Origin of the sequence: Luteibacter sp. OK325 (genome assembly GCF_003050935.1) — a bacterium.
Taxonomy (GTDB): domain Bacteria; phylum Pseudomonadota; class Gammaproteobacteria; order Xanthomonadales; family Rhodanobacteraceae; genus Luteibacter.
The window spans coordinates 57672-113502 of record NZ_QAOX01000006.1; the positions used below are offsets into that span (position 1 = coordinate 57672).

Below are 55831 nucleotides of genomic sequence, written 5' to 3' on the forward strand. Positions count from 1 at the left end.
CGACAATACCGTCTCCGTCATCAAGGCGGCCACCAACGCCGTCGTGGCGTCGGTGCCGGTTGGCGGCTTCCCGTTCGGCGTGACCGTCAGCCCGGATGGACGGAATGTCTACGTCGCCAACGCCAACGACAGCACGGTGTCCGTTATCGATTCGGCCAGGAACACGGTCGTTGCTTCGGTGGATGTCGGCTTCCTGCCGTTCAATGTGGCGACCGGCCCCTCCGGCAAGTTCCTGTATACGTCCAACTTTGGCGACAACACGGTCTCAGTCGTCGACACCGCTACCAAGGCCGTGGTGGCCACGGTTCCGGTCGGTGCGGCGCCGAACGGCATTGACGTGGGTCCGCTGGGCGCTCGCGTCTACGTCGCCAATGGCGGCTCCAACAATGTCTCCGTCATCGACGCGTTCACCAACCAGGTGAAGTCCACGATCGCCGCCGGTAACGGTGCCGGTGCGGTGGTGACCAGCCCGATCGGCCTGCCGGTCTATGTTTCCAATCTCGCCGACTCCACCGTATCGGTGATCAACCCGCTCAACAGCGCCGTCATCGCCACGGTGCCGGTGGGTTCTGCGCCCGGTCCGCTGGCCGTGAGCAGCAAGCTCGGCCGCGTGTATGTCACGAACTCCGGCTCCCACTCGGTTTCCGTGATCAATCCGTTCACTAACAAGGTGATCGCCACGGTCGACGTGGGCAACTTCCCGGCCGCCGTTGCTACCCAGCCGGAATAACGAACCTGCCGCCTGTCCAGGCGGCCATGGTGAGGAAGGAACGAAAACGGCCACCTCTTCGAGGTGGCCGTTTTACTTCCAGGCGTGCCGATAGCTCCCTAACTAAAGCAGCGCCGCCGCCTTCTGCAAGGCAATCCACACACCAATCAGGAACGGAATACCCACTGCCAGCCAGGCCAACACACCGACCGCACCGAACGGCCCGCGCGCCGCGGCGGCGAGGCTGGCATCGGAAGCCTGCACCTCATGCTGCAGCGAGCGCTCACGCTTCAGCTCTTCCTCGGTCATGTGGTACTTCGGATCGACCGGGCGGACCAGCAGGTTGCAGATCAGGCCGATCAGCAGCAGGCCGGCGAGGATGTACAGCGTGCGATCGTAAACGAGGTTCTTCGCCACGCCGGCGCCGAGCTGCGCTTCACGAATGCCGGCGATGAGGACCGGACCGACCACACCGGCGACCGACCAGGCAGTCAGCAGCCGGCCATGGATGGCGCCGACCATCTGCGTGCCGAACATGTCCGCCAGGTACGCAGGCACGGTGGCGAAGCCGCCGCCGTACATCGACAGGATCACGCAGACAGTGATGACGAACATGGCGGCCATGCCCAGATGGCCAAGCGTCGGCAGCAGGCAGTACAGAATGATGCCGAGGATGAAGAAAACACAGTAAGTGAACCGGCGGCCGAGGAAATCCGACGCCGAGGCCCAGGCCAGGCGGCCGGCGGAATTGAACAGACTGATGAGGCCGACCAGACCCGCGGCGGCCGCGGCAATGGCGGTCTTCTGCGCGGCGGTGAGCGCCGTACCCGGGTCGACACCGAGAAGCCCTGCACCGAACACGTCCTGCAGCATCGGACTGGCCATGGACAGCACGCCGATACCTGCGGTCACGTTCATGCACAGCACGCCCCAGATCAGCCAGAACTGCGGGGTCTTCCAGGCGCGATCCAGATGCACATGACCGTGGCTGATCATCGGTCGCTTGGACAGGTCCGCCGTGGCCACCTGGTAACCCACCGGCTTCCAGCCGTTCGGGGTGACACGGAAGCCGAAGGCGCCCAGTGACATCGCCACGAAGTAGATCACGCCCATGACAATGAGCGTGGTCGACACGCCCGGGATCTCGCCGTTCTTGAACACCTCCATGAGCTTCACGGCGATCGGCGCACCGATCATCGCGCCGCCGCCATAACCCATGATGGCGAAGCCCGTGGCGAGTCCACGGCGGTCGGGAAACCATTTGATCAGCGTCGACACGGGCGTGATGTAACCCAGCCCCTGCCCTACGCCGCCTAGCAATCCGCAGCCGAGGTAGACCAGCCACAGCTGGTGAATCGAGACGCCGATGCCGCCGAGCACCAGGCCGCCGCCCCAGCAGCACGCCGCGATGAAGCCGGCCTTGCGCGGGCCCGCATGCTCGAGCCAGCCGCCCCAGATCGCCGCGGCGAGACCAAGCATCGCGATAAAGGTTTCAAAGATGTGGTTGACCGAGGGAACGGTCCAGTTACAGGTGGTGGTCGTGAGCTGGTCAAGGAAACCCTGACTGGCACAGACGGCGGCATCGGCCCCGGGTACCAGCTTGGTCATCGGCAGCCAGAACACCGAGAACCCGTAGGCCATGCCGATACACAGGTGGATGGCAAGGGCCGCGGGCGGCACCAGCCAGCGGTTGAACTTCGGACCCGCAATCGTACGTTCCCGGGCCAGCAAGCCGGCCGTCTCGTTCCCCGCCATTTTTTTCCCCTGCCATTGAGTGGTACTACCCGGATCGCATCTTAGGCAGGTTTTCGCCCGGCGCCACCCTACGTTGGTCTTATGGGGGGAATGTGACAGCGCGTTCCCTGCGGCGCCACTCACCCGGGGGCGTATCGAAGGCGCGGCGGAAACGGCGGGTGAAGTGGGCCTGGTCGGCGAGGCCACAGCGCACCGCGATGTCGCTCAATGCATCGTCCGTGGCGAGCATCAGCTCGCAGGCGCGCTCGAGACGACGCGTCAGCACATAGGCGTGAGGCGTGCTGCCGAAGCTGGCCTTGAAGGCGCGGAAGAAATACGACTCGCTGTAGCCGATGGAAGAAGCAAGCTCGGAGATCGCGAGGCGACGGCCGAGGTGGGCGTCGATGAAACGTTGCAGGCGCTCACGCGCCCAGGGGGGAAGACGACTTTCGTTCATAGCTCTAATGAAATGATGCACTCGATGCCCTGGCGGGCCATCTTGGCGTAGGGACAGATACGTTCGGTGTCGCGGACCAGCTCTTCCGCCACGGCACGGTCGACGCCAGGCATGGCGATACGGACGCTCGCGACCAGGGTGAAAAGCCCGTCCATGGGGTCGCGGCCGAAGCTCACCGACGCCGTGACCTGCACGTTGGGAATCGGCACACCGGCACGAGCGGCAAGCAGGCACAGGGCGCCGTGGAAGCACGCCGCGAAGCCGGCGGCGAACAGCTCTTCGGGATTCGTGCCGCCGCCCGGGCCACCGAGCTGGCGTGGCATGCGCAACTTCAGGTCCAGCGTGCCGTCGCGCGAGCGGGCCACGCCCGATGCGCGGCCATGCGCCGCCTCCCCGCCCGAGACGCATACCGTGGCGGTGTACAGCGGCGCGAAGTCGGAACCGGTATAGCGGTCGAGGAACGTTACGGGAGGACGCGTCGGTGTCATGGGCAGGGTGTCGGGTGGCACCTTATGCGGCCGACCCGGCCTTCGCGAACTTCGACTGCCGGAGCCAGGTCTCGAAGTCGATCTTGCCGAGCTTCGCGCCCGGACCCGACACCAGTGAATCGGGCTCCAGCACCGTGCCGAAATACAAGGCCTTGGGATCGGGAATGACCTGGCGCGGATCCTTGATGGCGGCGAGGAAACGCTGGACCAGGTCGGCCATGCGGACTTTGTCCGGACCACCGATCTCGATGATGCCGTTGACCGGCGCACCCACCGTCGCGGCCGTCATCGCATCGGCGACATCTTCGGAGGCGATCGGCTGCATGTTGCCGGTCGACAGGTGCACGGATTCGCCCTTCGCGCTCGCCTGGACGATACCGTCGAGGAACTCAAAGAACTGCGTCGAACGAACGATGGTGTATGGCACGCCGGAATCACGAATCGCCTTTTCCTGCGCGACCTTCGCGCGCAGGTAGCCGCTATCGGGCAAACGGTCAGTGCCGACCACGGAAAGGGCGACATGGTGCTTCACGCTGGCTTTCACTTCGGCAGCGGCCATGTTGCGACCGGTCGTCTGGAAGAACTCGAGTACATCATTATCGGCGAACGACGGCGAGTTGCTGAGATCGAGCACGGTGTCGACGCCAGCCATGGCCGCGTCGAGACCTTCGCCGGTCATCGTGTTGACGCCCGATGAGGGAGACGCCGGAATCGCTTCATGGCCGAGCGCACGCAAACGTGGAATCACTTTGCTGCCGATGAGCCCTGAGCCACCGATGACGAGAATTTTCATGGGGTATCTCCTGTTCGGACGGGGTGAGGAAACAGTAGGCTTGCTATACGGTTGCCGGTAGAACCCTGGGCAGGACCACCGTGTTGCCAATCAGGCACCAATCGTCAGACCGCGCACGCGAGCATGTCGTCGAGCGCGGCGGCGACCGAAGGACTGCTGGCGCATTGCAGGTCCAGCGCACGCACCTGGGTGATCATGTAGTCGATGAACACGCGGATACGCGAGGGCAGCTGCTGGCGGCTGAGGTAACAGATGTAGTGACCGCGATCGTCCGGCGCGTACTGTGGAAGACACGCCACCAGCCTGCCGCTGCGCAGGTGCTCGCATACCTGGTAGCCGGCCAGCTGCACCAGGCCCTGGCCGTCGAGCGCCGCGTCCATCAGGAGGTCCGTATCGTTGAAGGTGAGCATGGCCTTGGGCAGCACCTTGTGCGGGTGTCCTTCGACCTTGAATTCCCACTCGTGCAGACGCCCTGACGCCATCCGGAAGTTAAGGCAGTGATGATCCGCCAGCTCGGCAACGTTCCGCGGAAGGCCATACCCGGCGGCATAGGTCGGCGACGCACAGACGATCATCTGCATGGGAATCAGTTGCCGTGCGATCACCTGGCTGTCTTCCATCCGTCCGTTGCGGAACGAGACATCGATCTGGTCCGTCGTGAAATCGGCCATGTGGTCGTCAAGCAGGAGGTCCACGGCGATCTCCGGATAGAGGTCGCGAAAGCCACTCAGCAGCGGCGCGACGACCTTGCGACCGAAACCGACCGCCGAACTGATGCGAAGTTTGCCCCGTGGCGGCCCCTCTCGCAGTTCCTGCATGTCGGCCAGCGCCTGGGTGATGCGCTCGACGCCGGGCTTGCAGTTCTCGAAGAAGATCTCGCCTTCGCGCGTGAGCGAGTTGCTCCGGGTGGTGCGAATGAACAGTCGCGCGCCCACCTGCCCTTCCAGTTTCTGCACGCTGCGACTGACCGCCGACCGGCCGATGCCGAGGCGGTCGGCGGCCTTGGCGAAACTGCCCTCGTTAACCACCGCGATGAAGGCGATAACACCCGCGTAACTGGCGGAGAAGCTCGAGGCCAGTGCGTCTGCCGGCTCGGCAGCGGCGGGCCCTGGTAGGTTGATGGTCATGACGTGCCTCCGCGTTCTTTTTGCTCGTGGCGGACGGACTGGATGTGGGTACGGGCTTGCTCGACCAGCTCGCGGCAGCGAAGGGCATCGCGGCGTATCAACACCGCGACATCCTCCACACGCATGTCGAATACCTCGCTAAGGAGGAAGGCGACGCGTGCATCCGTAGGCAACTGGTCCAGTGACACCAGCAATCCCGCCCAGACCACATCGGGTGAGTCGTTTTGTTCGTCCATATCCAACAGACGCGGCAGCGCAGGAACTTGTGACGTGCCCGGGGAATGTTTTCGCGCCCCCACTGTGGGAGCCGCTTCAGCGGCGATAACCAGGTCGCCGCAACGCCGCAACGCCGGATCGCCGGATCGCCGGATCGCCGGATCGCCGATGAATCGGCTCCTACAGATCCATTGGTGTCTCTCGCGCAACACGGTGGTCCCGCTGACGGATCTACCGGGCATCACCGGCCATGCCTAACCTTTGCCTCATCCCATCTTCCCAATCGCTAACGAGGCAATCACATGCGTGTCGATTATCAGAAGCAGTCGCCGGAACTGTTCAAGAAGTTCCTCGACTTCACCATGGCGTTCGGCCATTCCTCGATCGAGGAGTCGACCCGCGAGCTCGTCGAGCTGCGCGTATCCCAGATCAACGGTTGTGCCTTCTGCGTGGACATGCACGCGAAGCGCGCCACGATCCATGGCGAACGCGCGTTGCGCCTGCACCATGTCGCCATCTGGCGCGAATCGAACCTGTTCACCCCGCGTGAGCGCGCCTGCCTTGCCTGGGCCGAAGTCCTGACGCAGATCCCCGCCCAGGGCGTTGCCGATGAGATCTATGAGCGCGTTCGGACGCAGTTGTCCGAGAAGGAAATATCCGACCTGACATTCTCTGTCATGGCCATTAACGGCTGGAATCGGGTGAACGTCGCTTTTCACGTCGAGCCCGGCATCTTCGACAAGGCCTACGGCCTGGATCAGTCCGGCCTCGCCTGAGGCCGCTCAAACCGGCGAGGCGTATCCCGCCTCGCTTTTCCCTCCTGCGAGGACATCCCCATGCGACATTTCAAGACACTCGCCCTGCTCCTGCTGGTGATCACCGGCAATGCCGCCGCCCATGACGCCGCCACCCATGGCGACACGACGGCGCCGCAGGCCAAGGTCACCGAGAACATGACCAGGCCCCTGCCCGACTTTCCGGGCAAGGAGATCCTCACCATCACGGTCGATTACCCGCCGGGGGCCGTGGATCCCGTCCACCGCCACGACGCGCACGCGATCGTCTATGTGCTCGAAGGCTCGATCATCATGGGCGTGAAGGGCCAGAAGGAGCAGGTGCTCAAGCCGGGCGACAGCTTCTATGAAGGCCCGAACGACATCCACACCATCGGCCGCAATGCGAGCAAGACCCAGCCTGCGAAGTTCGTGGTGTTCCTGCTGAAAAACCAGAACGCGCCGGTGCTTACCCCGGTTAACTGAAGCAGGGTTCGCCAAGACGGCGGCGGCTAGACTGACCCACCGTGTCACAACGACACGGCGACGAACGTCTTGGTCTCTATGAACGACGCAACCGCCACCTTTACCGCCCTCCGCTCCCGCCTGCACGGGATCGCCTACCGTATGCTCGGCTCGGTCTCCGAATCCGAGGATGTCGTGCAGGACGTCTGGCTCAGTTGGAACGAGGCCAACCAGGCTGCGATCGCAAACGCCGAGGCGTGGCTGGTGACCACCACCACCCGGCGCTCGATCGACCGCCTGAGGGCGGCGAAGGCGCGCCGTGAGCACTATGCCGGCATCTGGTTGCCGGAGCCGGTGCTGACCGAAGACCCGGCTACCCCCGAATCCCTGCAGGAGCTGTCCAGCGATGTGTCGGTGGCCTTCCTGCTTCTGCTCGAACGGCTCACTCCCGAGGCGCGCGCGGCCTTCCTCCTGCGCGAGGTGCTCGATTCGGACTATCCGGAGATCGCGCAGACCCTGGGCAAGAGCGAGGCCGCGTGCCGGCAGCTCGTCCACCGGGCCAAGGATCAGATTCGCGACGAACGCCCCCGCCAATCGGTGACGCCCGACTTCCACCGCCGGCTCATGCACCGTTTCGCCAGCGCGTTGTCCGCGGGTGACTTTCCCGCCATCCGCTCCATGCTCGCCACCGACGCCGTGCTGATGGGCGATGGCGGTGGCAAGGTCACCAGCTTCCCGAAGCCCATGCTCGGCGGCCAGCGTATCGCCCAGCTCTTCTACGCGGCGAACCTGCGCTACAAGTACGGCATGCGGTTGCAACTTGCGACCATCAATGGCGAAGCCTCGCTGCTACGCTTTCTCAACGGTGAGCTCGAGTCCGTGCAGACTTACGTGGTAGATGGCGAGCACATCACGCAGATCCACATACAGCGCAACCCCGACAAGCTCGAGCGCATCCTGCAGTCCCTGAATTAGCAACAGAACTGTGGGAGCCGCTTCAGCGGCGATGGGTGCTCGCGATAACCCTGTGGGAGCCGCTTCAGCGGCGATGGGTGCTCACGGCAACCTGGCCCGCTGCCGCGGGATCGCCGATGAATCGGCTCCCACATCGCCGATAAATCGGCTCCCACATGGCCGATGAATCGGCTCCCACATGGCCGATGAATCGGCTCCTACATCAGCTGTAGCGGACTTTCTCGATCGAGTAGGTCTTTACGCCATTGGGGGCGGTGAAGTCGAACTCGTCGCCTTCGCTCTTGCCGATCAATGCACGAGCGATCGGCGACGACACTGCGATGAGGCCCTTCTTGATGTCGGCTTCGACATCGCCAACGATCTGGTAGGTCACTTCGGTATCGGTGTCGACGTCGATCAGGTCGACGATGGCGCCGAAGACGATGCGCTTGCCGACCGTCAGACGCTCAGTGTCGATGATTTCCGAGTTCGACAGCGCCGCTTCCAGCTCGGCGATGCGCCCCTCGTTGAAGCCGTGTTCCTCGCGGGCGGCGTGATACTCGGCATTCTCCTTCAGGTCACCGTGCGCACGCGCTTCGGCTACGGCCGCGATGATCGCCTGGCGCTTCGGCCCCTTCATGTGTTCCAGCTCCAGACGCAGCCGATCGGCGCCTTTCTGGGTCATGGGAGGACGGCTGCTCATGCGTTCAGCTCCTTATGCAGTTCCTGCAGGCTGTTCACCTCGCCATTGGCGTGGAAGTCGAGCGAATGCACCAGGGCACGCGCGCCGGCGACCGTCGTCGAATAGGTGACGCGCTGCTGCAGCGCTTCGCGGCGGATCGAGAACGAATCGGAGATCGCCTGCTTGCCTTCCGTCGTGTTGACGATATAGACCACCTCGCCGTTCTTGATCAGGTCGACGATGTGCGGACGGCCTTCGAGCACCTTGTTGATGCGCTCGCACGCCACGCCGTTGTCCTGCAGGAACTTGGCCGTACCCGAGGTGGCGACTACCACGTAGCCACGCTCGACGACGTCCTTCGCGATCGGCAACAGACGGTCCTTGTCGGCATCGCGTACCGACACGAACACCTTGCCCTTCGGCGGCGCCTTGATGCCAGCGGCCTCGTGGCCACGTGCGAAAGCGGCACCGAACGTGCGGCCCACGCCCATCACCTCACCGGTGGAGCGCATCTCGGGGCCGAGGATCGGGTCCACATTCTGGAACTTCAGGAACGGGAAGATCGCTTCCTTGACCGAGTAGTACGACGGGATGATCTCCTTGGTCGTGCCCTGCTCGATCAGCGTGCGACCGGCCATGGCGCGCGCGGCGATCTTCGCCAGCGACATGCCGGTGGCCTTGCAGACGAAGGGCACCGTGCGCGAGGCGCGCGGGTTCACTTCGAGGATGAAGACGTCGTCGCCCTGGATGGCGAACTGCGTGTTCATCAGACCGATGACCTTCAGCTCACGCGCCAGCAGGGTGACCTGGCGGCGCATTTCGTCCTGCACTTCCTGCGACAGCGAGTACGGCGGCAGCGAGCACGAGGAGTCGCCTGAGTGCACGCCGGCTTCCTCAATGTGCTCCATGATGCCGCCGATCAGCACGTTGCCGTCGGCATCGGCGACGATGTCCACGTCCACTTCCACCGCGTGGTCGAGGAAGCGGTCCAGCAGCACCGGCGATTCGTTCGACACCTGCACGGCCTCGCGGATGTAGCGCGAGAGATCCGAATCGGCATGGACGATTTCCATGGCGCGGCCACCGAGCACGTAGCTCGGGCGCACCACCAACGGGTAGCCGATCTCGCGAGCCAGGGCCAGCGCCTCATCGGCGTTGCGCGCCGTGCGGTTCGGCGGCTGCTTCAGGTTGAGCTTCTCGATGAGCTTCTGGAAGCGCTCACGGTCCTCGGCCAGGTCGATGGACTCGGCGTTGGTACCGATCACCGGCACGCCGGCCGCTTCGAGTGCGCGCGCCAGCTTCAGCGGGGTCTGGCCGCCGTACTGCACGATGACGCCCTTCGGCTTTTCGAGGTCGACGATCTCGAGCACGTCTTCCAGCGTCAGCGGCTCGAAGTACAGGCGGTCGGAGGTGTCGTAATCGGTTGAGACGGTTTCCGGGTTGCAGTTGACCATGATGGTTTCGAAACCATCCTCGCGCAGGGCGAGCGCTGCATGCACGCAGCAGTAGTCGAACTCGATACCCTGGCCGATACGGTTCGGGCCGCCGCCGAGCACGATGATCTTGTCGCGGTTGGTCGGGTTCGCTTCGCACTCTTCCTCGTACGTGGAATACATGTACGCGGTGGTGGTGGCGAACTCGGCGGCGCAGGAGTCGACGCGCTTGTACACCGGGCGAACGCCCAGCGTGTGGCGCAGGTGACGCAATGCGTTCTCGTCCGTGCCGACCAGTTCGGCCATGCGTGCGTCCGAGAAGCCCATGCGCTTGAGTTCGCGAATGCGACCCGCGTTGAGCGCCGTGAGACCCTGGCGCTGCATCTCGCCTTCGGTCATCACGATGTCTTCGAACGCGGCGAGGAACCAGGGATCGATGCGCGTAAGGTCGTGCACTTCTTCCAGCGACAGACCGGCGCGGAAGGCGTCGGCCACGTGGAACACGCGGTCCGGACGCGGCTCGCGCAGTTCGCGCTTGAGCGTCAGGAAGCCTTCTTCGCTGCCGATGTCCAGGCCGGTCGGGTTGAGGCCGGTCTTGCCGATTTCCAGGCCGCGCAGGGCTTTCTGCAGCGACTCGTGGAAGGTGCGGCCCATCGCCATGACTTCACCCACCGACTTCATCTGGGTGGTGAGGCGCGCGTCGGCGGCCGGGAACTTCTCGAAGGCGAAGCGCGGAATCTTGGTGACGACGTAGTCGATGGACGGCTCGAACGACGCCGGCGTAAGGCCACCGGTGATGTCGTTGCGCAGTTCGTCCAGCGTGTAACCCACGGCGAGCTTGGCGGCGACCTTGGCGATCGGGAAGCCGGTGGCCTTCGAGGCCAGCGCCGAGGAGCGCGACACGCGCGGGTTCATTTCGATGACGACCACGCGGCCGTCTTCGGCATTGATGCCGAACTGTACGTTGGAACCGCCGGTGTCGACGCCGATCTTGCGCAGCACCGCGATGGAGGCGTTACGCAGGCGCTGGTATTCCTTATCCGTAAGCGTTTGCGCCGGGGCGACGGTGATCGAGTCGCCCGTATGCACGCCCATCGGATCGAAGTTCTCGATCGAACAGACGATGATGCAGTTGTCCGCCTTGTCGCGGACCACTTCCATCTCGAATTCCTTCCAGCCCAGCACCGACTCTTCGACCAGCACTTCGTGCACGGGCGAGAGCTCGAGGCCACGGCCGACGATCTCGATGAATTCTTCCTTGTTGTACGCGATGCCGCCACCCGAACCACCGAGCGTGAAGCTCGGGCGGATGATGGTCGGGAAGCCGACGGTGGTCTGGATTTCCAGCGCCTGTTCCATCGTGCGCGCGACTTCCGCCTTCGGGCAGTCCAGGCCGATATCCGCCATGGCGTGACGGAACAGGTTGCGGTCTTCGGCCATGCGGATGGCTTCGCGCGACGCGCCGATCAGCTCGACGTTGTACTTCTCGAGGACGCCGTTGTCGGCGAGGTCGAGTGCGCAATTGAGGCCGGTCTGGCCGCCCATCGTCGGCAGCACCGCATCCGGGCGCTCCTTGGCGATGATGCGTTCCACGGTCTGCCAGTTAATCGGCTCGATGTAGACGGCATGCGCCGTCTCCGGATCGGTCATGATCGTCGCCGGGTTCGAATTGACCAGGACGACGCGGTAACCCTCTTCCTTCAGCGCCTTGCAGGCCTGGGCGCCGGAGTAGTCGAACTCGCAGGCCTGGCCGATGACGATCGGGCCGGCACCGATGACGAGGATGGTCTTGATGTCTGTGCGCTTGGGCATGGTTTCTCTCGCGAATCGAAGCGGATGGTTGAGTGGGCGGCTAGCGGCGCGTCAGGACGCGCGCTTGGCCTTGTGCTCTTCCATCGAGGCGATGAACGTGTCGAACAGGTAGCCGACGTCTTCGGGACCAGGGCTCGCTTCCGGATGTCCCTGGAAGCAGAACGCCGGGCGATCCGTGAGCGCGAAGCCCTGCAGGGAGCCGTCGAACAACGAGGTGTGCGTCACGCGAACGTTGGCCGGCAGCGTCGCGGCGTCCACCGCGAAGCCGTGGTTCTGCGAGCTGATCAACACGCGACCGGTGTCCAGGTCCTTCACCGGGTGGTTCGCGCCGTGGTGACCGAACTTCATTTTCAGCGTCTTCGCGCCGATGGCCAGCGCCATGATCTGGTGACCCAGGCAGATGCCGAACACCGGGATCTTCGTTTCGAGGATCTGTTTGGTCGCCTCGATCGCGTAGTCGCAGGCGGCCGGATCGCCCGGGCCGTTGGCCAGGAAGATGCCGTCCGGATTCATGGCGAGCACGTCGGCGGCCGGCGTCTGCGCGGGCACCACGGTGATGTCGACGCCGCGATGGGCCAGCAGGCGCAGGATGTTCTGCTTCACGCCGTAGTCGTAGGCCACCACGCGGAATTTCTTCGGCGCGTTGAAGAAGGCCTGTTTGTCGAGGTCGTAGGTGCCCTCGCTCCACTGGTAGGTCTTGGTGGTGCTGACCACCTTGGCCAGGTCCATGCCGTTGAGGCCGGGGAAGGCCTTCGCCTTGGTCACCGCGGCATCGACGTCGATGGACTCACCGGCGACGATGCAGCCGTTCAGGGCGCCCTTCTCGCGAAGGATGCGCGTAAGGCGGCGCGTGTCGATACCGGCGATGGCCACGACGTTCTGGCGCTCGAGGTAATGCGGCAGCGGCTCGGTGCTTCGCCAGTTACTGGCCAGGCGCGGCACGTCACGGACGATCAGGCCCGCCGCATGGACGCGGTCGGCCTCGACGTCGACGTCGTTGGTGCCGGTGTTACCGATATGGGGGTACGTCAGGGTGACGATCTGGCGGGAGTACGAGGGATCGGTCAGGATTTCCTGATAACCGGTCATGGCGGTGTTGAACACCACCTCGCCAATCGTTTCGCCTCGTGCACCGACCGAGTGGCCGTGAAAAACGCTGCCGTCTTCGAGAGCAAGCAGAGCAGGAGTACGCATGATGGGCCGCCTTCAGGTGCAGCAAAGCCCGCAAGCCTGCTTAGAGCGGCTCGTGGGCCTTGGGGATAAGGGATCGTTGGGCGGGTATGAATGATAGGTGTGAAGGGGCGTTTTGTCCATCGGCAAACGCTGAATGGCGGCGTAGGAAAAATCGCTGGCAACCCTTCATGACACGATACAATACCGTCCGAGGTACCTAGCCGAGATTCGCCCGCATGCTGCTCGACCCCGCCCGTCTGGAGCGACCCGACACCGATATCCGGCATGAGCCGTTTTCGTTCATGATCGCGCACGGCCAGTTACCGGACGAATCGCGCAACGAACTGGAGCGCGATTTCCCCCAGTACACCAGCGCGGGGTTCTTCCCGTACGACGCCAGCGACTGCGGCCCGTCGGTGAACGAGCTGGTCGAACAGATGACCTCGCGGGCGTTTTCCTCGGCTATCGGGCGCCATCTGGGCATTCCGGGCCTGGAGGACTACCCCACCCTGGTCACCCTTTGCCGGCTGCTCAACCGCCGCCACGGCACCATCCACACCGACAGTAAGTCGAAGATCGCCACCGCGTTGATCTACCTCAACCCGATGTGGCCGGACACCAGCGACGGCTGCCTGCGCTTCCTGGCCTCCATCGACAATATCGACAACACCGTGGCGCCGGAGCTCAAGCCGCTCTACGGCGAGTTCGCGGTGTTCCGTCGCGCCGAGAACTCCTTCCACGGCCACCTGCCTTACGAGGGCGAGCGCCGGGTCATCCAGGTCGCCTGGCTGACCTCCGAGGAAGAAAAGGCCCGCAAGACCAAGCGGGGCAAATTCTCCCGGGTCTTCAAGAAGATCTTCGGCAAGCTGGACCGCCAGCACGGCGCCGGCCGCGACCGCAGCGCCTCCCACCCGGATTGAGTGTAGGAGCCGGCTACTGCCGGCGATGTAGGAGCCGGCTACTGCCGGCGATCCCGCGGCAGCGGGCCAGCGCGCCGCGAGCACCCATTCGCCGCTGAAGCGGCTCCCACAAGGAGCCAGTTCACCGCCACCTCAGTGGGTACCGAACCACCACCCCACGAACACCGCGAAGACCCCATAAAGCCCGCCAATCGGCATCAGCCAGCGCGCTTCCACCGCCCCCCGGCGGAACATCGCCCACAGCGCGATCACCGCCACCATCGTGATGGCGCCAGCCACGATCAGGGGCGTATCGAACAGCCACGGGGTAGCGAACAGCGCCAGCGAGCTGGGAATCGTCGCCTGGATCATCATGGCGCCGGAGATGTTCGCCAGGGCGAGGCGCTCCTTGCCCTGCCGCACCCAGATCAACGCATTCACCGTCTCCGGCAGCTCGGTGGCGACCGGGCTCAGCACCAGGGCGACGATATGCGGCGAAAGGTGGAAGAACTCGCCGAACGCCTCCAACTGCCAGACGAAGGTGCGCGAGGCGATGGCGATGACGACCAGCGCCAGACCCGTCTGCAGCATCACCCAGTTCATCGAGGGATTGGCGTCGTGCGGGCGGAAGGTGAGCGGTTCGAGTTCGTCCTCGCCTTCGGGCGCGCTGGTGTCGTCGCGCATCTCGCGCCAGACGTAGGCGACGTAGGCCAGCAGGAACAGCACGCCGAGCCAGGGCTTCCACGCAAAGGCCACGAGGCCGAGCCCGACCTTGACCACGAAGATCGCCAGGAACCAGGACTGGTCCCGGGCCAGGCGCTTGTTGTCAACGCGCACCCGCAAGTCAGGTCTTTTCAGACGCTTACGGCCCGCATATAAAGCGAATCCGACCACGGCGTAGGCAATCGTAGCGAGCACCAGTGGACCGCCGAGGGCAGCGCCGACGCCGATGTCCTTCGCTTCAGGGGTCTTGCCAAACATGACGGCGACGAAGGTCACCGCGCTTTCCGGCAGGGCCGTGCCAAAGGCGGCAAGCACCGTACCCGTAGCCGTGGCGCCAAGGTTGAGCTTGCGCCCGAACCATTCGACGCCATTGACGAAGTATTCGCAGGCGAAATAGATAGCCCCGGCCGAAACCAGGAACAGAAAGCATGTCAGCAGCATGTTTTATCTAAGGCCGGGCGAGCGAGTTAATACCGATGGCACAGCCACACCGCTCGCCCGGCCCGGGTAAGCATGTCGCTGGCCAAAGGTCTCGCCGGGCGGGCAGCGCACTCTCCGGGCGCTGTGCCGTTCGCGCCATGGGGCACGAGGCCACCAAGTGTGTTGACGCGAACTCCTCGGGGACGAGGATGGCTACTCCCCAATGACTTCGGCGCGGATGTTAACACGCGCTCGAGGTTTCGTTGAGAAGCATTTGCGGAGGGGGGAGTGGTGTAGGAGCCGATTCATCGGCGATCCCGCGGCAGCGGGGCAGTCTCTCGCCAGCACCCAATCGCCGATGAATCGGCTCCTACAAGGGCCAGCGACGCCAGGCCGGCAATCTCACATCTTGCTGGCGATCACGTCTTCGATGGACCAGGTCCCCGGCGCCCTGCCAGCAATCCAGTTAGCCGCCTCGAGCGCCCCGCGCGCAAAAATCGACCGGTCGGTCGCGCGGTGGGCCAGCTCGATCCGCTCCCCCTGCCCCATCAACAACGCCTGGTGCTCGCCGACGATGTCGCCGCCGCGCACTACGGCAAAGCCGATCGTGCCGGCTTTACGCGCACCCGGGCGACCTTCGCGCGCATACACCGCCAGTTCTTCCAGCGTAGCGCCACGACCCGCGGCAGCCGCATGACCCAGCGCCAGCGCCGTACCGGAGGGAGCATCCTCCTTGCGACCATGATGTGCCTCGACGATGTCGAGATCCCAACCGGGCAGCGCGGCAGCGGCCTCACGCAACAGGCGCGTGAGCACAGCCACGCCCAGGCTGAAGTTGGCCGCGCGCAGCACGGCGATGCGTTCGGCCGCCTTGGTCAGGCGGTCTTCCAGAGCAGGCTCAAGGCCGGTGGTGCCGGTGACGAGTGAGGCACCCGAGGCTTCGCAGTAATCGAGCGCGGCGCCGAGGCCCTCGGGGCCGCTGAAGTCGATGACGACATCGATATCACCGGCGTCGGTCCAGTCGGTGAAACGCAGCGCCGAGACATCGCCGAAAGCGGCTTTGCCGATCCGGGGCGATCCCGACGAAACGATGGCGCGCACGAGTTCGAAGCGATCGTCGTCCCGCACGAGGCCAAGCAGCGCGGTGCCCATACGGCCGGAGGCGCCGCTGATGGCGAGACGGGCGGGACGGGTCATGGATGGAGGCCTTCGGAGAGTGGGAAGGCAATCCTAGTCGATGGCTGCGTTGTGTGGGAGCTGTCCTGATTAATGTGGGAGCTGTCCTGATTAATGTGGGAGCCGCTTCAGCGGCGATGCCTTACGGCTATACCGCTCCGTTGGCTTTTCGCCGATGAATCGGCTCCCACACGTTACTTCTCAGGAAGTCACTTTCGACCAGAAATCCTTGACGCCATCGATGAAGGTGGTCGAGCGCGGCGTGTGCTTCGCAGCGTCTTCACCGACAAAGGTGGCTTCGAGCTGCGTGAGCAGATCGCGTTGTTCCTTGGTCAGGCGTACCGGCGTCTCGACGACCACCGTGCAGATGAGGTCACCGGTACGACCGCCGCGAACCGACTTCACACCGCGACCGCGCATGCGGAACTGGTGGCCGGTCTGTGTCTCGGGCGGCACGCTGACCGGGATCTCGCCTTCGAGGGTCGGCACCAGCAGGTCGGTACCGAGCGCCGCCTGGGCGAAACGGATCGGCACTTCGCAATACAGGTCGCTGCCATCGCGCTGGAAGATGGCGTGCTCGCGCACGCGCACTTCCACGTACAGATCGCCCGACGGTGCACCTGCGGGACCGGCTTCGCCCTGCCCGGTGAGGCGGATACGGTCGCCGTTGTCGACGCCGGCCGGAATCTGCACGGACAGCGTGCGCTCTTCCTCGATACGGCCTTCGCCGTGGCACTTCTTGCAGGGCTTGTCGATCTTCTGGCCAGAGCCATGGCAGGTCGGGCAAGCCTGCTGGATAGAGAAGATGCCGTTCTGCATGCGCACGCGGCCGTGACCGGCGCAGGTGCTGCACTTGGACACCTTGCCGTCTTCCGAACCGGAACCGTTGCAGTGGTGGCAGTTGACCTGGGTCGGCACTTCGATCTTTTTCTCGACGCCGAAGACGGCTTCCTCGAGATCCAGATCCATCATGTAGCGCAGGTCGGCGCCACGACGCGCACGCTGGCGACCGCCGCCACCGCCGCCGAAAATGTCACCAAAGATGTCGCCGAAGATATCGCCGACGTCGCCGAAACCGGCGCCACCGCCACGACCGAACCCGCCGCCTTCGAAGGCGGCGTGTCCGTGCTGGTCGTACATCGCGCGCTTCTGCGCGTCGGCCAGCACTTCGTAAGCCTCTTTGGCTTCCTTGAATTTGTCGATCGCTTCCGGATCGTCCGGATTGCGGTCAGGGTGGTACTTCATCGCGACGCGACGAAAGGTCTGCTTGAGGTCGCCCTCGGTCACGGTGCGTTCCACACCGAGAATTTCGTAGTAGTCGCGCTTGGCCATTACACGTGTACTTTCCCTGGACGGACGAACGCACCGACGGGTTGCCCCTCGGCGCGATCGTTCCGGTTAACCGTCGGTACCGCGCCGCGGGCATCGGGCCCGCGGCGCGTCATTACATGCCGAAGACGAATTACTTCTTCTCGTCCTTGACTTCGGTGAACTCGGCGTCGACCACGTCGTCAGGCTGGGCCGAACCGCCGCCCGGCGCCGACTGCTGCGCGGTGTCCTGCGCGCCGCCCGACTGGGCTGCGGCGGACAGAGCCTGCGCCACCTGCTCGAGGTTGGTGATCTTCGACTCGATCGCGTCCTTGTCTTCGCCGGCCAGTGCCTTCTCCAGCTCGGAGACGGCACCGTCGATACCAGCAAGCTGCTCGGCCGGGATCTTGCCGCCGTGCTCCTTGAGCTGGCTACGCGTGGCATGGACGAGCTGGTCGCCACGGTTACGCGTCTGCACGAGCTCGTGGAACTTCTTGTCTTCTTCGCGGTTCGCTTCGGCGTCCGCGACCATGCGCTGGACTTCCTCTTCCGAGAGGCCCGAACCGGCCTTGATCTCGATCTTCTGTTCCTTGCCGGTGTCCTTGTCCTTCGCCGACACGTGCAGGATGCCGTTGGCGTCGATGTCGAAGGTCACTTCGATCTGCGGCTGGCCACGCGGTGCCGAACGAATACCGGAGAGGTCGAACTTGCCCAGCGACTTGTTCGCGTTGGCACGCTCGCGCTCGCCCTGCAGCACGTGCACGGTGACGGCGGTCTGGTTGTCGTCAGCCGTGGAGAAGGTCTGCGAGGCCTTGGTCGGCACCGTGGTGTTCTTCTCGATCAGCTTGGTCATCACGCCACCCATCGTCTCGATACCGAGCGACAGCGGGGTGACGTCGAGCAGGAGGACGTCCTTGACGGTACCGCCCAGCACGCCGCCCTGGATCGCGGCGCCGACGGCGACGGCTTCATCCGGGTTGACGTCCTTGCGCGGCTCGCGGCCGAAGAAGTCCTTCACGGCTTCCTGCACCTTGGGCATGCGGGTCTGGCCACCGACGAGGATAACCTCGTGGATGTCAGAGATCTTCAGGCCGGCGTCGTTCAGCGCGGTGCGGCACGGATCGATCGTGCCCTTGACCAGGTCTTCCACCAGCGACTCGAGCTTGGCGCGGGTCAGCTTGATGTTCAGATGCTTCGGACCCGAGGCATCGGCGGTGACGTACGGCAGGTTCACGTCGGTCTGGTGGGCCGAGGAGAGCTCGATCTTCGCGCGCTCGGCGGCGTCCTTCAGGCGCTGCAGGGCGAGCTGGTCCTGGCGCAGGTCGATGCCCTGCTCCTTCTTGAACTCTTCGACGAGATAGTCGATGACGCGGTTGTCGAAGTCCTCACCACCGAGGAAGGTGTTGCCGTTGGTGGACAGCACTTCGAACTGCTTCTCGCCGTCGACGTTGGCGATCTCGATGATCGAGACGTCGAACGTACCGCCGCCCAGGTCGTACACGGCGATCTTGCGGTCGCGCGCGTCGGTCTTGTCCAGGCCATAGGCCAGTGCGGCCGCGGTCGGCTCGTTGATGATGCGCTTGACCTCGAGGCCGGCGATCTTGCCCGCGTCCTTGGTGGCCTGGCGCTGGCTGTCGTTGAAGTACGCCGGCACGGTGATGACGGCCTCGGTCACGGCCTCACCGAGGAAGTCTTCGGCGGTCTTCTTCATCTTCATGAGGACCTTCGCGGACACTTCCTGCGGGGCCATCTTCTTGCCGTCGGCGGTCTGCACCCAGGCGTCGCCGTTATCGTGTGCAACGATGCCGTAGGGGACCAGCTTCAGGTCTTTCTGGACTTCCGCGTCGGTGAACTTGCGGCCGATGAGGCGCTTCACGGCGTAGAAGGTGTTCTTGGGATTGGTCACGCTCTGGCGCTTGGCCGGCGCGCCCACGAGCACTTCGTTGTCCTTGGTGAAAGCCACGATGGACGGCGTGGTGCGATCGCCCTCTGCATTCTCGATGACCCGTGCGGACGAACCTTCCATCACTGCTACGCAGGAGTTGGTTGTACCGAGGTCGATACCGATGATCTTGCCCATAGTCACGTTGCTCCGAATTTCATGCGGCCCCCGCGGCCGCGACTGTTTTGGAAAATGGGGGTAACCCCCATCGATTCAATATCTTTGGTGAAGCTGTTCAGTTGTCGCGCACCACGGCGACGAGCGCCGGACGCAGCAGACGGTCGTTCAAGACGAAGCCCTTCTGGACCACGGCGACGACGGTGTTGGGCGCGTGCTCGTTCGAATCGACCGAGCTGATCGCCTGGTGGTGCTCCGGATTGAACGGCTGGTGTAGCGGATCGACCACGGAAAGCCCGTTGGACTGGGTCACCTTCTCCAGCTGCTTCAGCGACATATCCAGACCTTCGCGAAGTGTCTTCGCATCCGCGGCCTGATTGGCCAGGCCCAGGGCGATGCCGTCGTACACCGGCAGCAACTCGGCAAGCAGCTTCTCGTTGGCGAAGCGGCGGGCCTGGTCGATATCGCGCTGCATGCGGCGACGCTGGTTCTCGATCTCCGCCTTTTCGCGCAGCACCGTCTCGCGCGCCTGGGCGAGCTCGGCTTCCATCGCGGCCAGCTTGATGTTCAGGGCCTCGATCTCGGCATTGACGCCGTTGTCGGCCACACCGCCGTCCTGCGCCGGATCCGGCACGTGGGGATCGTTGTTTTGCATTACTTGCTCCAAATGTCAGCGTACCGACCCCTCCGAGGAAGGGTCGAACATTCGCGGGAAATACTAAACCCGCCTCCCGTGGCGGTTTATGAGGTCGCCGCGGCGCGATTCAAGGCGTCGCTAAGCAGTGAGGCGGTGGCTTGTACCACCGGAATCACCCGCTCATATGCCATACGCGTCGGTCCAATAACTCCGATCGCGCCGAGCATGCGGCCGTTCGTGCCGTAGGTGGCGGTGACGATGCTGCAACCGTCGAGGGCCGAAAAACCGGACTCCTCGCCGATGAACAGGCGTACGCCAGGGGCTTTGACGCACATCTCCATCAGCTGAAGCAGGTCGCGCTTCTGCTGGAAGGCGTCGAAAAGGTCGCGGAGCCGCTCGATATCGGCCAGCTCGGAATAGCCCATCAGGTTGGTCTGGCCGCTCACCAGCACGTCGTCAGCGTCCTCCTCGGAGCTGAACGAGGCAGTGGCCAGTTCGACCACACCGGTGAGCAGGCGATTGAGCTCGCCGCCGGCTTCACGCAACTCGGTGGCCAGATGCGCCCGGATATCCACCAGGCGGAACCCGGCGAACTGGGCATTGAGGTAGTTGGCCGCCTGCTCCAGCTCAGCCGATTCGAGCGGCCGGGCGAGCTGGACCACGCGGTTCTGCACCTGGTTGTCGGAAAACACCAGGATCACCAGCACCCGGGCGTCGGGCAAATTGACGAAATCGATGTGTCGCAGCGGAAAGTCGCCCTGGCGCGGCACCGTGACCACGCCGGCGAAGTGGGTCATCGCCGAAAGCAGGTGCGAGACGTTGCCGAGCAGGTCGCGCGTGGTCGTCTGGTGCGGCGGCAGGCCGCCCTGCAGGCGGGCCATCTCGTCGCGCGGCAGCGGCTTGAGCTCGAGCAGGCTGTCGACGAACAGGCGCAGGCCGCGCGGCGTGGGGATTCTTCCGGCCGAGGTATGCGGCGAGGCCACCAGCCCGGCTTCTTCGAGGTCGGCCATGATGTTGCGGATGGTCGCGGGGCTGACTTCCAGGCCCGACGACTTCGCCAGCGTGCGTGAGCCGACCGGCTCACCATCTGACAGGTATTGCGAAATCAGGGTACGCAGCAGCCGGCGCGCGCGTGCATCGATGTCGTGACCGGAAAACGGATTCATGCGCGTGGATGGGCCGGAGGGTTGGTTCGTCCGGCTATCAATAAGGTCTCGACGCTCCTGATGCAAGTCTCGGCTTCTGCGACGCGCCTGCCGCTACAATCGGCGCGATTCCATCCGCCGCCATCGGTAGCCATGCTCACCTCGCTCTACGTCCGTCAGTTTGCCGTCGTCGAAGAAGCCGAGATTGCCTTCGGGCCAGGGCTCACCGTGGTCAGCGGCGAGACCGGCGCCGGCAAGTCCCTGCTCGTGGACGCCCTGATGCTCCTGGCCGGCGCCCGCGCCGACAGCGGCATGGTGCGCTCGGGCAGCGATCGCGCCGAGCTGGCCGCGGAATTCGACCTCAAGGGTTTGCCCGAGGCCACCGACTGGCTGCGCCAGGAAGAACTGGACGATGGCGAGACCTGCCAATTGCGCCGCGTCATCCGCGTCGAGGGCAGCTCGCGTGGCTGGATCAACGGCCGCCCTGCCAGCCTCGCGCAGATGTCGGCGCTGGCCGCGCTCATCGTCGAGATCCACGGACAGCACGAACACCAGGCCCTGCTTTCGCGCCAGCACCAGATGGCCCTTCTGGACGCCTACGCCGGCAACGAGATGCTCCAGACCAGCGTTCGCGAGACCGCGAAGTCGTGGCGTGAGGCCGTCGCCCGCATCCGCACGCTCTCCGGTGGTGACGATCGCGAGCGCCAGATCGAACTGCTCGCCCACGAACTGGAAGAACTGGATCGCTGGGCCCTGGTCCCCGCCGCGCTGGAAGAGCTCGAAGCGCAGCATCGCCGCCTGGCCAACGCCGGCCGGCTGGCCGAAGGCGCCAACGGCGTGGTCGAGATCCTCGATGGCGAGAGCGAGTTCGCGGTCGGTCGCGCCCTGCTCCGCGCACACGCCGAGCTGTCGCGCCTGGCCGAGCTCGACGCTTCTTTAGTGCCGACCCTCGAGCTGCTCGATAGCGCCCAGATCCAGGTGGGCGAAGCCGTGGACGGTCTGGGCCGCTACGCGCAGGATGTCGAACTGGACCCGGAGCGCCTTGCCGAAGTCGACACCCACCTCACGCATCTGCACGATCTCTCGCGCCGCTACCGGCTGCCGATCGAGGAACTGACGGTGAAGGCCGAAGAGGTCCGCGAGCGCCTGGGCGAGCTCGAAGGCGCCGGTGATGCCCTGGATCGCCTCGGCCGCGAGCGGGATCGCCTTCATAAGGCGTATGACGAAGCGGCCGCCGCTTTGTCGGCCGCGCGTTCCGCTGCCGCCGGTCGCCTGGGCACCTCGGTCGCAGCGCTGATGGGCGAGCTCGGCATGGCCGGCGGTCGTCTGGAAGTCTCACTGGAACGCGTGGAAGGTGACGAGCCCGACCCGCAGGGCCGCGAGCGTTGCGAGCTGCTGGTCAGCGCCAATCCCGGCCAGCCGCCGCGTCCGCTGCGCAAGGTCGCCTCGGGCGGCGAACTCGCCCGCATCAGCCTGGCTATCGAAGTGGCCACGCTGGGCAACGACAACATCGGTTGCATGATCTTCGACGAAGTGGACACTGGCATCGGCGGCGCCGTGGCCGAAGTGGTCGGCCAGAAGCTGCGCGCCCTCGGCGAAAAGGTCCAGGTGATGTGCGTCACCCACCTGCCGCAGGTGGCCGCGCAAGGCCACGCGCATCTGCAGGTCGCCAAGGAAAGCGACGGCGAAGCCACCCGCACGCGCATCCGCACGCTGGATGCCGCCGGCCGCCGCGACGAACTCTCGCGCATGCTCGGCGGCGTGGAAATCACGAAAGAGACCCGCGCCCACGCCAAAAAGATGCTCGACCGCGCCCAAGGCTAACGCCTGGCGCAGGCGCCGTAACCGACCGGCCGACGACGCCCTAACCGACCGGCCGACGACGTTGTAGGAGCCGATTCATCGGTGAAAACCAGATTGCGGGAAGCCAATCAGGCCCTGATCAGCCCCCGCTCCTGAGCCATCCGGTAAAGGTCGAGTTCCGACCCCGCATTGAGCTTGTTCATCACCGCGGCGCGGTGGATATAAATCGTCTTCTGCCCGATGCCCAACTCCGCCGCCACCTGCTTCGGCGCCCGGCCAGCGGCCAGCAACAGGAAAACCTCGCGCTCGCGCGCCGTCAGCCTGCTGAAGGGATCGAGGTCCACCGACGACCGCCCCGAGCGACGCTCGCGCAGATCCGAGCTCAGGTACTGCTCGCCACCCAGCACCGCACGAACCGCCACCACGAGTTCCTCGGGGGCCACACCCTTGGTCACGTAACCGTGCGCACCACGACGCAAAGCCTCGGAAACGTAAGGCTCGCCGTCGTGCATGCTGAGCACGACGATCTTCATGTCCGGGGAAATGCTCTTCAGATGCTCGATCAGCGGCAGGCCGCTGCCATCGGGCAGCGACAGGTCCACCGCCACCAGGTCGGGGCGATGCTGGGTGACCGCATCCACGGCCTCGTCGGCATTCCGGGCCTCGGCGACGACGTCGAGGTCAGATTCCAGCTCGATGAGGCGTTTGAAACCCTCACGAACGATGGCGTGGTCATCTACAAGGACGATTCTTGGCATGGACAGAATGTAACAGGCTCGCCCGACGCGTGCGTATGGGTGGAAGCGTGCAACGGCATCTGAGGTTCGCCGTGTAACATTCGCCGAATGCGACTTAATGCCGTCTCCCGGTTCGCCGGCCCCCTGTTTGCCCTCCTTTACGGCGCGGCCTGGATCCTGCTGTGGCCGACGGAACAGCCTTATTGGGTGCTGCCGTTCGGCCTGCGGTTTGGCGCCCTGCTTCTCATGCGCACCCGCAACTGGTTCTGGATCCTCGGTGCCGAGATTCTCGCCAGCGCCTTCTGCGAGTGGCGCAGCGGCCTGCCGATCGGCGGCGCTGGCTTCGTGCTGGGCGACGCACCCGAACCGCTGATGGTCGCCGCCTGCCTCTGGCTGCTGCGCCGGGCGCATTTGCACGCCAGCCTGAACACCCCGGAGGACGTCGCCCGCCTGCTGCTGTCGGCCATGGTCACCGCCACGGTCGCCACCGCCGGTAATGCCGCGATGATGGCCTCGCTGCACCCGGCCGCGCCGGTGGAAATGCTGGGCACCACCTTCGGCAGCGACCTGCTCGGCAACTACCTGGGTGTGTTGCTTGTCGTGCCGGTGATGATCCTGACCTTCCGCGAACGGCCCACCCAGTCCGCCCTCGCCGAACTGATGCTCGACGGCCTGCTGGTCATGCTCCCCTCGCTGGCCATCCTTATCACCCTCGCCGAATACTCGCCCCAGCCGCAGTTCGCCCGTGTGCTCTCGCTGGCACCGGTGCTGTTCTTCGCCTTTCGCCATGGCTGGCGCGGTGCGGGCCTGGCCATGCTGATCACCAGCGTGGGCCTCAATGTCACTGAAGACATGATCGGTCGCGGCGCGCCGACGGCCGCCGCCCATCTGTTCCTCGCCGTGGCCGGCACCGGCACGCTGATGCTCGGCGCCGCTACCGACGCCCTGCGCCGGAGCAGCGAGCGCGTCGCACAACAGAACACGCACCTGGCGGCCGCCAACCAGCGCCTCGACCAGCTCGCTCGCCAGCTTCGCGACGCCGCCCGCGGCAACCTCCAAGCCGAGGAAGACCTGCGCAAGCACATGGCCGCCGAGCTGCATGACGAACTCGGCCAGAACCTCACCGCCATCCAGACCCACCTGAAGCTGGCCCAGGCCAGGCTCGGCAGCGCCGGCCTGGACGACATCGGCGCGTCCATCAACGGCATCCTCGGTCACATGCGCCGGGCCCTTCATAAGATGCTCGACAGCCTGCGCCCTTCGGTCCTCGATGAATTCGGGCTGCTGCGCGCGCTCGACGAAGGCCCGGTACGCGACATGCTCGCCGCCGCCGGCATTCACTATGTGACCGACCTGCGGGGCGAACCGCGGCTGCTCGACGACGAAACACTTACCGCGATCTACCGTGTCGTGCAGGAAAGTGCGACCAATGTGGTGCGCCATTCAGGTGCGAAGGAACTGAAATTGCGGCTACGCATCGGACTACGCGACAGCGGACCGGTGGCCATTCTGGACATCCGCGACGACGGTACGGGCCTGCCCTCTACACCTAGGCCGATTCGCACAGACGGTGGTGGGCGCGGCCTACAGGGAATGAGCGACCGCATCACCGCCTTGGGTGGCATCTTCCGCATCCGTCCCGAGCCAATCGGATTACACCTTCGGGTGTTGCTTCGCAGCACAAGTATCGGAACTACCATAGGAAATTTTCCGATACCGGGTCGGTGAACGCTTCGTTACGATTCCGTCATCGATGTGGGGGAGCCGCCGTCGAGAGACGGTGAGCCCAGGTCGGTCGTGGGGACGATCGACCTGATGAGGCGACAGGATGTCAGCCTCGCCGATGCGAAGTGGTGAAACGTGGATCCCGCGAGCAACTCGCGATTCACGAACCATGGAAACATCGGATCAAGCCGCTGGTGGACAGGAGTCCGCCAGCGGCGTTTTTATTGGGCGAACGAAAAGGCCCCTGATTTGTGTAGGAGCCGCTTCAGCGGCGATAACCAGGTCACCGCACCACCCATCGCCGGCATAGCCGGCTCCCACAATAGCCGGGTCCCAGAACAGCCGGCTCCCACAAAAGCCCGCCCCACCAAAAGAAAAAGGCCCCCTCTCGGGAGCCCTTCTCACCTGCCAAGCCGGAAAACCCCGCCTCAGCGTTTCTTCTTCGGCCGCACGTACAGCACCAGGCTGTGATCTTCGATCACATACCCATGCCGTTCCGCAATTTCATGCTGGAGGCGTTCGATCTCCTCGCTGATGAACTCGATGACCTTCCCGCTGTCCACATCGATCATGTGGTCATGATGCTTGCCGCGGTCCAGCTCGTAGACGGCCTGCCCACCCTCGAAGTTGTGCTTCATGACGATGCCGGCAGCTTCGAACTGGGTCAGCACCCGATACACCGTGGCAAGCCCGATGTCTTCCTGGTGCGCAAGCAGACGCTTGTAGATATCTTCGGCGGTCAGGTGGCGCTCGTCCGCCTCCTCGAAGATCTGCAGGATCCGCATGCGTGGATGTGTGACTTTGAGCCCTGCTTTACGGAGCTCTTTTGTTTCCTGGTCCATATAGACCCCCTCGCGGTGCCGTCAGGCGCTTAGTGTATCATCGCAGGCTTCACGATCCGGACGTTACTACGCATGCAAAAGCTCATTCGCCGCACGCTGGGTATGGCCATGATGGCGGTCGCCATCGCAGGCTGCAGCCTTATCTATACCCCCGACGTGCAGCAGGGCAACCTGCTCGACAAGAAAAACGTCGAACAGCTGCAGCCGGGTCTGACCAAGCGCCAGGTCCTGGTGCTGCTGGGCACCCCGTCGATCGCCTCGCCGTTCGACAACGATCGTTGGGACTACGTGTCCACGTTCTCGCATCGTGGCGGGAAGATGACCACCCGTACGCTTACGCTGACCTTCAATAACGACACCCTGGTCCGCTCCGAAGGCGATTTCTTCGCCCAGGACGCCCAGCAGTTGCTGAAGGACTCCAAGAAGTACAAGAACGACCCGGTCAACGGCACCAAGGGCGACAAGAACACCAGCGCCAACGACAAGAAGGATGACGACCAGGGCGGCATCTTCGGCGGCAGCTCGTCGGACGACAAGAAGTAAGACGGCCCTTCAGGCGCCGCGCTTTGCGCGGCGCCGCCTGGCCTCCATCGGATCGAGCGTGAGCGGCCGGTACAGTTCCACCCGGTCGCCCTCCTCCAGCACACGGTCCGCGGTCACCTTCCTGGCGAAGATTCCCAGCCTGTCCGGGTCGGGCGTGACGCCGGGAGGCAATCCGCCCCGAGCCAGCTCAACCGCCTCCCAGGCGGTGGTACCTGACGGCACGGCCAGGGCAAGGACGACCTGCCCCTCCGGACCAGCGTAAGCGACCTCGACGGCGAGCTCAGCCATACTGACGGCGCGCCTCGTCACAGAAGTCGTCGACCATGCGGTTGGCCAGTTGCTGGAAGCCCATCCTCAGCACCGAACCACCCAGCCCCGCGTAGTCGAAGTCCAGGGCGAGGGCAATCTTGCAGCCCACCTCGCCAAGGGCCTGGAAGGTAAACACCCCGTCCAGCGAGCGAAACGGGCCTTCCACGAATTTCATGGCCAGGCTGTGGGGCCGATCCGTGGTATTCCGGGTGGTGAAACTCTGCTTCAGCCCGGCGAACTTGAGATCCAGCCGCGCCACCAGCACGTTGTCTTCCCTCTCGAGTACTTCGGCGGCGTCACACCAGCCAAAGCGCTTTGGGTATGCTTCCACATCGTTGACCAGGTCGAACATCTGCGCGGGCGTGAAAGGCACGATCGCACTGCGGCGGATTTCAATCACTGCTTTGACCTCGTCTCATTTGCCGGCTCACGGACCCGCCGGCCTTGTATCAGGGATCCGATAGACCGATTTTAGCGGACATGGCAAAAGCGAAACCGAAGGACACGGAAAAAGACGGCGGCGGCACGATTGCGCTGAACAAGCGCGCGCGCCACGAATATCACATCGACCAGCGCTTCGAATGCGGCATGGCCCTGGAAGGCTGGGAGCTGAAGTCCCTGCGCGCGGGCCGGATCAACTTCGGCGAGGGTTGCTACGCGATCATCCAGCACGGTGAGGTTTTTCTCGTCGGTGCCCAGATCCCGCCCCTGATCAGCGCCTCCACCCACGTCATCGCGAACGATCGCCGCACGCGCAAGCTGCTGCTCCATCGTGAGGAGATCGACCGCCTGATCGGCGCCGTCGAGCGCAAGGGCTACACCCTCGTTCCCACCGCGATGTACTGGAAAAACAACAAGGTGAAGTGCGAGATCGGCCTGGCCAAGGGTAAACAGGACCACGACAAGCGCACCGCGGAGAAAGAACGCGAGTGGGCGGTCGACAAACAGCGGGTCATGCGCTCCCACAACAAGATGGGCTGACCTGAACGGACGGGCGGCGCCCATTGTGGGCGGCCTGCCCCGCCCATATACTGATAGGTGTAGTCACACAACGTTTTCCCCGGGGATGTTCTGGTTTCGACGGGGGTAGTGCGATCTACTGGTGCATGCCGAGGGGGTAGCTTTCCTCGTTAAACCAGCTGCAAAAACTATAGTTGCCAATGACAACTACTACGGTAATGACGCTTCGGTGGCTCTCGCCGCCTAAAGCGTTCGGCCCCTAAAAAAGGCCCTACCCCCGAACCGATCTTGTGCTCATGCTCGTCGGTGTAGGGTCACTATCATGAGACCGCCGAAAGACTCTCCATCTGTGGGTCTGACGCTAGATCAATCAGGTATGTCCGTCGGTGCGCTTCGCACACCGTGCTGCTGGCGGACGAGATCTAACGGTGAGCTAAGCATGTAGATCTGGAGATTAAACGCCTTCGGACGCGGGTTCGACTCCCGCCATCTCCACCAATATGGCCCCCTGAGTAATTTCGTTGCTCAGGGGGTTTTTCGTAGGCATCAGGCGTGTGAACAAATTTAGCTCGGCTGGCCGGACTCGACTTCGCCGCCGATGTCAGCCTACGCGTCGACAGGGTGGCCGCCGATTGCGCTACTGGTACAAAGACTTTCAAATGGGCATTAAGCTTTTTCGCCCCATGCCGCTACATTGATGGACCATAGGATGGCGCAATGCGGTTTTACTTCCCTACCTGCGACGACAGCGAACGGGCTCATGAGCTCCTCTCGCACGTCTTCGTCCGGGTGTCGAGTATTCCTCGCGCCCCTATCACTTTCGATTTTTCGGGCTGCGGTGACCTACGTCCGGCGGGGCTAGTCATTCTGGCTGGCATGTCCAGGCAACTACGACTGCGAGGAATTCGGCCGAATATCGACATCACAACGATGACCCCCAAGGTCTATAGCCAGTTCACGGGTAGCGGATGCCGCTCCCATCTATTTAGTGACGTCGCCTCCACTCAATCGACGCTTTTTCGCCACGACGAGACTGAGGACGAGGATGCCATCATCAGCTTTCTACGAGATCAGTGGCTCGGCGGTTCGCGGCTTATCATGAGCGCAGGGGCGCGCGATACCTTCATCACCCACCTGTGGGAGGTGTACGCAAACGCCTTCGAGCACGGCGATTCGGGGGTCGGAGTCTACACATGTGGCGAACAAATTGGGGAGGACACACTTATCCTCACCGTGGCGGATTTCGGTCCCGGCATCCCGGCGAATGCGGCCCAGAAACTTCGGAAGGAGTGGATACCCGGAGATCAGGCGCTTGCATGGGCTTTCACCCGGGGAACTACCACAGCCGCCAACCAGCGCTATCCCCGGGGACTTGGACTCGACTTACTGAAAGAATTTGTGAACATCAATGGTGGGCGCCTTGATATATATAGCCACCATGGTCATGGACGCGTGGAAAGCGCAGAACCTCGGTTTAAAAGTCTAATGCTTTCGATGGGTGCCACTGTGGTGCAGATACGCCTACACTGCGATGATCGATTGTACGTACTCCAGCAAGAATTGGAGCAGCAGCTGCCGCCTCCAGGGACGCCTTTATTTTGATAGGTGAAGCCATGCGCATACCAGTCGCCGAAATCGCCGGACGAAACGCGGTCTCCTCAAAGGCCGGCGAAGCTGTGTACAAGGCAATAATCGGCAGCATTGATGTCGAAACCGTCGAACTCGACTTCATCGGCGTCGAGATTTTCTCCACTCCGTTTTTCAACCTCGCAATCGGTCGCCTACTTGAGCGTATGTCTGCTGACATGCTCAACCAGAGGCTTCAAGTGGTCAATCTGACCCCGCTTGGCTTCAGCACCCTTCGTCGCGTGATCGACAATGCGAAGCGTCATTACTCTGGGCTTGCAACTTAAGGGAGCGCGATGGACCGCCACGCAGCAAAGCCGCGAAATGTAACCGCCCTCACATTCGACATCACCGATAGTACAACCGCATTGCCCCCACGAATGCTCGTTGATACGAATGTGTGGCTCCTGTCGCAGTACAGCCCTTTTAGCCTTGGCAACCGGCAAGCCGTTGCTGTTGTTTACACAGATTTTCTCGCTAGGTGTTTGGAAGAGGGTTGCCAGCTGGTTCGAAGCCCCTTCACGTTGCCCGAAGTCACTCACGTCATCGAGAAAGCGGAGTCTGTCGCAGTACAACAGCGGGGTGGCAAGATGGATCTCAAGCAACTCCGATGGGAACCGAATCATCGCCGAAAAGTAATTGCCGAGATTGTCGCCACTTGGCAGCAGGTTCAAGGCATGAGTGTCTGGTCTCCCGGACTAACCGTCGACGGAAACGTCGGAGATCAGATGTTAGTGGATTTTAGAAACCGAAAGATCGATGGCTATGATCTGTTGATCGTTCAAGAGGCACTGCAGGGTGGCGGGCTCCCTATCTTGACCGACGATTTCGACTACCTATCAGTACCGATGCTCAAGGTGTACACGGCCAACGAACGTGCGGTCAATGCAGCGAAGGTTGGCGGAAAGCTGCGTACCGGCGTCACAAATCAAGGCAACGCGCGCCAGGTGAGTCAGGCCTAGCGACGGGCGACACTAGTGCATGCCACCAAAGTTACCGCCGGCATACTCTTCGCATCGAGCTCCCTGCGGGCGACACTGAGCGGTGAGCGTGCAGGCATTTGTGTGAACCGGTACCGAGCCTCCCCGTGCGCCAGGTCAACGGCGCCTTCACCACCGGCTAGAGACCGCACGCTGCGATGACGGCGGCGGCTCCCTTTTTGAGCCAACAGCATTTGTCATTGCTTCCACGCCATGTTCGGCATTCCCCGCTAAGACTCACGGCACTCGAACCTCCTTGAGAATTTGCCGCGCGCTGTCACTTGTCGGAATCGGACCTAACAATCTGAATTCGGCGGCAACCGCCTTCGACAGCTCATCCATCTCGCTCGACAGGGCTAGAAGCGCACTCACCTTGGCTTCGGTGTCGAAGATGCGACGGGTGCCATCGGGGACATACAAACGCTGAGCTTCGTTCGGGTGGTAGTAAAGATAATCCAGGTACCTCTGGGTCTCGGCCAAGATTGCAAGCTCATGGAACACACCCATCCGGAGTGCCGCTAGGTCCGCGTGAAACATGATGGCGGCAATGTCGAAACTCGGAAGGGCGATATCGCGACCCGAGTCAGCCTTGACGTTTTTGCACAACCGAATGGCCTTTTTCAGGCCCCCCACCGCTATGGCATCCTGGTCCGACACCAGCTTGATGTGCTTGAATGGAAAATTGGTCACTGTCTGGTTGGCTTTACGGTCAAGAATGATCACGCCCCTATCGTGGAGCTGACCTGTCCTCTGGTAGTCCGCACCGTCATACCAGTGCGACGGGACCACATCTACGGAGCGTGCCAGCGAACCACCGAAAATCTTGATGGCCTTGCTACCCGATGTGTCCACCGATGCGGCCGGAAATGCCTTCTTGAGCGCTGGTTCCTCCTCATTACGCAAGTTGATCAGTTGCTGAAGTGAGTTATCCGCGGAAGGCCAATAGGTGTTGGACCTGATTCCACTCTTGTCGTAGGTCAGGAACTGCCCATCAATTGTGGTCAACAGGTCTACGTCGCTCACACCTTTGATGTGGACGTTCAGCGGCACCGAACCCTGCAACTTGAAATCGAGGTTGAATCCGCCCACCCGCTTGCCCAGCTGATTCGCAACCCGATCAGCCGTCTCCAAGCTGATACGTGTGTAGTCAGGATCGACTTCCTGCATGGCGCCCAAGGCGTACTGGGTAAACGGCTTGCCCCCTGCCCTGCCCTCCCAGATCTCCGGCAAGTACAACTTGCGTCGATAGCTCTCCAGCGCAACGTTGTCGGCTGCGACTACGGCAAGCCCGTCGGCGCCTTTTCGTCGCCCCTTCAGTGCTGATATTCGCTCTTGAATATTCGTTGCCATTAGGATCTCCTCAAGATCATGCTGCCCGACGAATGCCGGCCGTCCCCGTTGAAATAATCGCCCTCGGCCCGTTGCAAGTCCTTGGCGAAGACGAGACGGGCAAAGCCACGATGGACAGACAACTGGCCATCTTCAGGCTTCGGCTCATTCTGGTAGCTGTAGAGCAATACGTATCCTTCGATCGGGTCCGTGGTGAGCGCTGCTACGATGCTGTTGGATGCGGATTTAGCTGTCTTGAGGTGGACCCGGAAACGGTCCCAATCCTGGGTGATTGTCACGGCGGCCTTCCATGCGATCGCCTTTGAGTCGGGGCGTGGGAAGGGTGAGCCCTCGCAAACCCAAGTTCCGGCGAGGTTCGCGACCTTTAGCCAGCGCATGATCCATGGAAGCCGCCACACCCATTTTCGAAAGAGCAAATAGAGCCCGGCGTAGACCGTCCCAGCGCCAAGTAGGGAAAGGAAAACAGGCGGTAGGTTCACCCCTAGCCCGAGCCCTTTCGCGACGTCGACCACCTGAAGCAACGCCCACACCAAAATGCCTGACACGACTGAGGCTGTTCTGGTCAAATACCTTCCAACTTGGGCGCGATTGGTCCCACCCAACACGACATATTCATGGTCCATCGAGCTCCCCTGTTCGATTCACTAAACTTCATGCTATTCCGTGCGCCGATGCCTGCAGCCTGCGCCTAAACAACAGACTGCCCCAGACCACCTAAACCGAACCCACAGTCTTCCGGCACACACCAAAAAACATCCGGCATAAGGATGGCGCAGCGGTGTCGCATTCGGTGAGAATCCGACGAAGCGCCCGCGGCGGTGGGAACGCACCGCCCTATCTCTTTAAATGGTCGCCGAACCTCAGCTACGTCGCGGCTAGGCGTTTTCGTGAGTTATGGCAGCGTACTGAGCAGCAACGACGCGATATTGCCCATACTTTCGATGGCGAACCGCGCCTCTGCCCCCGACACGGTGGCCACCCACGGTCGCCCATGGCCCGTCCCCTGCTTGTTGCGCAGCCCATTCAGGGCACATGCGAGTTCGTATGCAGCTCGTTCCACCCGTTGTCGCTCGGAAGCTGTTCCGGTGTTCCCGCCATCGGGTGTCGCGAACTGGACCATCGTGAACGTCTGGCCAAGCAAGGTCGGGAAGTTGGTGACGGTGGCCTTGGCGCCCGTCCGCTGCTCCAGCACGTGGGCCGCGGTCGCCTCCAACAAGTCCTTGGCTGTGCCGGCCAGCAGGGGGCTGTCGAGCGCACCCCTTCGCGCGCGGTCCGCATAGGCCCGCAAAGCGGCTGTCAGTTCCTTACCCCGGAGCGCGTCCAGCACACGCGGTTGGAGAACACCATCTAGCGAAAGGTCCCAACCCTCCGCCTCGAACGCGCTGATCAGGTTCGCGATGGCGTCGTCTCCGCAATGGCTCGCCGATCCTTTGCGGAAACCACCACTTCCCTTCACCAGCCCGATGAGCGACTCGACCAGAGCCTCTCCGGCGGCGACGTCGTATTCGATTGCCCAGTTGAGCACCGCGGCCACCCGCCTAGCCTTACCCACGGGTTTGGGACCTTGCGCAGGATCGGCGGCCGACAAGCCAGCCTGCCCGATGCGCACGCCTATCTCGGAATGACTGGGCGCCCGTTTATCCTTCACCTGGGAATCGTCTACCAAGCGCGCTAGGGCTACAGCAATAGGATCGGTCAGCGGTGGATGTTGCGACATGGTCTGGCTTCCTGGTTGCCTACACTGGCGACGAACGGTTCGGCCGAGCGCCTGTCAGGAGTTGGTTTGCCGAACTTACTTAGTGAACTCACCTAACCCCTTCTCCTGGCACATCCTCGCCCGCGCCAGCCAATCCGACACAAAACTCCATTGTTCGCGTCATGGAGGTTGCAATCTTAGCGGAGCTTTCATTCAAGTCGCCTGTGCTGTCGGCACGGCACAGCGCGGAAAGAAATGCACCTGGTTCAACCGCGTGTCGCAGCGCCCCCCGGCAACACATAAAACAAAACAGCAAAGTAGTGCAGCACGCTCCCCGCCACCACAAACAAATGCCACAACGAATGGTGAAACGGCAAACGCTTCGCCAGATAAAACGGCACGCCCGCCGTATAAGCAACACCGCCCGCCACCAATAACATCAGGCCGGCCTTCGGAACGTGTGTTGCCAGCGGCTGGAACGCCGCAATCGCGCCCCACCCCATCGCGACATACATGAACACCGCCGCGCGGTGGTAGCGCTTCAGGATGCCGAGCTCGAGCACACTGCCGACGATGGCCAGCAACCAGATCATGCCAAACAGGCAGAGGCCCCATGTTCCGGGCACCGCGATGAGCGCGAACGGGGTGTAGGTGCCGGCGATCAGCCAGTAGATGCCCAGGTGGTCCAACGTCCGAAGGACACCCTGGGCGCTGTGATGTGGAAGGGCGTGACAAAGCGTCGATGCGGCGTAGAGAAAAATCAGGGTGGTGCCGTAGAGCGCGCTGGCGAACACAGCCACGGACCCGCCATACATAGCCGCTTTCGCAACCAGGGTGACGAGCCCGGCAATGCTGAGCCCGACGGCCAGCCCATGGACGATGCAACTGCCCAGTTCGTCAACGCGCGCATGGGGCACAACGGCGCGGCTCGCATCCATGGCCATCTGGTAGTCCCGTCGAAGGCAGGGTCTCATCTTGCCAGCCTCGCATTGCAGTTAAGGACCATCGTGGGCAAACCTGTTAAATGGGGCTTGACAGGTTATGCCATACCTTCGTAACCTCTCTAAACCGCTTACTACGGTTACTATTGGCAACGAAGGGCTCCCCAGTGAATAAGGTCACGTTCCGAAAGATCGATGTCGACGGCCACCAGATCGCCTACCGCGAGGCGGGTCCGAAAGACGCGCCAACGATCCTGTTGCTGCATGGATTCCCCAGCTCGAGCCACATGTTCCGAGACCTGATTCCTCACCTCTCGGACTTCCACGTAGTGGCGCCCGACCTGCTGGGCTTCGGCCAGTCCGATATGCCAGGTCGTGACACGTTCACCTACACGTTCGACAACATTGCCGCCGTAATGGACCGCTTTACCGAGGTGGTCGGAATCGACCATTTCGCGCTCTACGTCTTTGACTACGGCGCACCGGTCGGCCTTCGCATCGCTGTGAAGCACCCAGAACGCGTAACGGCAATCATCTCTCAGAACGGCAACGCCTATACCGAGGGCCTGAGTGACGGCTGGAATCCCATCCGCGCGTATTGGCAGGATGCCTCGGAAGAAAACCGGAACGCGCTTCGTGCTTTCCTCGCCCCTGAAACCACGGTGTGGCAATACCTGCATGGTGTTCCCGACGCAGCCAGGGAGCAGGTAGGGCCCGACGGGTACTCGCTCGATAACTTCTATCTGGCACGACCTGGCGCCACGGACATCCAACTGGACCTGTTCGGCGATTACAAGAGCAACGTCGCGCTGTATCCGGCGTTCCAGGCGTATTTCCGCGAGCACAACCCGCCATTGCTGGCGGTTTGGGGTAAGAACGACCCGTTCTTCCTGCCTGCCGGTGCGGAAGCGTTTCAGCGAGACATCCCGTCGGCGCAAGTTCGCTTCTTCGACACCGGGCACTTCGCGCTGGAAACGCATGCGAAGGAAATCGCCGAGCAAATCAATACGTTCCTCCGTCGGTAATTTAAACGGGCGTACTTCGAACTTCAGGATCTACAACATGCGCGCAATCGTCCTCGATGGTTTTGGCGGCTACGACAAGCTCGTCTACAAAGACATCCCCAAGCCCGAACCGCTGCATGGCCACGTAGTCATACGGATCAAGGCATTCGGCGTGAACCATGCCGAGATGCACATGCGTCGCGGCGAATGGGCCGAGAATGCTGACGTAATTGGCCTGGAGTGTGTCGGACTAGTTGACGCCTGCCCCGGCGGCGAATTCCCGATCGGCGCGAAGGTTGCGGCGATGATGGGTGGCATGGGACGGACCATCAATGGCAGCTACGCGGAATATGTGGTTGTGCCCACGCACGTGGTGACTCTCATCGACGCCGACCTGCCTTGGGCGGAACTTGCTGCTCTACCAGAGAGTTATGCAACGGCGTGGACGTGTCTCTTCCGCAATCTCGAAATCCAGAAAGGCCAGACGCTGCTAATCCGGGGGGCTACCTCAGCGTTCGGGCAAGCCGCGATTAACCTGGCTGTCGATGCAGGGTTGAAGGTGATCGCCACGACGCGCCGACGAGAGCGTTTTCCTGTGCTTGAAGCATTAGGTGTGACTCGGTGCGAGGTCGAGGGACCGGAACTGTCGAAGCGCCTTCCCGAAAGCGGCAAGGTGGATCGGATCCTCGACCTCGTTGGCAACAGCGTGATCGTGGACTCTCTCGCCATGCTGCCGCGTTACGGACGTGCCTGCATTGCCGGGTGGCTTGGAGGGCTTGACCCGGTGAAGGACTTCAACCCGCTCGCGCAATTGAACAGCGGTGTCTATCTGACGTTCTTCGCGTCGTTTCACTTTGGCCTCCCCGACTTTCCACTGTCAGATGTGCCCTTGGCCGACATTGCGAGGAAGGTCGCCGCTGGACGCTTCCAGGCCAAACCAGCCCGCATTTTCAAGTTCGAGGACATCCGTGAGGCACATCGCGTCATGGAGGCCAATGAGGCGGGCGGGAAGATGGTCGTCCTGGTCGACTGAGTCGACCACGCACCGATGTGGCACGGTTTCCAGCGCTGACATAAGGAGTTGACCTTGCTATACCGAGGAATGGAACGCGCCGCACTCGATGCGGCATATAACAACACGCGAGCTGTCGCGGACTTTCAGGAGACCTTCAAAGATTTCCGGTCACGTAGCGACCGACTTTATCGATCTACCGAGTCTGAGCGAGACCTCCGCTACGGCAGCCAACCCGATGAGCGGTTCGACCTGTTCCGAGGCCGAGAAGTTAGCGCGCCGACCGTCGTGTATATCCATGGCGGATACTGGCAGACGTTGTCGAAAGAGGACTTTGCTTTCGTAGCCCAGGGGCCGCTAGACCTCGGCCTCAACGTTGTACTAGCGGAATACACCCTCGCGCCGCTGTCCTCGATGACACAGATCGTGCAGGAGATTGGCCGCCTTCTTGACCATCTCGCAGTCAACACGGACTTGATTGGGCGTGGCCCTGTCAGTGTGGTGGGACATTCAGCGGGCGGCCAACTGGGCCTGCTGCATCGCTCGCACCGCCTGCTTGCGCACATCATGGCGATCAGCCCATTGGTCGATCTGGAACCGATCAGCCTGTCCTGGCTAAACGAGAAATTGAATCTCGATGCCAGGGAAGTCGAGATGTACAGCCCGTTGCGGCATATCGGTGCAGGCGCACCGACGACGATAGCCGTTGGCACCACGGAGTTGCCTGAGCTTGTGCGTCATGCAAGTGAGTACTCGACCGCGGCGGCGAGGTCCGGGGACGTCGATTATGTCGCACTCCAAGGCCGGAACCACTTCACCGTGCTCGAAGATCTGGCGAGTGCGACAGGTGTGCTGACGAAGAAACTGGGAACTATTCTTTCACCGTGATCGACACTCCGGTAAGGGCAACCGAGTGGACGCTGACAAAGCGATATTCGCCAGCGATCCACTCCTTCGTGACCGCTATTACGCGGCAGCGGCAGGCGTCACGACGGGGAAATCGACTTCCGTCCTGGCGACTTCGTTGATGTAGTTGGTCCAGGTATTCAGCGCAACGTGCATGACGATTTCGATCACCTGGGCGTCGTCGTAACCGGCCAGCTTCACAGCATGCAGGTCGCCATCGCTGACATGCCCACGATGCTTCACCACCTTGACGGCAAACCGAACAGCAGCGTCTGCCTTTGGATCGGTCGACGTGCCATGGCGGTTGGCGATCATTTCAGCATCGTCGAGCTTGGCGAGGTTCTTGCCTAGGTAGGTATGAGCGGAAAGGCAATAGCTGCAACCGTTGATCTCCGCGACGGCGAGGGCGATGCGCTCGCGGGTCGGTGCCGGCAGGTCACCCTTACCCAGGGCGGTGGACAGGCCCAGGTAGCCTTCGAGGGCCACCGGGCTGTTACCGACCATGCGGAACAAGTTAGGAGCAACGCCGAGTTGCTTCTTCACGGCTTCGAGCATCGGACGCGAACCGGCGGGGGCGGAGTCGATCGTAGTGGGGGTGGCGATGCGTGACATGGCTCAGTTTTCTCGATATTTGCCGGCTAGCTCCGGCGGCGAAAACCAAGGTACGACCTCTCCTTTCCGACAACTAGTCGGTGTAAGTTGTAGACGTCCTTTCAGAAAGTGAAACTGTTCATGGACCGCCTGGAAGCTATGCGTGTGTTCGTTCACGTGGTGGATGCGGGAAGCCTGTCGGGCGCCGCTCGCGCCTTGGACATGCCACTGCCCACCGTAAGTCGCCGGCTTTCAGACCTGGAGAGGCGCCTCAAAACGCAACTCATCACACGCTCGACGCGCCAGCTGACATTGACGGACTCGGGCCTCGAATACGTCACTACATGCAGGCGGATTCTTGAAGAGATTGAACAAGCCGAACGCCAGGCCGCGGGTGAGTACGCCGCGCCTAAAGGGGACCTGGTCATTACCGCTCCCATTGTATTCGGTCGCATGTACCTGCTCCCGATCGTTACCGAATTTCTGAAGGCGTATCCCGAAATCAACGTCCGACTCGTTCTCGGTGACCGATCGTTGAATTTATTGGAAGACCATGTGGACCTTGCCGTGCGCATCGGCACACTACCCGACAGCAGCCTCATCGCGACGCGTCTTGGAACGACGCGTCGGGTGGTGTGCGGAAGCCCGGCGTACTTCGCGGAAAAGGGAACGCCGCAACATCCTCGGGAACTGCGTGATCATGCGTGCGTGACGTTTGAAGGATTGGATGCCGCCACGCAGTGGTTATTCTCCACTGGCAAAACGTCGCTGGCTGTTCCGATCCAATCGCGGCTTGCCGTGAGCACCGCCGAGGCGGCGATCGACGCCGCCGTGGCGGGCGTGGGTGTGACGCGTGTCATCGCATATCAGGTAGCGGCGCGGTGCCGCGATGGCATTCTGAAGCAGGTACTCGAGGACTTCGAACCGGAAGCCTGGCCGATCAGTATGCTTTATGCCGGCCAAGGGCGATTGCCGCTCAAGGCGCGCGCCTTTCTTGATTTCACTGGCCCACGTTTGCGAAGCGCCGTCTCGATTGTTCCATAACCTGGTAGAGAGCCTTCCGATTTCTATGGATTATCTGGAGACGTCGAAGGCTTGATCATGCTCATGCATGATCGCTTTCGCCCACGCCAAGGTGTGCCTTACTGCCTTCGTCGGCTCCCATGTCGCCGGGGTGAGCAGGGATTTACTGACCGAGCACTTCCTGACTCTTTCGGACGAAGGTCGCTTTCAGCGGTTTCTACGGCGAATGGACACCGAAGCCATCGACGCGCACGTTGAGCATCTTCTGGCAGATGCCCACGCCTTGATTATTGCATCGCAATCGAATCGAATCCGCGGTCTGGCCGAGCTTTACATCTCCTTGCAGGAGCCGTCCGCCGAGGTCGGACTGAGCGTCCTGGAACGACATCAAGGACAAGGCATTGGCACGTCAATGACAACGATGCTGATCCGTATTGCCGAGCATGCGCGGTGTACCGCCTTGAGTGCGGTAACGCTCATGGAAAACAGCGCCGCGCGAGCCCTCTTGAAGAACTTGGGATTTCGGCAGCGTGGCTCGGGCGAAGAGTGCCATGCCACGCTGCTTATGCAGCACTCCGACGACAGCCGGGTGCCCAACTGATCCCTTCCACCCCACCACTCGTCCCTCCCCAGGCCCACTTCATCCCTTCCCGCCTGACACACCAACCGCCGAGCGCCTAACGTGTCGCCATTGGCACACGAAGGAGAAGCTCATGCGTCGACGCACCCTACTCAAGGCCGGCCTGGTCCTGCCGTTCGTTCCGTACGCACTCGCCTTCAACCGGAGCGCTCTCGCCTGGACAGGATCGTCCCATGGCGCCGCCGCAGCGCCACGCGCTATCGACGCCACCTGGCCGGCCACGGATCAATGGGAGCGCTTGCGCAAGCAGGTCGGCGACCGCCTGCTGAAGCTTCAGTCGCCCTTCGCGGCCGACGCTCCCAAGGCAGCCAGGGCTGAAGCCATAGCCCACCTCGGCAACCCTTTCTATCTGGGCGACCAGCCGGCACTCACCCAGACCAGCGGCTGGTTCGGTGCCTGGACGTCACAACCCAGCCCCTACGCTGTCGCGGCCGAGTCCACCGCCGATGTGGTCGCCGCGGTCAATTTCGCGCGCGAGCAACGCCTTCGTCTGGTGGTGAAAGGTGGCGGTCACAGCTACCAGGGAACCTCCAATGCTGCCGCGTCCCTGCTGGTATGGACGCGCCGGCTCAGGCAGATCACCTTGCACGACGATTTCGTCGGCCAGGGCTGCTCTGGCAAGCACGCGCCGCAGCACGCGGTCAGCCTGGGCGCCGGCTGCCTGTGGATCGACGCCTATGACGCCGTTACCACGCAGGCGGCGCGTTACGTGCAGGGTGGCGGTTGCACCACCGTCGGCGTCGCGGGCCTGATCCAGAGCGGTGGCTTCGGCAGTTTCTCCAAGGCCTTCGGCACCGCCGCGAGCAACCTGATCGAAGCCGAAGTCGTGACAGCCGATGGCAAGGTACTGATCGCCAATGCCTGCACCAATGCGGATCTCTTCTGGGGACTGAAAGGCGGTGGCGGCGGCAGCCTCGGCATCATCACACGCGTGACGCTGCGCACGTTCGACCTGCCGGACATCTTCGGCGGCGTAGGCGGCCACATCAAGGCACCCGACGAGGCGAGCTTCCAGGCGCTGATCGCCCAGACCGTACGCTTCTATGCCGAAGCCTTGTGCAACCCGCACTGGGGCGAACAGATGTCCTTGCGTGAAGGCAACACGCTGGCTATTTCCATGGTGTTCCAGGGCTTGTCCAAGGAAGAAGCCGAAGCCACCTGGGCGCCGTTCAAGGACTGGCTCGCCCGGCACCCGGCATACGTGATCGTCGAGCCGATCGCCGCGCTGGCCATATCGGCGCGCCACTTCTGGGATGCGACATTCTTCCGTGAGCACGCGCCCCGGTTCATCGCCGATGACGATCGCGAAGGGGCGCCGCCGTCGCACATGGTCTGGGCTGGGGACCGCGGTCAGGTTGGCTGGTACATCCACGCTTACCAGTCGGTGTGGTTGCCGGGCAACTTGCTTGCAACCGACCAACAGGTCCGACTCGTCAAAGCCTTGTTCGAAGCGTCGCAACACGAGGACGTGGGCCTGCACTTCAACAAGGGTCTCTTCGGCGCGCCTGACGACGCGCGTGCACGCGCCCGCGATACTGCGACCAACCCGCAAGTGGCCGACGCGTTCGCGCTGGCCATCGTCGGCACCAGCGGTGCGCCCGCGTTCCCCGGCATGCCGGGCGCAAAGATAGACGCGGACAAGGCGCGCAGGGATGTGGATAACGTCGGCCGTGCCACGGCGCCGCTACGTGGACTGGGAACCGGGCTCGGCTCGTATGTCTCCGAGAGCGATTATTTCCTCGCCGACTGGCAGCACGCTTTCTGGGGTGTCAACCACACACGGCTTGTTTCGGTGAAGCGGCGATACGATCCGACGAACTTGTTCAATGTTCATCACGGTGTGGGCAGCACCGTCGACTGAGGTCTCAGACCGGCTTCCAGGCTAGTGCCATGTCTACGAAGGCCTGGCACGCGGCCGTTCGATACGCTCCCTTGCGCTGAAGCATGGCCACGGTGCGCTGGGCCATGGCGTCGCGTACCTTCACGGGACACAGGCCGTCGTGGTGATGGGCGACTGCCTCGGGTAGCACGGTAGCAAGCCTGTCGCTGTGCTGGACCATCTCGATGATCCCGCTGACCGAATTGGCTTCGATCGCGGTGTGCGGGTGGATTCCCTGGTCGTGGCAGTGACGGTCGATATGACCTCGTGTTGCGAAGTCGCCACTCAACAGCACGCGCGGCTCCTTCTCGAACTCACGAAGCGATAGCGCCCGCCGCCGCGTGGCATACGGATGCTTCTTACCCACTACCAGGGCGAGCGTCTCGACAAACCAGGGCTGACTCTCGATGTCCGCCGAGCGTGCCTTCATGAATCCTATGCCGATGTCGAGATCGTCCTGCGCCAGCAAGGCCTCGATGCGATCCTGGTTCATCTCCATGACGCTGAGGTCGATGCCCGGATAGTCCGCGTTGAAGCGCGCGACCAGGGGACCCATCAGGTATGCGGTGAAGGTCGGCGTCATGGCCAGCCTCAGCTCGCCGTGAGTCAGGTCCTTCGCGTCGTGAATGGCGCGCTTGCCCGCATCGAGATCCTGCAGGGCACGGCGGGCGTATTGCGCATAGGCTTTGCCCGCGTCCGTTAACCGGATGCTACGTCCGGACCGGTCGAGCAACTGCGCGCCCAAGGCGTCTTCGAGCTGCCTTATCTGCTGCGACAACGTCGGTTGCGACACGTGCAGTGCTTCCGAGGCGCGCGTGAAGTTCCGGTGCTCCGTGACCGCGAGGAAGTAGCGAATGTGCCGCAGCAGCATGACGCCTCAACTATAGGGTGTGCTTATGGTCCGGATAGTAAACCGGTCTTGGACGTCACGGGGGGCGAAGCCGATTCTATCGCGTTATCAAACGCACCCCTCCCCAGAAGAATTCATCATGAAAACGCTACGCACGTCGCCGCTCGGAATGATGCTGTCGCTTGCCATCGTGGCCGGAACCTGGGTGATTCCCACCCTGAGCTTCGCCAGTGAGCCCGGCCCGAATGACTATTTCCATACGGGCGCCGGCGCCCGGTACCTCGTTCGCGCGCAAACAGCGCTCGACATCGAGCCCCAGCGCGACGGCATCACCGTACTGCTTGGCTCCGGTGGCAACATCACCGTGCTCTCCGGGCCGGACGGCAAGTTCCTGGTCGATGCCGGTATCAGTCCCTCACGGGCCAAACTGCAGGTGGCGTTCAACCAGCTCGGGGCGACTTCCGTCAAATACGTCGTCAATACGCATTGGCACTGGGACCACACCGACGGCAACGCGTGGCTGCACGCAGCGGGTGCGACCATCGTCGCGCAGCGCAATACGTATAAACACCTGACGCAGACCACGCACGTCAACGAATGGAACTGGACCTTCAGCCCCGTCCCCGTCGACGCACGGCCGACCTTGCTCGTGGATGATGAAAAGACCTTCGACTTCGACGGAACACGCATCGAGGTAGAAAACCTCGGCGCCGGTCACACCGACGGCGACCTCTGGGTGTACTTCGTCAAGGCGGACACCCTGGTCCTGGGCGACACCTTCTGGAACGGCCACTTTCCTTACATCGACAACGAGGACGGCGGCAATATCGACAGCGCCATTCAATGGGCCAACAGCGCCATCGAGCGAACCACGGACAAGACCATCGTCGTGCCCGGCCACGGTCCCGTCGGAAACCGCGCCGACCTGATCGCCTTCCGCGACATGCTTGTCGGCGTGAGCGACAACGTGCGGGCGCTGAAGCAGCAGGGAAAGTCACTCGACGAAATCATCGCCGCCAAACCCGCCGCCGCTTTTGATGCCAGGTGGGGCGGCTTCGTGATCGGACAGGATCATTTCGTCAAGCTGGTCTACGCAGGTTTGTAGTGCGCCCAGGGCGAATGCAGGATGACACTGCACATATCCACTCGCCGGAAGCCAGGGTCCTTAGCCGCGACGAAGTCGTCGTTGAACGTGCCGAAGGTCGTCGCGGGCCGACGTTTCAAGCCTTCATAGAAGGTGTCGATGATCTGCGCATTGAAGTGCTCGTCGCGGGGATAAGCGGCAACCACCGCGTCGCGCTCTTCGTCCGTGAACTGCTCGTAAGAGCGCCCCGCCACGTCCATGCCAGCGGCCACATGAAGCAGCGACGCTTCGGGATGCAGGAACTCGGGGATCCCGGGCGTCGTGTGGAACGCGATAGCGGACCACACCTTCTGGACGTCCGTTTCGACAATGCCGTGGCTCCTCAGGAAATCGCGCGCCGCGTTGGCCCCATCCACTTCGAATCGTAACGAACTTCCATGGAAGCCGTCGGTAAGGCCCAGGTCATGGAACATCGCCCCGGCGTACAAAAGCTCCGGATCGAAGCTCAGGCCTTTGCGCTCCGCGAGCAGCGCACCCCACAGATACACGCGCATTGAATGCTGGAACAGAAGATCGCTCGCCGTATCGCGAAGGAGTTGCGTGGCTTCGCGGGCGATGGCGCTGTCGGGAACGGTGAGTCCGGCGATGGTGGCTGCCATGATCATTTGCCCGCACCTGGTTCCTGCGGCGTGGTCAGGGCCGTGTCGGCTGTATCGACGACAAACACGGCAAGCAACCTGGCCGGCTCGGTCTTGCTCGCGTTACGGCTGATCCGATGATGAGCGCCGGGCTCTTCGTAAAAGGCCTGCCCCGCCGTGTAGACGTGCGCGGGCTCGTCATTGACCTGGCTCTCGATCGCGCCCGATACGACATAGGCATAGATGAAAGCCGACCTGGCGTGCGTATGCGGCAGCGACGCGCCACCCGGGGGATAGGACACCTCGACCGCCACCAGCGACTTGCCGGGTATATTGGTGATGGCGTGGGAGAAATTGGGGGTGACCGCGTCGCCCGGCGCGTGGGCGCTGGCCGCGGCCGAGAACAAGGCGGCGGCAAACAGGGCGGGAAGAAGGATCTTCGTCTTCATAAGAACTCCTCGGGGAGCAGCATCTTGCGCGCCGGCTGCGTACACCGAAAAGCACCAAAAACGTTCTGGCCGGATGCACCATGGGTGATCCCGTAAGCTCCAGACGTGACGCTAATTCGGCAAAGCTGCCACATTCGGGGCGATCGGGCACTGTAGGGAGGCATTTCAGGTTAATAATCGCGAAAATCTTGAAACTGACCCCTTGAACCAAGGCTAGGAGCGACCTTGAACGGAACCGGAGGCAATCCAAGGATGACCGAAGCCCGCTGGCAAGCCTGGGGACAGCACCTCGCGATCGCGGCTGCCTACGGCGCCCTTTATGAAGTGACCCGGCACCTGTCCTTCCCGCAGTGGATGCTGACCGCCGGGCTTCGTCTCGCCTGTCTCCTGCTCCTGCCCACGCGCTACTGGCCCGCGCTTGCCGTAGGCGAAGGGCTACCCCTGCTCGAGAACGCCTTCTTCCTCGCACCTGACTTCGGCGTGGCCTGGGCCGTGTCCGAGTCCGTGCCCATGGTGGTCCTGTGGATGGCCCTGCTGAAGCCGCTCCGGCAGCGCTGGCCGCTGCATGACGACCAGGGCCGTATTCGCATGCCGGTGATCCTGAGCGCCGCCCTGGGCGCGGCGATCATCACCGCCGCCGCGACCCTGCTCACCGCCGTGACGGCAATCCTCAACACCCCGACGGGCGAATGGCCGGATCCGAACACCGCCTGGCCCGGGTATTTCCTGGCCTATACCCTTGGCGCTTACCTGGGTGCGCTGACCCTCACTCCGACCGTACTGGCACTGCGCGAACGATTCCTCGCCCTCGACGGCCAGCCACTCAGCGTCACGCGCATCTGGCACAGCGCGCTCTTCCGGGATGTCCTCGGGTGGGTGCTACCCACGTTGGCGACGCTGACCTGGATAGCCGTCCATACGCACGACGACACCGTGCAACAAGCCGCGCGTCTTGCCCTCATCGGCCCCGTACTGGTTCTCGCCTGGCGCCACGGCTGGCATGGCACGGCCGTCGGCGGCATGGCGGCGAGCATCGCGTTGGCCATCACCGCGCCGGGCGTGCTGGCCGATCCGGCCACCTTGCGGGTGCAGGCCATCCTCGCCCTCGTCGTGTCGGGCGGGCTTCTGGTCGGTGCCTGGGCTGCTGCCAGGGCGAAGGCCAAGGCGACGCATGCTGGCTCCCGGACCGCGCATCTCTGAGCGGCTGGGGGTGGTGCATGACCACCCCCAATCACTTATCCGCGAGACTTATTTGACCGAGCAGACCAGCGGATTGCACGGCAGGTCGAGCAAGCTCGGCGCCGTAACGCTATGGACCGGCGCATGGCTGACCGGTGCGGTTGCTGCCGCGGTGGCGCCGCAAGCGAAAAGCAGGGTAACGGCGAGGATGACGCGGCGATTGATCGTGTTCATGGTGACACTCCTTGGCTTTACGTGGATGGAGCCTCCAGCGTAGCCGAGCCAAGTGTCTTAAGTGCCTGTCCTGACGGCATTTCCCGGTCTGGGGACTGCGCGTTTTCGGCCAATTTCCTGACGTTGGGTTAGTCCACCAACGTCGCCGCCGTCGCCTGGCCGGTGTTGTGCACCGCACGCTTGCGCGGCAGGAACGCCGCCGCGACAAGTCCCAGCACCACGACACCGAGAGCCCACACGAACGTGTGCCCGAAGGCACGACCGAGCGCAGGCAGGATCGTCGCGTGCATCGCGGGCGTCATCGCACGGGCCACGGCAAAGCCGGATTCCTGCACGCCGGTCGAAGGCATCACGCTGGCGATCTGGTGCGACAGCACCACGGCCAGCAGGGCCGTGCCGACCGAACCACCCACGCGCTGCACCACGTTCATACCGCTGGTGACACGGGCGATCTCATGCCGCTGCAGGCTGCTGAGCGCGGCGGTCATCGACGGCATCATGGTGGAACCCATGCCGAGGCCGAGCAGGAACAGCATGCCCTCGACCATCCACATCGGCGTGTCGCTCTGGATCTGGGTGAGCCCAAGCAGACCAAGCCCCGTCAGGCTGAGGCCGACGAGCACGATGCGGCCGGGGCCCGTCTTGTCGGTAAGGCGTGCGGCGATGGGCATGGAGATCATCGCGCCGATGCCCTGGGCCGCCATCAACAGGCCGGCGTGCAGCGCGGACTCACTGCGCACCAACTGGAAATACAGCGGCAGCAACAGCGCGGTACCGAAGAATGCCGTACCGAAGAAGAACGAGGTGGACGCCGCAGCGCCGACGACGCGCGTGCCGAACAGGCGCACGTCGATCAGGGCGCCTTCCTTGCGACGCGCATGCCAGACAAAGCCAATCACCAGCGCGAGGCCAAGCAGCACGCCACCGACGGCGTCGGGCCGCGTGAACCCACCGCCTGCGGCCGTTTCAGCAAGGCCGTAGACGAAGATCGCCAGGCCCGGCGACAGCATCAACAGACCGCGCCAGTCCAGCGCGTGGTGCGGCTTGGGCTCGTCACGATCCAGAAAACGCGACGCCGCATACAGCGCGATCACGCCGATCGGCAGGTTCACGAAGAAGATCCAGCGCCAGGACAGATCGTCGACGAACCAGCCGCCGAGGATGGGACCGACGATCGGCGCGACCAGCATCGGAATACCGACCAGACCCATCACGCGCCCCATTCGCTCGCGCCCGGCAGCATGGGAGAGGATGGTCATGCCCGCGGGCATGATCATGCCGCCACCGAAGCCCTGCAGCACGCGGAACACGATCAGCGACGTCGCCGACCAGGCCAGGCCGCATAGCGCGGAACCGATCACGAACAACGCGATGGAACCGATGTACAGGCGCTTGGTGCCGAAGCGATCGGCCGCCCAGCCGGTCAGCGGGATCACCGTGGCAAGCGCCAGCATGTAGCCGGTGGATATCCACTGCGTCACCGACAGCGACGTGCCGAACGAGTGCGACAACTCACGGATGGCGACGTTGACGATGGTGGTGTCGAGGATCGACATGAAGCTGCCGAGCACGACGACGGAAGCGATGCTCAGCAACCGGCGGTCGAGCGCCGGCGGCGTATCGGTATGGGTCGGAGCGTTCATTCGGGCTTTTCCGGGGAGCAATAAGAGGCGCCGGTGGGGGCGGCGAAATGTTTGCGGGTGAGTGCGCCGAGGGTGGCCAGGGCACCGGCCAGGGCGGTGCGCTCTTCTTCGGTGAGCGCCTCGACAAAGCGGTCGGCGGATCGGCCGCGGGCGCGGCCGATCTTTTCGAGTGCTTCGCGGCCCGGCTCGGCCAGTCCGATGCGCTTGATGCGCCGGTCCACTTCATCTTCCCGTCGGGTCAGCAGGCCCAGTCGGACCATGCCGTCCACGGCGCGTCCGGCGGCCGGCAGCGACAAGGCCACCGTCTCGGCCAGTTCGTTGACGGCGAGGTCCGAGCCGGCGTTATCGAGGATCCACAGCATGCGCAGCTGCGAGAAGGTCAGGTCGAAACCGGCCATGACCGCGGCCACGCCCGCCTGGCTGTCCTTGAGGATGGGCATGAGCACGCCCATGAGCTCGGCGGCCAGCGGATGAGTGTCTGGAGGTAGCTTGTGCATCGGCGCAATAGTACGCTTACTAACAATAGTTGCAAGTGCGCAAGTATAGCTATGCCTTCCGGTACTGCCCGGATGCCCTGCCCGCCTACTCCGCACGGCTAATGCTGCCGTCGCTATGACCGGCCTAACCTCAGGTCATGGCCATCATCGACAAAGAAACGGTTCTCAGCCGCAGCCGCCTGGCTCTGGATGCGACGGCCATCGGGCGGGCGATGCTAGAAGGGGACATGGAGGAAGCGCGTTTCCGCGCCTATCTCCTGCGCAGCCAGGCCTCGGACCTTGGGCTCGACGACGTCGCAAAGGCCGCCCTGATGGTGGTGGTCATGCTCCCGCCCGATGAGCGCCTGCCAAAACGCGGCATCGGCCGGGCCATGCTGTGGCTGTGTAATACGCTGGACGTCCCGCACTGACCACCGGTTACTTGAACGTGGCGAGCCACTGCAGAACGGCATGCGACAGCTCCGTTCGCTGATCCGAATACGAATGGTCGGTTGGCAGATGGAGTGTCGTCACCTGCTTGTCGCCCGCCTGGCGTAGCGCGGCAGCGAAGGCATTGTCGGCGGGGGCAAGGCCGTCATCCGAGGTGATCACGAATGCTGGCCGATCCTTGAGCGCGCCAACCCTGGAGCGAAACGCCCAGGCGGTAGCGTGGTCCGCGAGGTCCGTTGCCAGACCTTCGGGCGTGCATCCGGCAAGCGGCGCCATGCCCTCCTTCGCCAGCGCCGCACCCATGTTCTTCACCGCGTCCGCCCGCGATCCCTCCGCCTGCATCTGCGCGAACGTGCCTGCCATGTCGGCGGCCGAAATCATCGCAATGCCCTTGATCGCGGGGTCGACGGCAGCGGCCTGGACGGTCATGAAACCACCCATGCTGTGACCGACCAGCACGATGCGCGATGGATCCAGCCTTAGTCGCCTGGCGTTTTCAGGTTGGCGCAGATAGGCGATCGCTGCCGCGACGTCTTCGATGCCATGAGCGAAGGAGAAGTCTCCTGGCGTGCCCCACGATCCGCGGTAGTTGAAGTACAGGACATCCCATCCTGCACGCCGCATGTCCTGCGCGAGATCGAGGTTCCTTTCATTCCCCGGAAAACCGTGGAGGAGGATCACGACCGGATGTGGCTCGGCACCCGCAGCCACGTAGACCAGGGCATTCATGAGCGAACCATGGCTGGGTATCTGCATGCTCTCCATCGAGGCCTTGGCGGCTCCTTCGGGTTTGCTGAGCAGTCCATCGCCATGCGCGGGAGAAACCGTCAGGCACAGCAACAGGCACGCCGCAAACCACGTAAACGTCGTCGCACAAACCTTCATGTTGTTCCCTCGGTTGAAATTCCCGGAATCAGTAGAGCATCGATCGATGCCTTACTCTCACCTGCTCTTGGCAGGAAGTACAGCCGCTGCTAGTCTCCCGCCGTCGCCACCTCAGGCGGCCGTAAGCGTTTACGTCAACCAACGCGCATCCTGTCCAGTCGCCCTCGTGGTGGCTGGTCGCTGCGTGGAGTTGATAACGTGAACCTGCTTACCTTTTTCAGGAAACCGGCGTACATCGCCGCCCTGCTCTTCCTTTTCATCAGTATTGGCGACGGCGTGATGCTGCCATTCTTTGCCCTTTGGGCACAGAAAGATGCCGGTGTGCCTGTCGCGTGGATTGGTGTGCTTTTCGGCTGTTATGCGGGCGGCGAATTGCTTGCCACGCCGTTGCTGGGAGGCATCGCGGATCGCCTGGGTCGGCGGCCTGTACTGCTTGCTTCGACGCTGGGCGTGGGCAGTGGATTTCTGCTGCTGTCGTTCTGCCATGGCGTGGTTGCCACGGCAGCGGTGCTTCTGCTGATCGGTGTTTTTGAAAGTGTGCTGCACCCTACGGTCTTCACCGTCATCGGCGACGTGGTGCCGCAGGACGAGACGCGGCACTACTTTGCCGTGGCGCGTGTGCTCTCGAGCATCGGGCGCGCCATCGGCCCCGCGCTCGGTGCGCTGCTCGTGTTGCGTTCGTTGAGTACGGTCTTCGTCGGTTCCGCCGTGGCGCTCCTGCTGGCCGCCGCCATCGTCGCGTGCCTGCTACCGGAGACGCGCCACACCGGAGCCGACGAAGCAGATGACGATGCCGAGGAAGGATTCTCCGCCTTGCTCCCCGCGCTTCGTGATCGCCGCCTCGGTGGGCTGCTCTTGTGCTTCATGCTGCTCGAGCTTTCGGGCAGCTGGGTCGAGACCGTGCTGCCACTTAGCGTGCATGCGGCAGGCACGTTGAGCCCTTCAGGCGTGGGTCTGCTGTTTACGTTTGCTTCGATACTCACCGCGGTCTTGCAGATACCGGTCACGCGTCTCACGGCACGATTCAGTGCGCGAGGTTTAGTACTTACCAGTGCGGCCGTACTGATGGCGGCATTCGGTGTGCTTCTGGCCTCTACTGGCCTCGTCGCGCTGGTCGTGGCGATGACATGCTTCGCGGTGGCCGACATGTTCTGCGGCCCGCTGATTCCTTCAGCAGTGAACGAACTGGCGGCGCCGAAGACGCGTGCGACCTATATGGCTGCGGTGTCGGTGGCGAACGATCTGAAGGACACCGTCGGGCCGGCGAGCGGGACGATGTTGTTTGCCGTGGCGGCTTCGTTGCCTTGGGTGATGGGGATTCCGCTGGTGGGGGTGGCGGCGTTGGGGCTTGCTTTGGCGTTGTCGCGGGTGGTTATCGCCGATGAATCGGCTCCTACATAGGGGGTTAGGTCGCTATTTGCTAGATGGGCGCAATCCGCATCAAGACGGCCGTTACCGGTGCAGCGCAATGTGCCGGTAGCGGCCGGTCGGCGGCTCGCAAAATATTGAGGAGCGTCCCGTGAGAGTTCAAACTTCATCACGCCCGCCATGGTTCCTGCTTGCCACGGCCGCCGTCGTTTTGATCCTTGGCATCGTGCTCATTGTGTTCGGCGTACGCCTCGTCGCCCTCGGCGGATCGCTGCACTACCTCGTCTTTGGCCTGGGCCTGATCGCCGTGGCGGCGCTGCTTTGTGCGCAACGGCTGTCGGCCATCTCGCTTTACGCCGCCATGCTCGTACTCACCACCGTGTGGGCGCTGTATGAGGTCGGCCTGGACTTCTGGCAACTGCTTCCCCGTCTGGACGTCTGGTTCGCGATCGGGATCTGGCTCGCCCTGCCCTTCATACGCCGCCCCTTGCGCTCGACGTCGGTTCCTTATCCGGCGGCATCGCTCGCCGTGGGTCTCGTCTTCCCGCTCGTGGTGGCACTGGTGAGCCTGCCCCGTGAGTCGACCACCATCGAGGGTCACCTTGCGCGCGGTCTCGACGCGGTGCTTCCGACAGCCGCACTCGGGCCGGGCGGCATGCCGGCCGGCGAATGGCATTCCTATGGAGGGACGCCGTTCGGCCAGCGCTACTCACCCCTGGACCAGATCAATGCGCAGAATGTAGGCAAGCTGCAGAAAGCCTGGGAATTCCATACCGGCGACCTTCCGGGTCCCCAGGATCCGGTCGAGATCACCAATCAGGTCACGCCGTTGAAAATCGGTGACACGCTGTATGTGTGCACGCCGCACAGCATTGTCATCGCTGTCGACGCGACCACGGGTAAGGAACAGTGGCGCTTCGATCCGAAGATCCAGAGCGCAAACGGTACCTTCAAGATGTGGGAGCACATGACCTGCCGTGGCGTGTCGTATCACAATGATGCCGACTACGCGGCGGCCGGTGCCGCATCGCCAGCGACCGCCACGACCACGGCCGCACCCACACCCGCAGTTACTACGGACTGCCCGCGCCGCCTCTTCCTGCCCACCGCCGACGCGCGCCTCATCGCGCTCAATGCGGACAACGGACAGATCTGCACCAGCTTCGGCGACAAAGGCACTATCCAGTTACTCACCGACAACCTCGACGGGCGGATGCTGCCTGGCGGCTATTACTCCACCTCACCTCCGGCGATCACCCGCGACCTAGTCATCATCGGCGGGCATGTCAGCGACAACTATTCCACGCATGAGGCGTCGGGTGTCATTCGTGCGTTCGACGTGCACGACGGGCACCTGGTCTGGAACTGGGATGCGGGAAATCCCGAGGAGACCGCTCCGCTGCCCGCGGGCCAGCATTACACGCGCAATTCCCCGAACGTGTGGTCGGTGATGAGCGTGGATGAAGGACTGGGCCTGGTGTACCTGCCCATGGGCAACCAGACCCCCGATACATGGGGCGGCAACCGCACAGCCGGTGCCGAGAAGTACGCCGCCGGCGTGGTCGCGCTGGACATCGCGACAGGCAAGGTGCGCTGGAACTACCAGTTCACCCATCATGATCTTTGGGACAAGGACACCAGCGCGCAGCCGACCCTCGTCGACATCAAGACACCCTCCGGCGTGCAGCCCGCGCTGATCTCGACCAGCAAGCAGGGCAGCATCTACGTGCTGAATCGCCTGACCGGCCAACCGATCATCCCCATCGACGAAGTACCGGTGGCCCAGGGTGCCGTGCAAGGCGATCACACCTCGCCGACGCAGGCCAGGTCGCAGCTCAACTACGACCCGCCAAGGCTCACCGAAGCGGACATGTGGGGCACCACGCCGTTCGACCAGGTGATGTGTCGCATCCGCTTCAAGTCCATGCGTTATGACGGCCCGTACACCCCGCCTGGCGTTACCGAGACCCTGATCCACCCTGGCAATGCTGGTGTCTTCGATTGGGGTGGCATCTCCGTCGATCCGGTCCACCAGATCGCCTTCACCAACCCCGACTCGTTCGCCTTTGTGTTCCGTCTGGTTCCCGCCGCGGAGGTCGCACGTCGCGAGGCGTCGACCAATGAAAGCTCGGGCGTTCACCCCGATACCGGTGCGCCTTACGGTGTCGAGATCTCGCCGCTACTCAGTGCGCTCGGCATCCCCTGCCAGGCACCGCCCTGGGGTTGGGTGTCGGCAGTGGATCTGACCACCGGCAAGGTCATCTGGAAACACAAGAACGGCACGACACGCGACAGCGCCCCGTTCGGGATTCCGCTTCCGCTCGGTGTACCCGGCCAGGGAGGCACCCTGATCACGGCCGGCGGCGTCGCGTTCTTCGGCGCCGCGATCGACTATTACCTGCGGGCCTATGACGTCACGGACGGCCGCCAGCTATGGAGCTCGCGCCTGCCCGCCGGTGGACAGGCAACGCCGATGAGCTTCAAGGGCAAGGATGGCCGCCAATACATCGTCATCATGGCCGGTGGCCATGGTTCGCTCGGAACGAAGATGGGTGACTCGGTGGTCGCTTACGCCCTACCGGCGCCGTAATACCCAAATTTGCAAATAAACCCAAAATAACCCAACCTCCACGGAATGCCGCAGGGCACGCCGTCGTCGATCGGAGGTTGGGGATGTTTGTTTTTCGCAGGCCGCATGGCCGTCTTACCGCGCGCTCGGCAGCGCTGGCGCTGCTGGCGCTTTCTGCGTCGAGCACCCTGGCGCCCGTCGAGGCCGCGCATGCCGCGGCGACAGCGACGACCGTCCCACCCGCGCACACCATCGCCTACGACCGCTACTCCCTGACCATCGATGGCAAGCCCATATACCTATGGTCGGGATCGTTCCATTACTGGCGCCTGCCCTCGCCCGATCTGTGGGCCGACGTCCTGCAGAAAATGAAAGCGGCGGGCTTCAACGCCGTGGAAATTTACTTCCACTGGGGATATCACTCGCCCAAACGCGGGGTCTACGACTTCTCAGGCATCCGCGATGTCGACCGCCTGCTCGACATGGCGCGCGACGCGGGTATCTATGTCATTGCTCGTCCGGGCCCGTACATCAACGCCGAGACAGATGCAGGCGGTTTCCCTGGCTGGCTGGTCACGACCGCGGGTAAGCCGCGTTCCACCGCCCCGGACTACACGGCTGCCTATCGCGAGTGGATGACGCAGATCGATCGCATCCTTGCTCGTCATCAGCTCACCGATGGCCGTGGCACCGTGCTGCTCTATCAGGTCGAGAACGAGCTTTACGATGACTCCCCCGATAGCCGCCGCTACATGCAGGACATCGAGGACAAGGCGCGCGCCGATGGCATCACCGTGCCACTCACCGGTAACCACAACGGCAACTTCTTCACCGGCGTCGGTGCGGTGGACATGCCCGGTTATGACTCCTACCCGGCGGACTTCGATTGCACGCGCCCGGAGCGGTGGAACAGCGTCTACGACTTCGCCAGTGAACGAAAGGGCCTGACACGCTCGCCGCTGTTCTTCCCGGAGTTCCAGGGCGGCGCGTTCGACGTGTGGGGTGGCCCAGGTTATGAAGCCTGCCGCAAGCTCACCGGTCCCGACTTCGAGCGTGTGTTTTACGAATCGAACATCGCTTCCGGCTCGACCATGCAGAACTTCTACATGACCTACGGCGGTATCAACTGGGGCTGGTTGTCCTCGCCGGGCGTGTACACCTCGTACGATTACGGCGCGGCGATCACGGCGAACCGCCAGCTCACCGACAAATACGACCAGCAGAAACTCATCGGTTACATGACCCAGGCTGTCGCGCCGCTGGCGCGGACCGACGCCGTGGCGACCTCGGTGCCGGACAACCCGCGGCTGCGCGTCAACGCGCGCGTCAACCCGGACGACGGCACGCGCTTTTATATCCTGCGGCATGCCGACGTGGCAGATACGTCGAACGATGCGACGCACCTCCGCATCACCCTGGCCAAGGTGGGCGCCACGACCATTCCGCAGCAGGCCGGCACGTCGATCCGCGTCAACGGCCGCGATTCAAAGATGCTTCTGGCCGATTATCACTTCGGCAAGCAGGACCTGGCGTATTCCACCTCCGAGCTGATGACGCAGCTACGCCTTGGCGATCGCGATGTCGCATTGCTTTATGGCAGGCACGACGAAGAGGGTGAGACCGCCTTGCGCTACGCCGCCGAGCCCACCACGCACGTGATCGACGGCAACGTCGCCACGCACTGGGATGCCACCACGCACACGCTGCGCCTCAACTATCGCCATGACGGTCTGGCACGAGTGGCGATCAGCCAGGGTGATACCTCCCTGCTTCTGTTAATCGGTGACAACGAAGAGGCAAAGCGCTTCTGGCAGCTGCAAACAGAAACCGGACCGGTGCTCGTCCGAGGTCCCTATCTCGCGCGCAACGCATCCCGCGACGGCGAGCAGCTCGCTCTCACCGGTGACGCCGACAAGGCCGGCGACATCGAGGTGTTCGCTGGACCGGATACCCACGGCTTCTCATGGAACGGTACGCCTGTGGTGGCGGACGCCACGCCTTCCGCGAGCCTGCAAGGTCATGTCGACGGGCCGCAGCCGGTGTCGCTGCCGAGCCTGACCACCTGGCATGTCAGCGAGGCCGCACCGGAAATCACGCCGACCTTCGACGATAGCGGCTGGACAGCTACCGATCGCACCAGCACGCCCAACCCCTACTGGAACCACAAGCTGCCGATTCTCGACAGTGACGACTACGACTTCCACCACGGCAACGTGTGGTATCGCGGCCACTTCAAGGCTACCGGCAAGGAAACCG

At 63.1% G+C, this 55831-nt stretch carries 55 protein-coding genes, 1 other RNA gene and 1 riboswitch (2 of these 57 only partly in view); of the genes, 25 read left to right on the plus strand and 31 right to left on the minus strand.

Annotation, left to right across the window (positions count from 1 at the left end; genetic code table 11):
- A protein-coding gene (locus C8J98_RS13770; RefSeq protein ID WP_158272710.1) for a beta-propeller fold lactonase family protein crosses the window boundary here: on the plus strand, positions 1-730 show its 3' portion. The gene continues 230 nt to the left of window position 1, outside the view; the window shows 730 of its 960 coding nt (coding positions 231-960); its start codon lies off the left edge, out of view; the stop codon is at positions 728-730.
- A gap of 102 nt (positions 731-832) precedes the next feature.
- Here C8J98_RS13770 and C8J98_RS13775 read toward each other — a convergent pair whose 3' ends face one another.
- The 6 genes from C8J98_RS13775 to C8J98_RS22065 all read right to left on the minus strand — a co-directional run bounded on the left by C8J98_RS13775 (position 833) and on the right by C8J98_RS22065 (position 5733).
- Complete coding sequence (locus C8J98_RS13775) at positions 833-2464, minus strand: OFA family MFS transporter (RefSeq protein ID WP_107913782.1); 1632 nt, start codon at positions 2462-2464, stop codon at positions 833-835.
- A 79-nt stretch (positions 2465-2543) separates the two neighbouring features.
- On the minus strand, positions 2544-2900 hold the full coding sequence (locus tag C8J98_RS13780; RefSeq protein WP_107913783.1) for an AraC family transcriptional regulator: 357 nt from the start codon (positions 2898-2900) through the stop codon (positions 2544-2546).
- Entirely contained in the window at positions 2897-3388 is a 492-nt protein-coding gene (locus C8J98_RS13785) for an Ohr family peroxiredoxin (RefSeq protein WP_107913784.1), read from the minus strand. Before C8J98_RS13785 ends, C8J98_RS13780 begins: the two co-directional genes overlap by 4 nt.
- Positions 3389-3410: 22 nt before the next feature.
- Entirely contained in the window at positions 3411-4181 is a 771-nt protein-coding gene (locus C8J98_RS13790) for an SDR family oxidoreductase (protein ID WP_107913785.1), read from the minus strand.
- Between the two features lie 104 nt (positions 4182-4285).
- Positions 4286-5308: a LysR family transcriptional regulator gene (locus C8J98_RS13795; RefSeq protein ID WP_107913786.1), complete on the minus strand. Its 1023-nt coding sequence runs from the start codon at positions 5306-5308 to the stop codon at positions 4286-4288.
- Positions 5305-5733, minus strand: coding sequence for a hypothetical protein (locus tag C8J98_RS22065; protein WP_158272711.1), 429 nt, complete (start codon positions 5731-5733; stop codon positions 5305-5307). Before C8J98_RS22065 ends, C8J98_RS13795 begins: the two co-directional genes overlap by 4 nt.
- Positions 5734-5826: 93 nt before the next feature.
- Between C8J98_RS22065 and C8J98_RS13805 the strand changes: the two genes are divergently transcribed.
- From C8J98_RS13805 to C8J98_RS13815, 3 genes are all read left to right on the plus strand, one after another.
- Positions 5827-6300: a carboxymuconolactone decarboxylase family protein gene (locus tag C8J98_RS13805; protein ID WP_107913788.1), complete on the plus strand. Its 474-nt coding sequence runs from the start codon at positions 5827-5829 to the stop codon at positions 6298-6300.
- Positions 6301-6360: 60 nt separating this feature from the next.
- Positions 6361-6783: a cupin domain-containing protein gene (locus C8J98_RS13810; protein WP_107913789.1), complete on the plus strand. Its 423-nt coding sequence runs from the start codon at positions 6361-6363 to the stop codon at positions 6781-6783.
- A 78-nt stretch (positions 6784-6861) separates the two neighbouring features.
- The gene (locus C8J98_RS13815; protein ID WP_107913790.1) at positions 6862-7737 is read left to right on the plus strand and encodes an RNA polymerase sigma-70 factor; all 876 of its coding nucleotides are present in this window, start codon (positions 6862-6864) and stop codon (positions 7735-7737) included.
- Positions 7738-7939: 202 nt separating this feature from the next.
- On the opposite strand, the gene greA is transcribed toward C8J98_RS13815, so the two are convergent.
- From greA to carA, 3 genes are read right to left on the minus strand one after another with little or no spacing between them, the layout of a single operon-like run.
- Positions 7940-8419, minus strand: coding sequence for a transcription elongation factor GreA (gene greA / locus C8J98_RS13820; protein WP_107913791.1), 480 nt, complete (start codon positions 8417-8419; stop codon positions 7940-7942).
- Positions 8416-11643: a carbamoyl-phosphate synthase large subunit gene (gene carB, locus C8J98_RS13825; RefSeq protein ID WP_107913792.1), complete on the minus strand. Its 3228-nt coding sequence runs from the start codon at positions 11641-11643 to the stop codon at positions 8416-8418. The genes greA and carB overlap by 4 nt, the downstream gene beginning before the upstream one ends.
- Before the next feature lie 51 nt (positions 11644-11694).
- The gene (gene carA / locus C8J98_RS13830) at positions 11695-12837 is read right to left on the minus strand and encodes a glutamine-hydrolyzing carbamoyl-phosphate synthase small subunit (protein WP_107913793.1); all 1143 of its coding nucleotides are present in this window, start codon (positions 12835-12837) and stop codon (positions 11695-11697) included.
- A 215-nt stretch (positions 12838-13052) separates the two neighbouring features.
- Here carA and C8J98_RS13835 point away from each other — a divergent pair, with 215 nt between their 5' ends.
- Complete coding sequence (locus C8J98_RS13835; protein WP_107913794.1) at positions 13053-13736, plus strand: 2OG-Fe(II) oxygenase; 684 nt, start codon at positions 13053-13055, stop codon at positions 13734-13736.
- A gap of 132 nt (positions 13737-13868) precedes the next feature.
- Here C8J98_RS13835 and C8J98_RS13840 read toward each other — a convergent pair whose 3' ends face one another.
- The 6 genes from C8J98_RS13840 to hrcA form a co-directional block, all read right to left on the minus strand.
- Positions 13869-14879: a sodium:calcium antiporter gene (locus C8J98_RS13840; protein ID WP_107913795.1), complete on the minus strand. Its 1011-nt coding sequence runs from the start codon at positions 14877-14879 to the stop codon at positions 13869-13871.
- Positions 14880-14916: 37 nt separating this feature from the next.
- A riboswitch (yybP-ykoY riboswitch) is annotated at positions 14917-15092 on the minus strand.
- A gap of 168 nt (positions 15093-15260) precedes the next feature.
- Entirely contained in the window at positions 15261-16055 is a 795-nt protein-coding gene (dapB, locus tag C8J98_RS13845; RefSeq protein ID WP_107913796.1) for a 4-hydroxy-tetrahydrodipicolinate reductase, read from the minus strand.
- A gap of 180 nt (positions 16056-16235) precedes the next feature.
- Positions 16236-17366 carry a molecular chaperone DnaJ gene (gene dnaJ, locus C8J98_RS13850; RefSeq protein WP_107913797.1) on the minus strand — a complete coding sequence of 377 codons (1131 nt, stop codon included), beginning with the start codon at positions 17364-17366 and terminating at the stop codon, positions 16236-16238.
- 130 nt (positions 17367-17496) lie between these two features.
- Entirely contained in the window at positions 17497-19422 is a 1926-nt protein-coding gene (gene dnaK, locus C8J98_RS13855) for a molecular chaperone DnaK (protein WP_107913798.1), read from the minus strand.
- A 97-nt stretch (positions 19423-19519) separates the two neighbouring features.
- A complete protein-coding gene (gene grpE / locus C8J98_RS13860; RefSeq protein WP_107913799.1) occupies positions 19520-20056 on the minus strand; it encodes a nucleotide exchange factor GrpE in 537 nt (178 codons plus the stop codon).
- Between the two features lie 86 nt (positions 20057-20142).
- On the minus strand, positions 20143-21204 hold the full coding sequence (gene hrcA / locus C8J98_RS13865) for a heat-inducible transcriptional repressor HrcA (RefSeq protein ID WP_107913800.1): 1062 nt from the start codon (positions 21202-21204) through the stop codon (positions 20143-20145).
- 132 nt (positions 21205-21336) lie between these two features.
- Between hrcA and recN the strand changes: the two genes are divergently transcribed.
- Entirely contained in the window at positions 21337-23007 is a 1671-nt protein-coding gene (gene recN / locus C8J98_RS13870) for a DNA repair protein RecN (protein WP_107913995.1), read from the plus strand.
- Between the two features lie 107 nt (positions 23008-23114).
- Here recN and C8J98_RS13875 read toward each other — a convergent pair whose 3' ends face one another.
- Positions 23115-23744 carry a response regulator transcription factor gene (locus C8J98_RS13875; RefSeq protein ID WP_107913801.1) on the minus strand — a complete coding sequence of 210 codons (630 nt, stop codon included), beginning with the start codon at positions 23742-23744 and terminating at the stop codon, positions 23115-23117.
- 87 nt (positions 23745-23831) lie between these two features.
- Between C8J98_RS13875 and C8J98_RS13880 the strand changes: the two genes are divergently transcribed.
- Entirely contained in the window at positions 23832-25451 is a 1620-nt protein-coding gene (locus C8J98_RS13880; protein ID WP_107913802.1) for an MASE1 domain-containing protein, read from the plus strand.
- Between the two features lie 425 nt (positions 25452-25876).
- On the opposite strand, the gene fur is transcribed toward C8J98_RS13880, so the two are convergent.
- Entirely contained in the window at positions 25877-26290 is a 414-nt protein-coding gene (gene fur, locus C8J98_RS13885) for a ferric iron uptake transcriptional regulator (RefSeq protein ID WP_046965876.1), read from the minus strand.
- Between the two features lie 72 nt (positions 26291-26362).
- On the opposite strand from fur, the gene bamE reads away from it, so the two are divergent.
- On the plus strand, positions 26363-26833 hold the full coding sequence (gene bamE, locus C8J98_RS13890) for an outer membrane protein assembly factor BamE (RefSeq protein WP_107913803.1): 471 nt from the start codon (positions 26363-26365) through the stop codon (positions 26831-26833).
- Between the two features lie 9 nt (positions 26834-26842).
- Here the strand turns inward: bamE and C8J98_RS13895 are convergent, their stop codons facing one another.
- On the minus strand, positions 26843-27121 hold the full coding sequence (locus C8J98_RS13895) for an RnfH family protein (protein WP_107913804.1): 279 nt from the start codon (positions 27119-27121) through the stop codon (positions 26843-26845).
- Complete coding sequence (locus tag C8J98_RS13900) at positions 27114-27542, minus strand: type II toxin-antitoxin system RatA family toxin (protein WP_107913805.1); 429 nt, start codon at positions 27540-27542, stop codon at positions 27114-27116. The genes C8J98_RS13895 and C8J98_RS13900 overlap by 8 nt, the downstream gene beginning before the upstream one ends.
- 80 nt (positions 27543-27622) lie before the next feature.
- Here C8J98_RS13900 and smpB point away from each other — a divergent pair, with 80 nt between their 5' ends.
- The 5 genes from smpB to C8J98_RS13925 all read left to right on the plus strand — a co-directional run bounded on the left by smpB (position 27623) and on the right by C8J98_RS13925 (position 30690).
- Complete coding sequence (gene smpB / locus C8J98_RS13905; RefSeq protein WP_046965872.1) at positions 27623-28123, plus strand: SsrA-binding protein SmpB; 501 nt, start codon at positions 27623-27625, stop codon at positions 28121-28123.
- A gap of 81 nt (positions 28124-28204) precedes the next feature.
- Positions 28205-28600, plus strand: a transfer-messenger RNA (tmRNA) gene (gene ssrA, locus C8J98_RS13910).
- Between the two features lie 219 nt (positions 28601-28819).
- Positions 28820-29704 carry an ATP-binding protein gene (locus C8J98_RS13915; protein ID WP_107913806.1) on the plus strand — a complete coding sequence of 295 codons (885 nt, stop codon included), beginning with the start codon at positions 28820-28822 and terminating at the stop codon, positions 29702-29704.
- 11 nt (positions 29705-29715) lie between these two features.
- Positions 29716-30015, plus strand: coding sequence for an STAS-like domain-containing protein (locus tag C8J98_RS13920; protein ID WP_107913807.1), 300 nt, complete (start codon positions 29716-29718; stop codon positions 30013-30015).
- Between the two features lie 9 nt (positions 30016-30024).
- Positions 30025-30690, plus strand: a complete 666-nt coding sequence (locus C8J98_RS13925) for a hypothetical protein (RefSeq protein ID WP_146171640.1) — start codon at positions 30025-30027, stop codon at positions 30688-30690.
- Positions 30691-30945: 255 nt separating this feature from the next.
- Here the strand turns inward: C8J98_RS13925 and C8J98_RS13930 are convergent, their stop codons facing one another.
- The 4 genes from C8J98_RS13930 to C8J98_RS13945 form a co-directional block, all read right to left on the minus strand.
- A complete protein-coding gene (locus tag C8J98_RS13930; RefSeq protein WP_107913809.1) occupies positions 30946-32058 on the minus strand; it encodes a hypothetical protein in 1113 nt (370 codons plus the stop codon).
- A complete protein-coding gene (locus tag C8J98_RS13935) occupies positions 32058-32681 on the minus strand; it encodes a hypothetical protein (RefSeq protein ID WP_107913810.1) in 624 nt (207 codons plus the stop codon). The genes C8J98_RS13930 and C8J98_RS13935 overlap by 1 nt, the downstream gene beginning before the upstream one ends.
- Before the next feature lie 269 nt (positions 32682-32950).
- Entirely contained in the window at positions 32951-33775 is an 825-nt protein-coding gene (locus tag C8J98_RS13940) for an abortive infection family protein (protein ID WP_107913811.1), read from the minus strand.
- 245 nt (positions 33776-34020) lie between these two features.
- Positions 34021-34698, minus strand: coding sequence for a hemolysin III family protein (locus tag C8J98_RS13945; RefSeq protein ID WP_107913812.1), 678 nt, complete (start codon positions 34696-34698; stop codon positions 34021-34023).
- Positions 34699-34862: 164 nt separating this feature from the next.
- On the opposite strand from C8J98_RS13945, the gene C8J98_RS13950 reads away from it, so the two are divergent.
- The 3 genes from C8J98_RS13950 (at position 34863) to C8J98_RS13960 (ending at position 37599) form a co-directional block, all read left to right on the plus strand.
- Positions 34863-35720 carry an alpha/beta hydrolase gene (locus C8J98_RS13950; protein WP_107913813.1) on the plus strand — a complete coding sequence of 286 codons (858 nt, stop codon included), beginning with the start codon at positions 34863-34865 and terminating at the stop codon, positions 35718-35720.
- Positions 35721-35757: 37 nt separating this feature from the next.
- The gene (locus C8J98_RS13955) at positions 35758-36732 is read left to right on the plus strand and encodes a zinc-binding alcohol dehydrogenase family protein (RefSeq protein WP_107913814.1); all 975 of its coding nucleotides are present in this window, start codon (positions 35758-35760) and stop codon (positions 36730-36732) included.
- Positions 36733-36801: 69 nt separating this feature from the next.
- Positions 36802-37599 (plus strand): alpha/beta hydrolase, encoded by a 798-nt coding sequence (locus C8J98_RS13960; RefSeq protein WP_199229924.1) that lies wholly within the window; start codon positions 36802-36804, stop codon positions 37597-37599.
- Between the two features lie 78 nt (positions 37600-37677).
- Here C8J98_RS13960 and C8J98_RS13965 read toward each other — a convergent pair whose 3' ends face one another.
- Positions 37678-38229, minus strand: coding sequence for a carboxymuconolactone decarboxylase family protein (locus C8J98_RS13965; RefSeq protein WP_107913816.1), 552 nt, complete (start codon positions 38227-38229; stop codon positions 37678-37680).
- Between the two features lie 120 nt (positions 38230-38349).
- Between C8J98_RS13965 and C8J98_RS13970 the strand changes: the two genes are divergently transcribed.
- The 3 genes from C8J98_RS13970 (at position 38350) to C8J98_RS13980 (ending at position 41732) form a co-directional block, all read left to right on the plus strand.
- Positions 38350-39252 (plus strand): LysR family transcriptional regulator, encoded by a 903-nt coding sequence (locus tag C8J98_RS13970; RefSeq protein ID WP_107913817.1) that lies wholly within the window; start codon positions 38350-38352, stop codon positions 39250-39252.
- 67 nt (positions 39253-39319) lie between these two features.
- On the plus strand, positions 39320-39832 hold the full coding sequence (locus C8J98_RS13975; RefSeq protein WP_107913818.1) for a GNAT family N-acetyltransferase: 513 nt from the start codon (positions 39320-39322) through the stop codon (positions 39830-39832).
- A 112-nt stretch (positions 39833-39944) separates the two neighbouring features.
- Positions 39945-41732: an FAD-binding oxidoreductase gene (locus tag C8J98_RS13980; RefSeq protein ID WP_107913819.1), complete on the plus strand. Its 1788-nt coding sequence runs from the start codon at positions 39945-39947 to the stop codon at positions 41730-41732.
- A gap of 4 nt (positions 41733-41736) precedes the next feature.
- On the opposite strand, the gene cynR is transcribed toward C8J98_RS13980, so the two are convergent.
- A complete protein-coding gene (gene cynR / locus C8J98_RS13985; RefSeq protein WP_107913820.1) occupies positions 41737-42621 on the minus strand; it encodes a transcriptional regulator CynR in 885 nt (294 codons plus the stop codon).
- A 118-nt stretch (positions 42622-42739) separates the two neighbouring features.
- Here cynR and C8J98_RS13990 point away from each other — a divergent pair, with 118 nt between their 5' ends.
- Positions 42740-43705, plus strand: a complete 966-nt coding sequence (locus C8J98_RS13990) for an MBL fold metallo-hydrolase (RefSeq protein WP_107913821.1) — start codon at positions 42740-42742, stop codon at positions 43703-43705.
- Here the strand turns inward: C8J98_RS13990 and C8J98_RS13995 are convergent.
- Positions 43690-44343 (minus strand): HD domain-containing protein, encoded by a 654-nt coding sequence (locus C8J98_RS13995; RefSeq protein WP_107913996.1) that lies wholly within the window; start codon positions 44341-44343, stop codon positions 43690-43692. The two genes, C8J98_RS13990 and C8J98_RS13995, sit on opposite strands and share 16 nt — an antisense overlap.
- Positions 44344-44345: 2 nt before the next feature.
- Positions 44346-44771 carry a cupin domain-containing protein gene (locus C8J98_RS14000; protein ID WP_107913822.1) on the minus strand — a complete coding sequence of 142 codons (426 nt, stop codon included), beginning with the start codon at positions 44769-44771 and terminating at the stop codon, positions 44346-44348.
- A 252-nt stretch (positions 44772-45023) separates the two neighbouring features.
- Between C8J98_RS14000 and C8J98_RS14005 the strand changes: the two genes are divergently transcribed.
- Positions 45024-45971, plus strand: coding sequence for an MASE1 domain-containing protein (locus C8J98_RS14005; protein WP_107913823.1), 948 nt, complete (start codon positions 45024-45026; stop codon positions 45969-45971).
- 48 nt (positions 45972-46019) lie between these two features.
- Here C8J98_RS14005 and C8J98_RS22070 read toward each other — a convergent pair whose 3' ends face one another.
- The 3 genes from C8J98_RS22070 to C8J98_RS14015 all read right to left on the minus strand — a co-directional run bounded on the left by C8J98_RS22070 (position 46020) and on the right by C8J98_RS14015 (position 48324).
- Positions 46020-46184: a hypothetical protein gene (locus C8J98_RS22070; protein ID WP_158272712.1), complete on the minus strand. Its 165-nt coding sequence runs from the start codon at positions 46182-46184 to the stop codon at positions 46020-46022.
- Between the two features lie 128 nt (positions 46185-46312).
- Positions 46313-47827 carry a DHA2 family efflux MFS transporter permease subunit gene (locus C8J98_RS14010; RefSeq protein ID WP_107913824.1) on the minus strand — a complete coding sequence of 505 codons (1515 nt, stop codon included), beginning with the start codon at positions 47825-47827 and terminating at the stop codon, positions 46313-46315.
- Entirely contained in the window at positions 47824-48324 is a 501-nt protein-coding gene (locus C8J98_RS14015) for a MarR family transcriptional regulator (RefSeq protein WP_107913825.1), read from the minus strand. Before C8J98_RS14015 ends, C8J98_RS14010 begins: the two co-directional genes overlap by 4 nt.
- A 137-nt stretch (positions 48325-48461) precedes the next feature.
- Here C8J98_RS14015 and C8J98_RS14020 point away from each other — a divergent pair, with 137 nt between their 5' ends.
- Positions 48462-48734 (plus strand): hypothetical protein, encoded by a 273-nt coding sequence (locus tag C8J98_RS14020; RefSeq protein WP_107913826.1) that lies wholly within the window; start codon positions 48462-48464, stop codon positions 48732-48734.
- A gap of 7 nt (positions 48735-48741) precedes the next feature.
- Here the strand turns inward: C8J98_RS14020 and C8J98_RS14025 are convergent, their stop codons facing one another.
- Positions 48742-49638 (minus strand): alpha/beta hydrolase, encoded by an 897-nt coding sequence (locus C8J98_RS14025; protein WP_107913827.1) that lies wholly within the window; start codon positions 49636-49638, stop codon positions 48742-48744.
- 198 nt (positions 49639-49836) lie between these two features.
- Here C8J98_RS14025 and C8J98_RS14030 point away from each other — a divergent pair, with 198 nt between their 5' ends.
- The 3 genes from C8J98_RS14030 to C8J98_RS14040 all read left to right on the plus strand — a co-directional run.
- Positions 49837-51039 carry an MFS transporter gene (locus C8J98_RS14030; protein ID WP_199229925.1) on the plus strand — a complete coding sequence of 401 codons (1203 nt, stop codon included), beginning with the start codon at positions 49837-49839 and terminating at the stop codon, positions 51037-51039.
- Positions 51040-51157: 118 nt separating this feature from the next.
- Positions 51158-53596, plus strand: coding sequence for a glucose/quinate/shikimate family membrane-bound PQQ-dependent dehydrogenase (locus tag C8J98_RS14035; protein WP_107913828.1), 2439 nt, complete (start codon positions 51158-51160; stop codon positions 53594-53596).
- A gap of 83 nt (positions 53597-53679) precedes the next feature.
- Positions 53680-55831, plus strand: partial view of a beta-galactosidase gene (locus C8J98_RS14040; RefSeq protein WP_107913829.1) — the 5' portion only. 821 nt of this gene lie beyond the right edge of the window; the window shows 2152 of its 2973 coding nt (coding positions 1-2152); its start codon is at positions 53680-53682; the stop codon falls past the right edge of the window.

Coding starts and splice junctions, on each gene's coding strand:
- C8J98_RS13805 (WP_107913788.1), top strand. CDS start 5,827: ATGCGTGTCGATTATCAGAAGCAGTCGCCGGAACTGTTCAAGAAGTTC.
- C8J98_RS13975 (WP_107913818.1), top strand. CDS start 39,320: ATGATCGCTTTCGCCCACGCCAAGGTGTGCCTTACTGCCTTCGTCGGC.
- C8J98_RS13790 (WP_107913785.1), bottom strand. CDS start 4,181: ATGAAAATTCTCGTCATCGGTGGCTCAGGGCTCATCGGCAGCAAAGTG.
- C8J98_RS13925 (WP_146171640.1), top strand. CDS start 30,025: ATGGACCGCCACGCAGCAAAGCCGCGAAATGTAACCGCCCTCACATTC.
- C8J98_RS14025 (WP_107913827.1), bottom strand. CDS start 49,638: ATGAAGGTTTGTGCGACGACGTTTACGTGGTTTGCGGCGTGCCTGTTG.
- C8J98_RS13780 (WP_107913783.1), bottom strand. CDS start 2,900: ATGAACGAAAGTCGTCTTCCCCCCTGGGCGCGTGAGCGCCTGCAACGT.
- C8J98_RS13945 (WP_107913812.1), bottom strand. CDS start 34,698: ATGGCCATGGATGCGAGCCGCGCCGTTGTGCCCCATGCGCGCGTTGAC.
- carB (WP_107913792.1), bottom strand. CDS start 11,643: ATGCCCAAGCGCACAGACATCAAGACCATCCTCGTCATCGGTGCCGGC.
- C8J98_RS14000 (WP_107913822.1), bottom strand. CDS start 44,771: ATGAAGACGAAGATCCTTCTTCCCGCCCTGTTTGCCGCCGCCTTGTTC.
- dnaK (WP_107913798.1), bottom strand. CDS start 19,422: ATGGGCAAGATCATCGGTATCGACCTCGGTACAACCAACTCCTGCGTA.
- grpE (WP_107913799.1), bottom strand. CDS start 20,056: ATGCAAAACAACGATCCCCACGTGCCGGATCCGGCGCAGGACGGCGGT.
- C8J98_RS13775 (WP_107913782.1), bottom strand. CDS start 2,464: ATGGCGGGGAACGAGACGGCCGGCTTGCTGGCCCGGGAACGTACGATT.
- C8J98_RS13895 (WP_107913804.1), bottom strand. CDS start 27,121: ATGGCTGAGCTCGCCGTCGAGGTCGCTTACGCTGGTCCGGAGGGGCAG.
- C8J98_RS13990 (WP_107913821.1), top strand. CDS start 42,740: ATGAAAACGCTACGCACGTCGCCGCTCGGAATGATGCTGTCGCTTGCC.
- dnaJ (WP_107913797.1), bottom strand. CDS start 17,366: ATGGCCAAGCGCGACTACTACGAAATTCTCGGTGTGGAACGCACCGTG.
- C8J98_RS13875 (WP_107913801.1), bottom strand. CDS start 23,744: ATGCCAAGAATCGTCCTTGTAGATGACCACGCCATCGTTCGTGAGGGT.
- C8J98_RS13785 (WP_107913784.1), bottom strand. CDS start 3,388: ATGACACCGACGCGTCCTCCCGTAACGTTCCTCGACCGCTATACCGGT.
- C8J98_RS13965 (WP_107913816.1), bottom strand. CDS start 38,229: ATGTCACGCATCGCCACCCCCACTACGATCGACTCCGCCCCCGCCGGT.
- C8J98_RS13880 (WP_107913802.1), top strand. CDS start 23,832: ATGCGACTTAATGCCGTCTCCCGGTTCGCCGGCCCCCTGTTTGCCCTC.
- C8J98_RS13940 (WP_107913811.1), bottom strand. CDS start 33,775: ATGTCGCAACATCCACCGCTGACCGATCCTATTGCTGTAGCCCTAGCG.
- C8J98_RS14010 (WP_107913824.1), bottom strand. CDS start 47,827: ATGAACGCTCCGACCCATACCGATACGCCGCCGGCGCTCGACCGCCGG.
- dapB (WP_107913796.1), bottom strand. CDS start 16,055: ATGACCCGTCCCGCCCGTCTCGCCATCAGCGGCGCCTCCGGCCGTATG.
- C8J98_RS13815 (WP_107913790.1), top strand. CDS start 6,862: ATGAACGACGCAACCGCCACCTTTACCGCCCTCCGCTCCCGCCTGCAC.
- fur (WP_046965876.1), bottom strand. CDS start 26,290: ATGGACCAGGAAACAAAAGAGCTCCGTAAAGCAGGGCTCAAAGTCACA.
- C8J98_RS13955 (WP_107913814.1), top strand. CDS start 35,758: ATGCGCGCAATCGTCCTCGATGGTTTTGGCGGCTACGACAAGCTCGTC.
- C8J98_RS14015 (WP_107913825.1), bottom strand. CDS start 48,324: ATGCACAAGCTACCTCCAGACACTCATCCGCTGGCCGCCGAGCTCATG.
- C8J98_RS14020 (WP_107913826.1), top strand. CDS start 48,462: ATGGCCATCATCGACAAAGAAACGGTTCTCAGCCGCAGCCGCCTGGCT.
- C8J98_RS13835 (WP_107913794.1), top strand. CDS start 13,053: ATGCTGCTCGACCCCGCCCGTCTGGAGCGACCCGACACCGATATCCGG.
- smpB (WP_046965872.1), top strand. CDS start 27,623: ATGGCAAAAGCGAAACCGAAGGACACGGAAAAAGACGGCGGCGGCACG.
- C8J98_RS13935 (WP_107913810.1), bottom strand. CDS start 32,681: ATGGACCATGAATATGTCGTGTTGGGTGGGACCAATCGCGCCCAAGTT.
- recN (WP_107913995.1), top strand. CDS start 21,337: ATGCTCACCTCGCTCTACGTCCGTCAGTTTGCCGTCGTCGAAGAAGCC.
- C8J98_RS13840 (WP_107913795.1), bottom strand. CDS start 14,879: ATGCTGCTGACATGCTTTCTGTTCCTGGTTTCGGCCGGGGCTATCTAT.
- C8J98_RS13795 (WP_107913786.1), bottom strand. CDS start 5,308: ATGACCATCAACCTACCAGGGCCCGCCGCTGCCGAGCCGGCAGACGCA.
- carA (WP_107913793.1), bottom strand. CDS start 12,837: ATGCGTACTCCTGCTCTGCTTGCTCTCGAAGACGGCAGCGTTTTTCAC.
- hrcA (WP_107913800.1), bottom strand. CDS start 21,204: ATGAATCCGTTTTCCGGTCACGACATCGATGCACGCGCGCGCCGGCTG.
- C8J98_RS13930 (WP_107913809.1), bottom strand. CDS start 32,058: ATGGCAACGAATATTCAAGAGCGAATATCAGCACTGAAGGGGCGACGA.
- C8J98_RS13995 (WP_107913996.1), bottom strand. CDS start 44,343: ATGGCAGCCACCATCGCCGGACTCACCGTTCCCGACAGCGCCATCGCC.
- greA (WP_107913791.1), bottom strand. CDS start 8,419: ATGAGCAGCCGTCCTCCCATGACCCAGAAAGGCGCCGATCGGCTGCGT.
- C8J98_RS13810 (WP_107913789.1), top strand. CDS start 6,361: ATGCGACATTTCAAGACACTCGCCCTGCTCCTGCTGGTGATCACCGGC.
- bamE (WP_107913803.1), top strand. CDS start 26,363: ATGCAAAAGCTCATTCGCCGCACGCTGGGTATGGCCATGATGGCGGTC.
- C8J98_RS13960 (WP_199229924.1), top strand. CDS start 36,802: ATGGAACGCGCCGCACTCGATGCGGCATATAACAACACGCGAGCTGTC.
- C8J98_RS13915 (WP_107913806.1), top strand. CDS start 28,820: ATGCGGTTTTACTTCCCTACCTGCGACGACAGCGAACGGGCTCATGAG.
- C8J98_RS13920 (WP_107913807.1), top strand. CDS start 29,716: ATGCGCATACCAGTCGCCGAAATCGCCGGACGAAACGCGGTCTCCTCA.
- C8J98_RS14005 (WP_107913823.1), top strand. CDS start 45,024: ATGACCGAAGCCCGCTGGCAAGCCTGGGGACAGCACCTCGCGATCGCG.
- C8J98_RS22070 (WP_158272712.1), bottom strand. CDS start 46,184: ATGAACACGATCAATCGCCGCGTCATCCTCGCCGTTACCCTGCTTTTC.
- C8J98_RS13970 (WP_107913817.1), top strand. CDS start 38,350: ATGGACCGCCTGGAAGCTATGCGTGTGTTCGTTCACGTGGTGGATGCG.
- C8J98_RS13980 (WP_107913819.1), top strand. CDS start 39,945: ATGCGTCGACGCACCCTACTCAAGGCCGGCCTGGTCCTGCCGTTCGTT.
- cynR (WP_107913820.1), bottom strand. CDS start 42,621: ATGCTGCTGCGGCACATTCGCTACTTCCTCGCGGTCACGGAGCACCGG.